A 56,482-nucleotide genomic window follows, 5' to 3' on the forward strand; every position below is an offset into this window, starting at 1 on the left:
GCGGCGGCGCCGGCGCCGGCCGCCTCCAGCTCCACCAGCGGCGGCTTCGCCCCGCCGCCGAGCACCAGCTCGTCCTCAAGCACGGGCGGCTTCTCGAACAGTTCGGGCGGCGCCACCTTCGGTCCGCCCCCCGGCACCTTCGCTCCCGCACCGGGACAGTGAGCCGGCCTTTCCAGAACGCAAGCAAGGCGCCGCCCCCTCGGGCGGCGCCTTCGTTTTGTGCGCCGCGTTGACGCGGCGCGGCGTTGCTCTATGCTGCGCACCGTCGGCGGAGGATTCTGTCGGCAATCGGACGATCCCTGCGGGAGAGACCGGCCGTTTCCGCACAGATGCGGATCCAGCGCCGGCGCCGAAGGCGCAACCGCCCCGGAACCGCTCAGGCAAAAGGGCCGCAGGGGGACGAGCCTCTGGAAAGCAGACGGGGGTCACACCTGCGTCTCACCGAAGGAGTAATCCGTGCCCGTTCCACCGGGCGCGGTGAAATCTCTCAGGTTCCGGTGACAGAGGGGGCGCCGCGCGGGCCGAAAGGCCCGTTTGTTTTGGCGCGACCCCCAGGATCCCGGAATGGCCCAGGCTGCCGACGACGCCCCCCTTCTCTATACCCCCCTTCACGCGGCCCATGCCGCCCTCGGCGCCCGCCTCGTGCCGTTCGCCGGCTATGAGATGCCGGTGCAATATCCGCAGGGCATCCTGGCCGAGCATGCCTGGACGCGCGCGGAAGCCGGCCTGTTCGATGTCTCCCATATGGGCCAGGCCCTCCTGGTGGGGCCGGACCACGAGACCACCGCCCGGGCGCTGGAAGCCCTGTGCCCGGCGGATTTCGTCCATCTGAAGCACGGCCAGCAGCGCTATTCCCAGCTTCTGGGAGAGGATGGCGGCATCCTCGACGACCTGATGGTCACCCGCCCCCTGGATCCCGAGATGGACGGCAAGCTCATCCTGGTGGTGAACGCCGCCACCAAGGGTGCCGATTATGCCCATATCGCCGCGCATCTGCCGGAAGGCGTCGTCCTCCACCCCCAGGAGGACCGCGCGCTCCTGGCGCTCCAGGGACCGAAAGCGGCGCAGGTGCTCGCCCGCCTCAGCCCGGAGGCGGCGGCCCTGACCTTCATGAGCGCCAGCCCCACCACGGTGGCCGGCGCCTATGCCCACATCTCCCGCTCCGGCTATACGGGCGAAGACGGCTATGAAATCTCCATCCCCGCCGCCGAGGCGGTGAAGGTGTGGGACGCGCTGCTCGCCGAGCCGGAGGTCAAGCCCATCGGCCTCGGCGCCCGCGATTCCCTGCGCCTGGAAGCCGGGCTCTGCCTTTACGGCCACGACATCGACCCCACCACCTCCCCGGTGGAAGGCGCGCTCGTCTGGTCCATGCAGAAGCGGCGGCGGGAGGAGGGCGGCTTTCCCGGCGCAGAGCGCATTCAGCGCGAGTTGAAGGAGGGACCTGCGCGGGTGCGCGTGGGCCTCAAGCTCGAAGGCCGCGCCCCCGCCCGCGAGGGCGCCGAGATCGCCAAGGACGGCGCAGTGGTCGGCAAGATCACCTCGGGCGGCTTTGCCCCCACGCTCAATGCACCCATCGCCATGGGCTATGTGCCGCCCGCGCTCGCCGCGCCCGGCACCGCCCTTGAAATCCTGGTGCGCGGCAAAGCTTTGCCCGCCACCGTCGTCACACTGCCGTTCGTGCCGAACCGCTATGCCCGCGCAACCGTTTCCCGGGGGAACTGACCGATGACCGAGACCCGCTACACCAAGGATCACGAATATGTCCGCCTGGAGGGCGATGTGGCCGTGATCGGCATCACCGATTATGCCCAGAGCCAGCTGGGCGACGTGGTCTATGTGGAACTGCCCGAGATCGGCAAGGCCGTGGAACAGGGCAAGGAAGCCGCCGTGGTCGAGAGCGTGAAGGCGGCCAGCGAAGTCTATGCGCCGCTCTCCGGCGAGGTGGTGGAGGTCAATGGCGACCTGGAAGCCGCCCCGGCCACCGTCAATGAGGACGCGGAAGGCAAGGGCTGGTTCGTGAAGCTGAAGCTCGCCGACCCCGCTGAGTTCGACGGCCTCATGACCGAGGCGGACTACAAGGCCTTCCTCGAAACCATCGCCTGACCGCCGGTCTCGCGGTCCCGCCAAACCCAAGGGGTTCCCCATGGCCCATGCCTATCACGCCACCATCTCCTGGAGCCGGGGCGAGGCTGTCTTCTCCGACGGCCGCTACAGCCGGGGCCATGTGTGGGCCTTTGACGGACTGTCCTTCCCCGGTTCCTCCTCGCCTTTGGTGGTGCGCCCCCCGCTCTCGCGGGAGGACGCCATCGATCCGGAAGAGGCGCTGGTGGGGGCGCTGGCCAGCTGCCACATGCTGTTCTTCCTGGATTTCGCCCGCAAGGGCGGCTTCGTGGTGGACAGCTATTCCGACGCCGCCGTGGGCGAGATGGGCCCGAACGCCTCCGGCAAGCTCTATGTGGCGCGCATCACGCTGAACCCCGATGCCCGCTTCTCCGGCGAGAAGCTCCCCTCGGCCGAGGACATCGCCGCCCTTCATCACCGCGCCCATGAGGAATGCTATGTGGGGCATTCCCTGCGCGCGGACATCGTCATTTCCCCCGTGTTGCCGCCCGCCTGAGGCGGGTGCCAGGAAGCCATCCATGAGATACTTGCCCCTGACGCCAGAGGATCGCGCCGACATGCTGGCGCGCATCGGCGTCTCCGCCGTGGACGAATTGTTCGCCGACATCCCCGCCGACAAGCGCCAGACCGCGCTGCCTGACCTGCCGCTGCGCCGGGGCGAGATGGAGGTGGAGCGCGCGCTCTCGCGCCTCGCCGCCCGCAACGTGCCGGCGGGCTCCGTGCCCTTCTTCGTGGGCGCGGGCGCCTATCGCCATCATGTGCCGGCGACGGTGGATCACCTGATCCAGCGCTCGGAGTTTTTGACCTCCTACACGCCCTACCAGCCCGAGATCGCGCAGGGCACGCTGCAATATCTGTTCGAGTTCCAGACCCAGGTGGCGGAACTGACCGGCATGGAGGTGGCCAACGCCTCCATGTATGACGGCTCCACCGCCGCCGCCGAGGCGGTGCTCATGGCCCATCGCCTCACCAAGCGTGGCAAGGCGGTTCTGGCGGGCAACCTCCATCCCCACTATCGCGAGACCATCGCCACGGTGAGCCGCTATGCGGACCTGCCGGTGGAGAGCCTGGCCCCCGTTCCGGCCGGTGGCGAGGACATCCTCTCGGCCATTGACCAGACCGTCTCCTGCGTGGTCGTGCAGAGCCCCGACGTGTTCGGCAATCTGGTGGATTTGAAACCCATCGCCGAGAAGGCCCATGCGGCCGGCGCGCTCCTGGTGGCGGTGTTCACCGAGGCGGTGTCGCTGGGCCTGGTGGAGCCTCCGGGCGCCCAGGGCGCGGACATCGTGGTGGGCGAGGGCCAGTCCATCGGCAATGCCTTGAATTTCGGCGGGCCCTATGTGGGTCTGTTCGCCACCCGCGCCAAGTTCGTGCGCCAGATGCCCGGTCGCCTCGCCGGCGAGACCGTGGATGCGGAAGGCCGGCGCGGCGTCGTGCTGACGCTTTCCACCCGCGAGCAGCACATCCGCCGCGAGAAGGCCACCTCCAACATCTGCACCAATTCCGGCCTGTGCGCGCTGGCCTTTACCATCCATCTCTCGCTCTTGGGCGAGGCGGGCCTGACGCGGCTCGCCCGCATCAACCATGCCGCCGCCTGCGATCTGGCCGACAAGCTCGCCGCGCTCGACAAGGTGGCTGTGGTGAACGCCTCCTTCTTCAATGAATTCACCATCCGCGTCGCCGGCAATGCGGCCGAGGTGGTGGAAAAGCTGGCAGCAAAGGGCATCCTCGGCGGCGTGCCCTATTCCCGCCTCGCGCCCAAAGCGGGGCTCGATGATCTGATCCTGGTGGCCGCCACCGAGGTGACCACGGACGAGGACCGCGCCGCCTATGCGGCCGCGCTGAACGAGGTGCTGGCATGAGCGCCGCCATCTCCATTTGCCCGACGCGCTCCCTCTCCCGCGTGTCCCCCTCCCTCACCCTCCCCCGCTTCGCGGGAGAGGGGATTGCGGCGCCCATGGCGGCTGCCGCCCGACTGTTCGAGGTGCGCTCATGAATCGCGAAGGACGCGGCGCCACCACGCCCGCACAGATCACCCAAGCCGCGAGCCCCGCCGCTGGCCCCACGACCTTCACCGGCAACCGGGCGCTGGATCTGGAAGAGGGCCTCCTGTTCGAGGTCGGCCGCGCCGAGGTGACCGGCGTCGATCTCGACGAGCCCGCCGCCTTCACGCCCCGCCTCGGCGGGCTGGAGCGCACCGCCCCCCTCGGCCTGCCCGGCCTCTCCGAGCCGGAGGCCATGCGCCATTATGTGCGCCTGTCGCGCATGAATTACGGCATCGACAGCGGCCTGTTCCCGCTGGGATCGTGCACCATGAAGCACAATCCGCGCCTGAACGAGCGCATGGCGCGCCTGCCCGGCTTTGCCGATGTGCACCCCCTCCAGCCCCAGTCCACGGTGCAGGGGGCGCTGGGCGTCATCTCGGAACTCAGCCGCTGGCTGCTGGCGCTCACCGGCATGAGCGGCCTCGCCTTCACCCCGAAGGCGGGTGCGCATGGCGAATTGTGCGGCATGATGGCCATCAAGGCCGCCCATGCGGCCAATGGCCAGGACCGCCATATCGTGCTGGTGCCCGAGAGCGCCCACGGCACCAATCCGGCCACCGCCGCCCTCATCGGCTATGAGGTGAAGTCCATCCCCGCCCGTCCGGACGGCACGGTGGACCCGGAGAGCGTGAAGGCGGCCCTCACCCCGCAAGTGGCGGCGCTCATGCTCACCAATCCCAACACCTGCGGCCTGTTCGAGGCCGACGTGGTGGAGATTGCCGCCGCCGTGCACGAAGCGGGTGCCTATTTCTATGCGGATGGGGCGAACTTCAACGCCATCCTCGGCAAGGTGCGCATCGGCGATCTCGGCGTCGACGCCATGCACATCAACCTGCACAAGACCTTCTCGACGCCCCATGGCGGTGGCGGGCCGGGGGCGGGGCCTGTGGTGCTGTCGCCCGCCCTCGCCCCCTTCGCGCCGGTGCCGGCGCTGGTGGCGGACGGGAATGGTCTGCGCCTCGTGGAGGCGGAAGGCGATGCGGGCGCCGAGCAGGCGCTCGGCCGCATGAGCGCGTTCCACGGCCAGATGGGCATGTTTGTGCGCGCGCTGGCCTGGATGTTCTCCCACGGGGCCGACGGCATGCGGCAGGCGTCCGAGGATGCGGTGCTCTCCGCCAATTACATCCGCGCCAGCCTGAAGGATGTGATGAGCGTGCCCTTCGGCGAGCGGCCGGCCATGCATGAGGCCCTGTTCGACGATGCCTGGCTTGCCGGCACGGGGCTGTCCACGCTGGACGTGGCCAAGGCCCTCATCGACGAGGGCTACCACCCCATGACGGTCTATTTCCCGCTGGTGGTGCACGGGGCCATGCTGATCGAGCCCACCGAGAGCGAGTCCAAGGCCACCTTGGACCTGTTCATCGGGGCCCTGCGCGATCTCGCCTTCGCCGCCAAGGCGGGGGACAAGGAGCGCTTCCTCGGCGCCCCCCATTACGCCCCGCGCCGCCGCCTGGACGAAACCCGCGCCGCCCGTTCCCCGGTGCTGCGCTGGGTGAAGCCGGCGGCCCTGCCGGAAGCCGCGGAATAGGCGGCTGCCTGAAAGGCCAGGGAACGGCCCCGCCGTGTGCGGGGCCGTTTCGCCAGAGGTTCGAGCGGGTTTGATTGGGCTCCTCTCATTACGGCGGGTTCAGCACCCTGAACGGGGGCGGCGAAGCCGATGACCATGCGCGCGTTCAATTGGCCCCGAAGGGCTGGCCAGTCTTGTCTCCGCAGAGGTCGGGCAGCCCCGCGAGACCTTGGGGAGCAGCAGGTCCCGCCACGCCGGTGACGTCCCGCGGTTTCCCTTGACCGTCAAGGCAACAGCCGAGCGCCGTAGCCGTTCGCCCTCTAACTCATTGAGAGAGAATGCGTGATCAGATCAGCCTGCACCGCGGGCTGATAAGCGCATGCTCTAGCCGCGGCACCGCCGGGCCGCCGCCTTCTATCCAGCCCATGCGAAGGCAGCCCTTTTCGTCCAGGCTCGACCGAAGCGACACCCGGCCGCCGAGCTGGGACAGGGGGCCGGACTTGACTGCGTTGGTGGCCGGTTCGTGCAGGATCAGGCTGAACGCCTGCAGCGTGTATGGGTGGAGCTCGATGGCGGCGCCCGGCATGTCCAGAAGGGCCCGCTTGGCCGTCGAAAGCCGGGCGCCATTCCATCTCAGGGTTTTGCCTGCTCCATTTCCGCTGCGACCTCGGCATTGTGCTCGCCCAAAGCGGGCGCTGGCCGTGAGGCCTGGGGTTGAGAGATGCTCCAGCGCGATGCGGGCGTCATCTCCGTGACCCGTCCCTCGGACGGGTGCATGGAGGGCGTGAAGAAGCCCACATCCTGAAGGTGGCCATCCTCCACGAGGGTCTCGATGGTGTGCATGACCGCATTGGGGATGTCGGCCTTGCCGAGCACCTCCTGCCAAGCCGCCGTTTCGCGTGTGGCCAGGATGGCGGCCACCTCCCGCGTGATCTCTTCGATGTGGAAGAGGCGCGTGGCATGGGTGGCAAAGCGGGGATCGCCCACCAGGTCGTCGCGCCCCGCAATCTTCAGGAAGCGCTGCCAGTGCTGGTCGGTATAGATGACCACGCAAAGGTGGCCGTCGGCGGTGCGGTAAGGGCGCCGCTCGGGCGTGAGCAGGCGGCGATATCCGCCCGCATCAAGGGGCGGGTCATAGCTCAGGCCGGCCATATGGTCGGCGAGGACCATGCTGGCCATGGTTTCGAACATGGGCACGTCAATGCTCTGGCCGAGCCCGGTGCGGGAGCGGAAATGCACGGCGCCCAGGATCGCGATCGCCGCGTGGAGCCCGACAATGCGGTCGGCGATGTTCACGGGCACATAGCGCGGGGTCCCGTCGCCCGCCTGCGCCAGCAAGGCGGGGATCGCCGCCAGCCCCTGGATGAGGTCGTCATAGGCCGGCTGGTCCGCATAGCGGCCGTCCCGGCCGAAGCCGAACGCACCGACATAGATGATGGCAGGATTTCGCTCCGCCACGGCCTCATAGGTGAGGCCGAGGCGTTCCATTGCGCTCGGGCGCAGATTGTAGAAAAACACGTCCACCGTTTCGACGAGCTTGAGCGCAGCGGCGCGCCCCTCCTTCGATTTCAGGTCGAGGACGATGCCGCGCTTGCCCCGATTGGCGTGGAGGAACATGCCCCCCGCCGCGCCGCTCCGGCTTGGCCCCACTTGCCGCAGGATGTCGCCCTCGGGGCTTTCCACCTTGATCACGTCGGCGCCCATGTCGGCCAGAATGGACGAGGCATAAGGCCCCATCACCACGCTGGTCAGGTCGAGGATGCGCAGCCCGTCCAGGGGACGAGGGGCGGGCGCCTTGGCGGTGCTCATCGCCCGGCCTCCGCAAGCAGAGGAGGTTCGTGCGCTTGCACGGGCCGCGCCGGGGCCTCGTGGCGCGCGATCTCCACCAGGGTGATCTGGCCGCAACAGGCCTGCGCCAGCTGCGAGGTTCCCACGTCACGGGTCAGCACATTGGGGTTGCCGTGAACGCACAGCGCCCCGTCCGCCGCCCCATCCTGCGGGTCGTACCAGGCGCCTGTGGGCAGATGGAGCACGCCGGGCATGAGGTCGGCGCTCAGCTGCGCGCTGGCGAGACAGGCGCCGCGCGTGTTGAAAAGCCGCACAAGGTCGCCATCCGCGATCCCGCGCTCGGCGGCATCGTGAGGGTGGATGCGCACCACCTCGCGCCCCTCCCGCTTGGCCGATTGGCTGTAGGCGGCGAAGTCCAGCTGGCTGTGCAGCCGCGTCGCCGGCTGGTTGGCCACAAGGGTCAGCGGCGCGGCGGCCGTGGGCGGCTCGGTGGAGGGCAGCCAGGTGGGGTGGCCGGGACAGTCCGCATAGCCAAAGCCGGCAATGACCTGCGAGTAGATTTCGATGCGTCCGCTGGGCGTCGGCAGGGGGCTCGCATCCGGGTCGGCGCGAAAGGCGCGCAAGGGGCCGCCATCGTCGGGCGCCGAGGGCAGGGGGATCTCGCCCGCCTCCCAGAAAGCCTCGAAATCGGGGGCGGGATGCCCCTTGTCGGCGAGGGCCTGACGGGTCTGCTCAAAGAGATGAGCCAGCCACTGGCGCGCGCTGCGGCCTTCGGTGAAAGCCTCCTCCGCCCCGAGGCGGGCGGCCAAAGCGCTGAAGATGGCATAGTCATCGCGCGCTTCGCCCACCGGCGGCGCCAGCTGGCGCATGGCGATGAGGCGCGGATCGGTCGCCGCCGCTGCGATGTCCTCCCGCTCCAGCGTCATGGTGGCCGGCAGCACGATGTCCGCAAAGCGCGCCATGGGCGTCCAGGCGCTTTCCTGGACGAGGATGGTGTCGGCCGCACAGAAGGCGCGGCGCAGGCGGTTCAGGTCCTGGTGATGATGGAAGGGATTGCCGCCGGCCCAATGGATCAGGCGCACATGGGGATAGGTGTGGGTGCCGCCATTGAAGGCGAAGGTCCCGCCCGGATCGAGCAGCATGTCGGCGATGCGCGCCACCGGAATGAAGGCGGAAACGCCGTTCCGGCCCTGAGGCAAGGTGGGGGGCGGCACGGCATTCACGCGGCGTCCCGTATGTCCCATGGCGCCAAGCGCATAGTTGAAGCCGCCGCCCGGCAGGCCGATCTGCCCGACCATGGCGGCCAATGCGACCGCCATCCACACCGGCTGTTCGCCAAACTGGGCGCGCTGGAGGGAGTGGGCGATGGTGATCAGGCTGCGCCCCTCCACCAGCCGGCGGGCCAGCATGCGGATGGCGTCCGCACCGATGCCGGTGATCTCCGCCGCCCAGTCCGCGCTGCGCGCCGGTCCCTCCCTGCCGCCCAGGAGATACGCTGCAAAGCGATCAAAGCCGACGCAATAGCGCTCCAGGAAGGCGCTGTCACACAGTCCCTCGTCTAGCAGCGTATGGGCAAGGCCCAGCATCATGGCCACGTCGGTGCCGGGGCGGATCGGCAGCCAGCGGGCCTCGGCCGCCTCGGGCATGTCGTCCCGCAGCGGGCTGACCGACCAGAATTCCGTTCCCCGCGCCGCCGCCCGCGCCATGGCGTCCGCTTCCACGTGGCGGGTGATGCCTCCGGCCGCGATCATGGCATTCTTGAGCGGCATGCCGCCGAAGGCGAGCACCATGTCGGTGTGGGCGCAGATCTGCTCCCAGGTGACATTGTGCCGGGACAGCGGCTCGAACGGCCCCATCACATGGGGCAGGATGACGGCCGAGGCGCCCGCGCTATAGCTGTTGACCGAGCGCACATAGCCGCCGCATGTCAGATTGTGGAAGCGGTGGATCTGGCTCTGGGCGTGGTGGAAGCGGCCGGCGCTGGACCAGCCGTAGGACCCGCCATAAATGGCCTGCGGGCCGAACGTGTCGCGCACGCGGGCGAGCTCCGCCGCCGCCAGGTCCAGGGCCTCGTCCCACGAGACCGGCACCAGGTCGTCCTGGAAATCCCGGTGGCGTGGTCCAGGCCCGTGGTCGAGCCAGCCCCGGCGCACCATGGGGCGCAGGATGCGCGCCCGGTGGCGCAGCGCGTCGGTGAAGTTGCCGAGGAGGGGGGAGGGGGCGGGGTCGTCGGGATGCGGCGTCACCGTCAGCCGGGCTCCATCCCATTGCGCGAAGAAGCTGCCCCAATGAGAGGCATGGGAGGCGCCGGAGAGGCGGGAGAGATCACGGTGCATCGATGACTCGGCAAGGTCGCGGCCAGCGTGCCGCGGCGGTCGAGAAGGCTGTGGCGGGATATTGTCTCCTGGGGTCGGATCAGTCCAATATGCAGATATCGGGGTTTTAAGAAGCCGGGATTATCAAGCCAGATGTCAGCGGGCAGCCGTGACGGCGCGGAACAGGTCGAGCTGCGCCATCTGCGCTACTTCCTCGCAACTGCAGAGGAGCTCAATTATGGACGCGCGGCCGAGCGGCTGCGCATCGCCCAGCCCGGCCTCAGCCAGCAGATCAAGAAGCTGGAGGAGATTGTCGGCACGGCCTTGTTCGATCGCACCCGCAGGTCCGTGCGCCTGACGCTGGCAGGCGAGCTGTTTCTCCAGGAAGCCCGCAAGACGCTGGCGTTGGCGGAGAGCGCGCTCCTGGTGGCGCGGCGGGCCGGGCGCGGCGAGATCGGGCGGATCGCCATCGGCTATGTGGGGTCTGCGGCCTATACGGGCGTCTTGACGACCATGGTCGGACAGTTCCGCGCCGCCTATCCGGAGGTGGAGCTGCAGATCTCCGAAATGGAGATGCAGCAGCAACTGGACCAGCTCGATCAGGGCCGCCTGGACATCGGCTTCATCCGCCCGCCGGTGCCTCTGCCGCTGGGAATCGGCACCATCCCGATCCTGTTCGAGGACATCATCCTGGCGCTGCCGGAGACCCATCCGCAGAGCGTGCGTGAGCAGGTGCCGCTTGGGACCCTCAACGAGGACATCTTCATCACGCCGCACCATCCGCCCGAGGTGAGCTTCCTCAAGCACACCACCTCCGCCTGCCGCATGGCGGGCTTCTTTCCGCGCCTCGGTCCCCAAGGGCGCGATTTCGTCACCATCGCCAGCATGGTGGCGGTGGGGCTCGGCGTGGCGCTGGTGCCGCAATCGGTGCGGTGCATCCAGGTGCCGGGCCTGCGCTATCGCCCCATTGCCGACGCCAAGGTCCTGGCGGAACTCTCCGTGGCCTTTCGTCGGAATGAGCCCTCGCCGGTGGCGCGGGCCTTCGCGGCGCATGCCCGCCGCTCCGCCTTCACCGGCGCCGAGCCGCCGCTGCGGACGCTTGGTTCTAAGAACTCGTAATTATCAAGAATGCGAAAACCGCATATTGGACTGATGGCTGAAACTGCGCCGATAATCCCCCCATCAACAAGCGCGCAGCGTGACCGGTTCTGCGGATCGGATCCCCAAAGCGCGCCACACCAGAGGTTGCCGTCGAACCGCGAAGGCTAGGCCGCGCGACGATGGCGGGATCAGGCGGGCTCAGAATGGATTGGCGCAGCCGCGCAGGCACACCCTTCGTGTGTGAGAAGACAGCCGTCACCGCAAGCCGCGGCATGGCGGTGACCAACCACCCCTTGGCCTCGGCGGCCGCGATGGAGGTGATGGCCGCGGGCGGAAACGCGGTGGACGCTGCGATCGCGGCCTTGTTCACCCTCACCGTGGTCGAGCCGATGATGGTCGGCATTTTCGGCGGAGGCGTCGCGCTCATCCGCCTGGCCGATGGCCGGGAAGTGGTGCTCGACGGCCTGTCCACCGCGCCCGCTGCCGCCCGGCCGGACAGCTTCACCCCCATCTCCGACACCTGGCCGGACTATATGGAGACCCGGGGCCGCGCCAACCGGGTGGGGCCGAAGGCGGTGGCGGTTCCGGGGACGCTGAAGGCGTGGTGCGAGGCGGCGGCCGAATTCGGCCGCCTGCCGCTCGCCGATCTCATGGAGCCGGCCATCCGCCATGCGGAGCGAGGCTTCCGGCTCTCCGCCTATCTGGCCACCTGCATCTCTGAGATCGCACCCGATCTCGCCCTCGATCCCGCCATCGCCTCTGTCTTCCTGCCCGAGGGCCGTCCCCTCGGCGCTGGCGACCTGCTGGTTCAGGCGGACTATGCCCGGACCTTGCGGCTGATCGCGCAGGAGGGGCCCGGCGTGCTCTATGGCGGTGCCCTCGGCCGCCACATCGCCGATTACCTGGAAAGCGTCGGGTCCTTCGTGCGGCTGGAGGATCTGGCCACCTACCGCACGGTGGCGCGCGAGCCCGTCCGCGGCACCTATCGCGGATATGAGATTGTCGGTCCGCCGCCCCCCTGCGCGGGCGGGGTGCACACGCTTCAGATTCTCAACATCCTGGAAGCCTATGACATCGGGGCGATGGGCTTCGGCACGAAGGACACCCTGCACCTCGTCCTGGAGGCGCTGAAGATCGCCGCGGCCGACCGGCGCGCGGTGACCGCCGACCCTGCCTTCGTGGACGTTCCGGTGGAGAAGCTGATCTCCAAGGCCTATGGCGATGCCCGTCGCGCCGAGATCGACCTGACGAAGGCCGGCACGTTCGAGGCCCGCATCCGCTCCAACGAATCCGCGAACACGACCCATGTGACGGTGGCGGACGGGGACGGCAACATCGTCACGTCCACCCAGACCATCAACAGCCTGTTCGGTGCCCGCATCATCATTCCCGGCACCGGCATCATCCCGAACAACTACATGTACCTGTTCGATCCGCATCCGGGGAACGCCTTGTCCCTGGAGCCGGGCAAGCGCATCACCAGCGGCATCACCGCCTTGATCGGCAAGAAGGCCGGCCGGCCGGTGTTCGCGCTCGGCCTGCCCGGCGCCCACCGCATTCCGGCCTCCGCCATGCAGGGGGTGCTCAACCTGATCGACCACGGCATGGACGTGCAGTCGGCGGTGGAAGCCCCCCGCGTCTTCACCTGGGGCCAGGAGGCGGAGATCGAGACGCACGTGCCCGCCGTCATCCGCGAGGCCCTCGCAGGCATGGGCCACAAGGTGGCCAACGTCGATCATGTGGCGGGCGGCATGTGCGCCATCACCTTCGCCGAGGACGGGAAGATGACCGGCGCCGCCTGCTGGCGGGCCGATGGCGTGCCCATGGGGCTCGGAGGCGGCAGTGCACGGGCGGGGACGTCCTTCTGGCCCGATCCGCGCCGGGGGCGGGTTTACTGACAACAAAAAGGCCAGCGGCCAGCACAGGGGAAGCACGATGCAGATCAACCGACGCGAAGCCTTGATGTGGTCCGCTGCTACATTGCTAGCGACCACCCGCACCTCTTGGGCGCAGGGGCGCAAGACCCTTCGCATTGCGCCTCATGCCGCCCTGCGCGTGCTGGATCCTGTGACGACCAGCGCCTACATCACGCGCAATCACGGCTATATGGTCTACGACACCCTCTTCTCCGTCGACGCCGCCTATCGGCCGCAGCCGCAGATGGTGAAGGACTGGCAGGTGAGCGCGGACCAGCTCACTTATACCTTTACCCTGCGCGACGGCCTGCTGTTCCACGACAACCAGCCGGTGACGGCGCAGGATTGCGTGGCCTCCATCACCCGCTGGGCCAAGAAGGACGTGGTGGGCCTGCGCCTCGCCGCCGCCATGGCCGAACTCCAGGCGGTGGACGACAAGACCTTCCGCATGACGCTGAAGACCCCGTTCGGGCCCACCCTTGAAGCGCTCGCCCGGCCAAGCTCCATCCCGCTCTTCGTGATGCCGCGCCGGATTGCCGAGCTGCCGCCGGACAAGCCGCTGGAAGAGGTGATCGGCTCAGGCCCCTTCCGCTTCATCGCCTCCGATTTCCGCCCCGGCGTCAGCTGGGCCTATGAGCGCTTTTCCGGCTACGTGCCGCGCGCCGAGCCGCCCGATGGGTTGGCCGGGGGCAAGGTGGTGAAGGTGGAGCGGGTGGAGGCCATCTGGTTTCCCAGCAAGCAGACCGCCATCAATGCGCTGGCCAAGGGCGAGATCGACCTTCTGGAAAATCTCAACGCCGACCAGCGTTCGCTGCTCGAGGGCAATCGCGACGTGGTCATGCGTCGCCGGTTCGGCCCCATGGCCTCCACCATCCGCTTCAACTGGGCCCAGCCGCCCTTCGACAATGTGAAGGCGCGCCAGGCGGTGCAGGCGGTGGTGACCCAGCAGGACTATATGGACGCCTCCATCGGCGACCCCAAGTCCTACCAGCTGTGCCCGGCCTTGTTCGGCTGCGGCACGCCGCTGGAGACCGATGCCGGCTTCCGCGACACGGGCAAGCCCGACATCGCCAAGGCTCGCGCGCTCCTGAAGGAGGCGGGCTACAAGGGCGAGAAGGTGGTCATCATCACCCCCGGCGACATCGCCTCCTTCGCGCCCCTGGCGCCGCTGACCCAGCAATTGCTGCAGCAGATCGGCATGGCCAGCGAGATCCAGACCATGGAATGGAGTGCCTTTCTCGCCCGCCGTGCCAAGCCGGTTCCGGTCTCGGAAGGGGGCTGGAACATCGCGCATGCGGTGTTCGACCGGCTGGACCTGCTCTCGCCGCTCGGCAACCCCAATTTCGATGCGCGGGGCAAGGCGGGCTATACCGGCTTCGTGGATGACCCGGAGACGGTCGAACTCAAGAGCCAGTATGAACGGGCCACCGATCCCGCCCGCCAGAAGGCCATCGCAGCTGAAATCCAGAAGCGGGCCTACGACCTGGTCTTCTACATTCCGCTCGGCACCTACTACGATTACGAAGGGTTCCGCTCCAACGTGAGTGGCTACGTGCCGTCGCCGGTCATGGTCATGTGGGGGGTGGACAAGGCATGATGGCGCGCCTGATCGCCTTGCGCGTCGCCACGGTCCTGCCCGTCCTGCTTGTGGTCGCCACCATCGTCTTCCTGCTCCTGCGCCTCAGTCCCGGCGACCCCGCCCAGGTGCTCGCCGGCGAGAACGCCACCCCGGAGGCCCTGGCCAACATCCGGGCGGACCTTGGGCTGGACCGGTCCCTTCCGGTTCAGTACCTGACGTGGCTCAGCGAGATGGCGCAGGGCAATTTCGGGACGTCGGTGCTCTCACGGGTGCCCGTGCTCGAATTGATCCGCGATCGCCTGGAGCCCACCCTGGTGCTGGCGCTGAGCGCCATCTTCATCACCGTGCTCCTGGCCGTTCCGCTCGGTGCCATCGCGGCGTGGAAGCACAACAGCTGGATCGATCGCGCGGTGATGGCCCTCTCCGTCATCGGCTTCTCGGTGCCGGCCTTCGTCATCGGTTATGTGCTCATCCTGCTGCTCGCGGTGAAAACCGACATCTTCCCGGTGCAGGGCTATGTGAGCCCGTTCCAGGATCCCCTGGCAGCGGCCCGGCATCTGGCCTTGCCGTCCATCACGCTGGCGCTGGTCTTCATGGCGCTGATCGCCCGCGTGACGCGATCCAGTGTCCTTGAAGTGCTCGGGGAAGACTTCGTGCGCACCGCAAAGGCCAAGGGCAATGACGGGGCGCGCGTCCTGTGGCGGCACGCTTTGCCCAATGCGGCGGTGCCCATCATCACGGTCATCGGCCTCGGCCTCGCCCTTCTCATCTCCGGCGTCGTGGTGACGGAAAGCGTGTTCAACATTCCCGGCGTCGGCCGACTGACGATCGACGCCATCCTCGCCCGCGACTATCCGGTGGTGCAGGGGCTGATGCTGTTCTTCGCCTCCATCTTCATCGGCGTGAACCTCCTGATCGACATCGCCTATGTGATCGTCGATCCCCGCATCCGCTATTGAGGCCCCCTTATGTCGGCCACTCCGAGGAGCATGCGCTCCCTCTTTCGACCGCCCCGATGGGCATCCCTCACGGCCAGTCCCGCCCTCCTGGTGGGCGGGACCATCCTGGTGCTGGTGATCCTCTCCGCGCTCCTGGCGCCGCTCATTGCGGGGCCTGATCCCTTCCTGATCCGTCCGCGCCTGCGCTTTCGCCCGCCGGATTCCACCTTCTGGTTCGGCACCGACGCGCTGGGGCGAGACGTGTTCGCCCTGGTGGTCCATGGCGGGCGGCTGTCTCTCCTGGTTGGGCTTCTGTGCGCCTTGGCCGGGGCGGTGCTGGGGACCCTGGTGGGGCTCGTTTCCGGATACGTGCGTGCGCTCGACGCGGTGGTGATGCGCGTCATGGACGGCATGATGGCCATTCCCAGCCTGCTGTTCGCCGTGGCGCTGGTCTCTCTGGTGGGACCGAGCCTGTTCTCCATCGTCGCCGCCATCACCTTCTCCGAGATCCCGCGCGTGACGCGCCTGGTGCGTTCGGTGGTGCTCGGCGTGCGCGAGGAATCCTATGTGCGGGCGGCGGAAGGCCTGGGCATTCCCGGACCGCTGGTGCTGCTGCGGCATATCCTGCCGAGCTGCATTGCCCCGCTCATCGTGCAGACCACCTACATGTTCGCGGCGGCCATGCTGTCCGAGGCGGTGCTGGGCTTCCTGGGCGTCGGCTTTCCGCCGGACATGCCCAGCTGGGGCAATGTTCTGGCCGAGGGCCGGGCGGTTTTCCAGCGCGCCCCCTGGACCATTCTCGCGCCGGGCTTCTTCCTCGCGGCGACCGTCATGGCGGTGAACCTGCTGGGCGACGGCCTGCGCGATCGCCTGGACCCGCGTCTCTCCCGCTCGACCGGAGCTGCCTCATGAGCACGGACGCCCCCATCCTGAGCATCGAGAAGCTCTCCGTCGCCCTCCCGGCGGGGCTCGATCGCAGGTTCGCGGTCCACGACCTCTCGCTCCATGTGCGCAAGCGGCAGATTGTCTGCATCGTGGGGGAATCCGGCTCGGGCAAGTCGGTCACCGCCTCTGCGGTCATGCGCCTCCTGCCAGAGCGGGCGCTCCGCATCACCAGCGGCACCATACGGCTCGAAGGCGAGGACATCGTCAAGGCCACGCCCGAGCGCATGTGCTCCCTGCGCGGCAACCGCATGGCGATGATCTTCCAGGAGCCGCTCACGGCCCTCAATCCGGTCATGCGCGTGGGCGAGCAGATTGCGGAGGTGATCCGCCTTCACCGGCCCGGCACGCCCTCGTCCGAGATCGAAGCGCGGGTGCTCGCCTTGCTGGCCGACGTGCATTTGCCCGAGCCGACGATGCTGCGCCGCGCGTTTCCCCACCAACTGTCCGGGGGGCAGCGCCAGCGGGTGATGATTGCCATGGCGCTGGCCTTGGAGCCGGGGCTGATCATCGCCGACGAGCCCACCACCGCCCTCGACGTGACCACCCAGGCTCAAATTCTGCGCCTGCTGCGGGAGTTGCTCACCAAGCATGAGAGCGGCGTGCTCATGATCACCCACGACTTCGATGTGGTGTCGGCGGTGGCCGACTATGTGATCGTGATGCGGCAAGGCGAGGTGGTGGAAGAGGGCGTTCCGGCGCAGGTCCTGGTCAATCCGCAGCATCCCTATACACGCACCTTGATCGACGCGGTGCCGCGGCTGAAATGCCGCCCCGAGCGGGACACCAGCGCGCAGCCGGTTCTGGCGGTGCGGGATCTCAGCCTGACCTACCGCACCTCCGGCCTGTTCCGTCCGCCACGCATCACGCGCGCGCTGGACCGCGTGTCGTTCGCGCTGGCACCGGGCGAGACCCTGGGCGTGGTGGGGGAATCCGGGTCGGGCAAGACCAGCCTGTCCAAGGCGATCCTGCGCTTCGAGCCTGCCGAGAGCGGTGCCGTTCTGTTCAAGGGCGAGGATGTCCTGGCGCTGGCCGGTGCCGCATTGAGGCATTTCCGGCGCAACATCCAGATGGTGTTCCAGGACCCCTACAAGTCCCTCAATCCGCGTCGGCGGATCGGGCAGTCCCTCATCGAGGGACCGGTCCAGCATGGGGTGGCAAAATCTCAGGCCGTGGCGCGGGCTGGCGAACTCATGGAACTGGTGGGCCTGTCGCGGAGCGCCCTCGACCGTTTCCCGCACGAGTTTTCCGGCGGCCAGAGGCAGCGGATCTGCATCGCCCGCGCGCTTGCCATGGAGCCGTCGGTGATCGTCGCGGACGAGGCCGTCTCGGCTCTCGACGTGTCCGTCCAAGCCCAGGTGCTGGAGCTGTTTCGGGCGCTTCAGGACAGATTGGGCTTCGCCATGATCTTCGTCACCCACGATTTGAGGGTGGCCTCCAACATCTGCGACCGCATTGCCGTGATGCGTCACGGCAGGATCGTGGAGATGGGACCCGCCGGCGAGATCTTCGGCGCTCCCAAAGACCCCTATACACGTGAGTTGATCGGCGCCGTGGCTCTGTCTGGCACGGCCATGTTCACTCAGGCGGAAGGCGGAACAGGGGTTGGCGCGCGCGAGAGCCCGATCCGAGCGCATTGAATCGCATGGCGATCCAATGCGCGGTGTATCCGCCTCTGTTCAATAAGTGAGCGGGCGATTCATCGCCCCAATGGAACCGTCTTGCGGTTCCATTGGGGCGGATCGCGACCGGCATCGGAAGGCAGAGCCAGGCACTCCTGCCTTGGAGTCCCCGGCGTGGCCAAGGTTTTTACATCTATTATTACTCTAAATCATACTGATTGCGGTGGGGTGTCTGTTTCCCTAAGTATCGAGAGATCCGGAATGAGATGAACTCATCAGATTTCAATGACGCTGGCACCTTCCATGTCCTCCGATCTGATGCTGGCCTACATGCACCAGTGGAGGACGCTGCGCGGGCATCTCAGCCGCCGCACCGGATCGCGGGACCTGGCGGAAGAGGCGCTGCAGGAGACCTGGCTGCGCCTCGCCACCATGGCGGAGCAGCCGGCGGCGATACAGGACAAGCACGCCTACCTGCTCCGCCTCGCCGGCAATATCGCCATTGACCTCCTGCGGCGGGAGCAGCGCCACGCCTCCCGGTGCCTCAGCGATGAGAGCGTGCTGCGCGAGATCGCCGACCAGACCCCGTCCCCGGAAGCCTATGCCCTGCACCGCGACGAGCTGCGCGCGCTGGTGCGGGCGCTCATGGCGCTGCCCGCAAAGCCGCGTACGGCGCTGCTGCTCAACCGGTGCGACGGTCTGAGCCATTGGGAGATCGCGTCGCGCCTCGGCGTGTCCCAGAGTATGGTGGCGAAATATCTGGCCCAGGCCCTGCGCCATTGCCGCGACAGCCTGCGGGCGCTCTGAACCCTCGCAGCCGGTGACCGATGCGTGTTTCGCGCCACCCACCCCGAGCAGACATCGCCCTGAGCGATCAGGCCATCGACTGGGTGGTGCGCTTGCATTCCGGTGTGGCCGGAACGCCCGAGCGGGACGGCTTCCTGGCCTGGCGCGCGCTGAGCCCGGCCCACGAAGCGGCCGCACAGGAGGCCGAAGCCCTGTGGCACGGCCTCGGGACCGCCGGTGTGCGTGTGCGCGCGGAGGAAAAGACGGGGCGCGGCCGGATCACCCGCCGCGCCTTCATGGCCGGCGGCGTCATCGCCGCCTTCGGGCTTGCCGCCACGGCGTCCGGTCCGCTGCGTCGGCGGATGCTCGCCGACTATTCCACCGGGGTGGGCGAGGCCCGCGAAGTGGTGCTGCCCGACGGCTCGCGGGCCTGGCTGAACTCCAGCACCGCCTTGGCGCTGGAGTTTTCCGGCCCGCGCCGCGGCATCAGGCTGCTGGACGGACAGGCGCTGTTCACGGTGGTGCCCGACCCCGCCCGCCCCTTCGTCGTCGCGGCCGCCAATGGCTGGACACGGGCCGTGGGCACGGTGTTCGACGTGGACATGCGCGCGGAGAGCGTTGCGGTCACCGTGGTGGAAGGCGTCGTGGCGGTGGGCATCGATGGCGGATCGCCGGACGGCACGACCATGCGGGCCGACCAGACGGTTCGTTACGGCCTTGGCGGCATCACGCCCCCGCAAAGCATCGATGCCACCATGGCGACCGCCTGGCGGCGCGGGAAGCTGATCTTCACCCGGCGCCCGCTGGAAGACGTGGTCAGCGAGCTTCGCCGGCACACCCGCACCCCGATCGTGATCGCCGGCAGCAGCCTGAAGGCGCTGGAGGTGACCGGCGTGTTCGATCTCAACGATCCGCAATCGGTGCTGGAGACCATCGAGCAGACCCTTCCGGTGCGCGTGCTGCGCTTGCCGCTGCTGAACATCATCCTCTGATCCCGCCTCGCGAAGAAAATTCGCGCTCCGCGCTGCAAGGTCCCCGCGCTCGTTTCGTCCTTGCTTCTGAAGCGCATGAGGGCCGCGTGCCGCGCGCCGTTGAAGGGGAGCTTTGCAGATGGGTGGGGGACGCGCGCGGGCGGCGGGACGCATGAACGGGCTGGCATCGGTGGCGATGACCCTTGTCTTGGGCGCCCTCGTGCCGGCGCCGGCCTACGCGCAGGGCACGCCGCCTGCGGCCATATCGTTCAACATCCCGCCCCAGGATCTCGGCACCGCGCTCACCACCTTCGCCGACAAGGCGGGGCTGCGCTTGCTGTTTCCCTCTGACCTCGTGGCCGGACGCAGGAGCCCCGGCCTGAGCGGCGCCTATACGCCGGACGCGGCCATCGCTCGCCTGCTCCAGGGCACCGGTCTCCTCTATCGCTTCACGCGGGCCAATACCGTGACCATCAGCGCCCCCAATCTGGGCGCTGCGGATGCGGATGGCACCATCGCGCTCGGGACCATCGACGTCACCGGCGCCGCCGACGACCAGCAGATCGTGGCGCTCGCCACCAGCGCCGGCACCAAGACGAACACGCCCCTCATCGACATTCCCCAGTCGGTGAGCGTGGTGACACAGGCGGAGATGCAGCAACGCGGCGTGCAGGACTTCAATTCCGCCGTCGCCTACACCCCCGGCGTGCGGGTGGTGGACTATCCCGGCGGTCAGGGCATGCCGGACATCTATATGCGCGGCTTCCGCGCCATCAACCAGGCCGCCTATTATCGCGACGGCCTGCGCGCCGGCTTCAACGCCTATGATTCCGACATCGAGACCTATGGCCTTGAACGGATCGACGTGGTGAAGGGACCGTCCTCGGCGCTCTATGGCGCGGGCGTGCCGGGCGGCTTCGTGGATGCCATCACCAAGCGGCCGACCGCCCTTCCCATGCGCGAGATCGAACTGCTCGGCGGCAGCTTCGACCGCCTGCAGGGCGCGTTCGACATTGGCGGACCGGCGACGGCTGACGGCACCTGGCTCTACCGCTTCACCGGCCTGTTCCGCGACAGCGGCACGCAGATCGATTTTTCGCCGGACAACCGCATCTATTTCGCGCCCGCCGTTACCTGGCAGCCCAATGCGCAGACCAGCCTCACCGTACTGGCCTCCTACCAGAAGACGGAAAAGGGCGGCTCCGAGCAGAGCCTGCCCATGGCCAACACCATCTTCAATCTCGGGCCGAAGATCTCATCCAGCCTCTATCTCGGCGCGCCCGATTTGACCGACTGGAACGTAGAGACCTCCTCCGTCGGCTATGAGTTCAAGCACGAATTCGATAGCGGCTGGCGCTTCCAGCAGAATGCCCGTTATTCCCATTCGGAGGTGGACTACAACTCCGCCTGGGGCTGGGACGCGACGTTGGCTGTGGTGGACGGCCAATACATCAATGTGGGCGTCCAGTTGCGCCCGAAGACGGCGGACAGCGTCCTCATCGACAACCGGCTGACCGGGAATTTCGATACCGGCCCTATCGCCCATGAGCTGCTCTTCGGCATTGACGGGGGGTATTACAACTCCACCGAGACCCGCACCAATTCCACCAATTACAACGCCATCAGCATTTTCGCCCCCGATTACAACTTTGCGTATACGTTCGGCCAGCCCTGGTCGGACACGCAAAGCAAGGTGCTGCAGGTGGGTGCCTATGCGCAGGACCAGATGAAGCTGGGCAACTGGCTGCTCACGCTGAGCGGGCGGCAGGACTGGGTGCGCAACGAGGAATACAATTTCAATTCCCGCACCCTGCTGGCGGACTACGGCTTCACCGATGAGGAGGCCATCGCCAACGACTCCGCCTTCACCTGGCGGGCGGGGCTCGGCTACAAGTTCGACAACGGCCTGATGCCCTATGCCAGCTATTCCACCTCCTTCCTCCCGCAGGCGGGCACGGATTTCGAGGGCAATGCCTTCCAGCCGACCACGGGCGAACAGTATGAAGCCGGTATCAAGTTCGAGCCGGCGGGCTTCCGGGGGCTGTTCACCGCCTCGGTGTTCCAGATCACGCAGCAGAATGTGCTGACCAACGACCCGATCAATTTCGGCTATTCCATCCAGGATGGCGAGGTGCGGGTGCGCGGCCTGGAGCTTGAGGCCAAGGCGCAGCTCACGGCCAACCTGGACGTGGTCGCCTCCTACACCTATCTCGATGCCGAGGTGACCAAGGACAATCCCAACGAATACGGGGCCTCGAAGGTGGGCACCGTGCCGGCGGGCGTGCCCCAGAATGCCGCCTCGCTCTGGGGCTATTACACCTTCCGCGACGGCCCGCTGACCGGCCTCGGCCTGGGCGCCGGCGTGCGCTATGTGGGCAGTTCCTATGCGGTGATGGAGACAGAATCCGGCGCGCAGGTGAAAGTGCCCGGCTACACGCTGGTGGATGCGGCGCTGAAATACGACCTCGGCGAACTGGACCGGCGGCTGAAGGGCGCCTCGCTCTCCATCGCCGCCACCAACCTGTTCGACACCGACTATTACACCCCCGGCTTCTACTGGAACTCGGTCATCTACGGCACGCGCCGCACCGTCTACGGTACGCTGGCCTATCGCTGGTGATGCCCGGCTCCCGGCGCGCGCCTGCGAAGAAGGGCGCCGCGTCCTCACCTGCCGGCCGCACCTTCAAGGTTCGGCCGATCCTGGTGCTGATGCATCGCTGCATCGGTCTCACGACGGCCGTGTTTCTCACGCTCGCGGGGCTGACAGGCAGTGTGATCGCGTTCAACCGCGAACTGGACGGGCTGCTCAATCCCGCTTTCTACGCCGCCACGGCGAAAGGCCCCACGCTGTCGCCCGAGGCGCTGGCGGCGAAGGTCGAGGCGCGCGACCCGCTTCTGTCGGTGTGGTCCGTCAGCCTTGAGCCCATGGCCGGCGGAGCGGTGGAAGTGCGCGCCATGGCGCGGGAGGGGGAGCCGTCGGCGGACTGGTTCAGCCTCGATCCCGTGAGCGGGGAGATCCTTGGCGCGCGCGTCTGGGGGGCCTGCTGCCTCTCGCGCGCGCACCTCATCCCCTTCCTCTACAATTTCCACCACAGCCTGAGCCTGCCGGGTGCCCTCGGCGTGCTGGTCATGGGCATCGTGGCCCTGTTCTGGCTGCTCGACAGCTTCATCGGCGCGGCGCTGACATTGCCCCTCGGCCGTCCCTTCTTCCGCAAGTGGCGCACCGCCTTCACCATCAAGGGCGGCAGCGCCTTTCGACTGAACCTCGACTGGCACCGGGCCGCCGGCCTGTGGCTGTTCGCGGTGCTTATGGTGCTGGCCGTGTCTTCCATCGCCATGAACCTGCGCACGCAGGTGTTCGAGCCCGTGGTCCAGCTTTTCTCACCCCTCACGCCGACGCCCTTCGCCGGCCCCCTGCTGCCAGAGCCGCTGCCGCGGCGCCTGTCCTATGACGCGGTGATCGCGCGGGCCCAGGCGGAAGCGCGCACACGCGGCTGGGACCTGCCGCCGACCTATGTCTTCTATTCGCCGGCCTTCGGCCTGTTCGGCGTCAGGTTCGGCAGCGGCGAGGAGATGATGACGAGCCCCTGGCTCTATCTGGACGGCCGCACCGCCGCGCCCGTCGGGCAGGTCGTTCCCGGCGCGGGAACGGCGGGCGACACCTTCCTTCAGCTTCAGTTTCCCCTTCATAGCGGCCGGATCGCCGGCCTGCCGGGGCGCATCCTCATCGCTGTCATGGGGGTCGTGGTGGCCGGCCTGTCGATCACCGGCGTCGCCATATGGTGGATCAAGCGCGCGGCGCGTCGACAGCGGCGGGGCGGACCGCTCCGGATGCCGTCCGGCGGCGCATCCAGGTGAGCGCGACGCAGGAGAGGACCGGCTTCATCATCCTGCGTTCGGCATGGGGAGAGGGCCGCAGGACAGGTCCGGATCGACGTCCTCGACCATGGGCGCAGCAGCCGGGTGCCGGCTCGATGCTTCGCGCGTGTTAGACGCCGCCATCCGTCCCGACGACATCCTCCAGCACCATGCCAGACTCGGGCCCTGGAGCCCCATGTCTCACGGGCGCGAGTGCCTCTTTTTCAGGCAGGCATTGACCGTCAGGTGAGTTCGGATGCGCCTTGGCGTGCGCCGTGGGCGGAAACGATTTTCTTCATGGCTTCAACGAATTGGCGCTGCTCGGCCGGCGTGAGCATGTCGACGGTGGCGGCATGGGCGCGGCGGGCGCCGTCTTCCATGTCCTCCAGCAGGCGGCGGCCTTCGGCGGTGAGCGCGCAGCTTTGCGAGCGCCGGTCCATAGCCGATGTGCCGCGCCGGATCAGCCCGCGCGCCTCCAGGCGTTTCAAGGCTCCGGTGGTGGTGGTGCGGTCGAGGGCGACCAGGCGCGACAAGGTGGTTTGATCCGCCTCCTCCCGGTCCGCCAGCGCCGAGAGCAGGCTGTATTGCACGGGCGTTACGCCGAATGGGGCACACAGCTCAGAAAACAGGCTGACATGGATCTGGTGCACCCGCCGCGCCAGGAAGCCCGGCCGGTCCGAAAGCGGCCAGTCCTCCGCCGGAGCAGGCGGGGGCGGAGTTTCATAAGCATCTGATTTATTGCGCGATTTCTTCACGTCGCCCGATCCTTCTGCGCCTGAGCGGCGATTGAAATTGATCTAAGTCAAATCCTGGCACGCGGCCTGCATAAGGGAAATTACGAAGCATACTTCGCTTTTCCAATGCGGTCCCAGCACCGCGCATGCATGGATGGAGACCCCCCATGGCTGATCCTGCGGGATACGATATCCTCCTCAAGGGCGGGCATGTCATCTGCCCCGCTTCCGGCATTGATGGCATCCGCGACGTGGCGGTGCGCGACGGGCGCATCGCCGCCGTTGAAGAAACCATCCTGCCCTCCAGCGCCGCCGAGACCATCGATGTCAGCGGCAAGCTGGTTCTGCCGGGCATGATCGACACCCACGGCCATGTCTACCAGTACGTCACCGGCCGCTTCGGCCTGAATCCGGACATGGTGGGCGTGCATTCCGGCGTCACCACCGTGATCGACCAGGGCGGCCCCTCCTGCATGACCTTGCCGGGTTTCCGCAAGTTCATCGCCGAGCCTTCCGACACCCGCATCTATGCCTTCCTCTCCGCCTATCTGGTGGGGGGCCTTGAGGGCCATTACTATCCCAACCTCTACAGCCCGGACTGCGTGGACATCGATGCCACCGTGCGCTCCGCCGTGGCCAACCGCGACATCGTGCGCGGCATCAAGGGCCATGCGGAGATCGGCGGCTTCGCCCGCTGGGGCATCCGCGTCATGGAGATGGCGGCCGAGATCGCGCGGCGCGCCGAAATCCCGCTCTATGTGCATTTCGGCACCCTGTGGGGCCTGCCCGAGAGCGGCGCCAATGGCGAGGATGCCGACACCATCCTGGAGCGGGTCATCCCCCTCCTCAAGGAAGGCGATGTGCTCGCCCACCCGTTCACCCGCCATCCCGGCGGCTTCGTGAACCAGCAGGGCGAGGTGCACCATGTGATCCAGGCGGCGCTCGATCGCGGCCTGAAGGTGGATGTGGGCCACGGCAGCCATTTCTCCTATCGCCTGGCCAAGAAGGCCATTGCCGCCGGTGTGGTTCCCCACACGCTCGGCGCCGACATGCACGGCTACAACACCCATGTGCCCGCCCCGGCCGGAACGCCGGAAGAGCACTATGACGACGAGAACCACCCCTTCAAGGGCCAGGCCCGCTTCAGCCTGACCCAGGCCATGAGCTCCATGATGGCGCTCGGTCTCTCGCTGGAGGAGGTGGTGCCCATGGTCACCATCAACCCGGCCAAGATGATCGGCCTGACCGACCGGGTGGGCTCGCTCACCGTGGGCTATGCGGCCGACATTTCGGTGTTGGACGACCATCGCGGCCGGTTCCTGCTGCGCGACAACGAGGACACGAAGGTGGTGGCCGAGCGGCTGCTCACCCCCGCTTTCTGCCTGCGGGCCGGCAAGAGGTTCGACGCGGACGCCATCATCCTGCCCCAGGCGGTGGCCGCGTGAGCACGTCGTCCGCAGCGGCGGCACCCGTCGCCCCGCAGGAGGTCTGGGACACCCTGTCCCAGGCCGAGCGGGATGCCGCCTACAACAACAATGCCGCTGTGAAGACCAGCGCGGCATGGGTGGAGGCGCGGGACATCGCCGCGCCCCTCTTCCGCGCGGCGGCCAAGGCCCATCTGGACATTCCCTATGGCCCGGGTGCCCGGCAGAAGCTGGACATCTATTCCGGCGCGGCCGGTGCCCCCTGCCTCGTCTTCATCCATGGCGGCTATTGGCAGCGCAATTCCCGCGAGCTGTTCGCCCATTATGCCGAGGGGCTCCTCGCCCATGGCTGGTCGGTGGCCATGCCCAGCTACACGCTGGCGCCGGAGGCGCGCCTGCCGGAGATCGTCGCCGAGATGGGAGCCGCGCTCGACCTGATCGCGCAGCATGGCGCGGCTTACGGCGCGGGCGGGCCGGTGGTGGTGTCCGGCTGGTCGGCCGGGGCGCAGCTGGCGGTGATGCAGCTCGACCATCCCGCCGTGGCGGCGGGGCTCGCCATATCCGGCGTCTACGAGCTGGCACCCCTGCGCGACACCTATCTCAACGAGGCGCTGGACCTGTCGGAGGCGGAGATCGCCGCCTGTTCTCCGCTGCGCCACGCGCCTTCCGACAAGCCTTTGGTCATCGCCTATGGCACGGCGGAGGTGCCGGCGCTGGTGCGTGATTCCCGTGCGCTCGCGGCGCGGCGCGTGGAGGCCCGCGCGCCGGGTGCGCTCCTGCCCATTCTGGGGGCCGATCACTTCTCCATCCTCGACGAATTGCGCCGGCCCGACGGGCAATTGGTGCGTGCCGCGCGCGACCTCATGGGGCATGTGCCGGCATGAGCACGACCCAGAAGCAGGAAGGCGTGGGCGCCCGTCTTCCCCGCAAGGAAGATGACCGCCTCATGCGCGGTCGCGGCCAGTTCGTTGGCGATCTTCGACTGGCGGGGATGCAGGACGTGGCCTTCGTGCGCAGCCCGCTCGCCCATGCCCGCATCCGCGCCATCCATGTGCCCGAGGATCTGAAGGGCCGGGTCTTCGTGGCCGGTGATCTCGACGGGGTGAAGCCTATCCGCGCCGTCTCCGGCCTTGCGGGCTTCAAGGTGTCGGAGCAGCCGGTGCTCGCCACGGGCAAGGTGCGCCAGGTGGGTGAGCTGATCGCCATGTGCGTGGCCGATACCCGCGCGCAGGCCGAGGACATGGCCGCCCGCGTGGAGCTGGACCTGGAAGAGCTGCCCGCGCTCCACGACATGCTGGCCGCCCGCCGGCCGGGCGCGCCGCTGGTGCACGAGCATTGGGGGGACAACGTCTTTCTTGAAACCCTCGTGAACATCAATATGGAGGCCGCCTTCGACGCGCCGGTGAAGGTGTCGCGCACCATCTCCACCGCCCGCCAGTGCATGGCGCCCATCGAGGGGCGCGGGACGGTGGTTCATTTCGACCATCGCGCGGACCAATTGGTGGTGCACACCGCCAGCCAGATGCCCCACATCGTCCGCTCGGGCCTCTCCGAATGCCTGGGGCTGGAAGAGGGCCAGATCCGCATCATCTCCCCCGATGTGGGCGGCGGCTTCGGCTACAAGGCCATCCTCCTGGCCGAGGATGTGTGCCTGGGCTGGCTTGCCCGAAAGATCGGTCGCCCGGTGCGCTGGCTGGAGGATCGCCGCGAGCACCTCACCGCCGGCGCCAATTGCCGGGAGCACCATTACGAGATCACGCTTTATGCCGAGCGCGACGGCACGCTGCGGGGCATCGATTGCGAAGCGTGCGTGGATAGCGGGGCCTATTCCGCCTATCCCTTCTCCGCCTGCCTTGAGGCCGCGCAGGTGGCGAGCATCCTGCCCGGGCCATACACCTTCCCCTCCTATCGCTGCCGCACCTGGTCGGTGGCCACCAACAAATGCCCGATCCTGCCCTATCGCGGGGTGGCGCGCACCGGCGTGTGCTTTGCCCTGGAAGTGGCGCTCGATGCGCTGGCGGCGGAACTGGGCCTCGCTCCGGAAGTGGTGCGGCTGAAGAACCTCGTGCGGCCGGAGCAGATGCCGTTCGACAACATCACCAACAAGCATTTCGACAGCGGCGACTATCCCGAAGCCCTCCGGCAGGCGCTTGATGCCATCCAGGTGGACGCGGTGCGCGCGCGGCAGGCAGCGGGAGAGCCGGACGGGCGGCGGATTGGCTTCGGCCTGTCCATCTATTGCGAGCAGGCGGCCCACGGCACCTCGGTCTATTCCGGCTGGGGCATTCCCATGGTGCCGGGCCACGAACAGGCAGGCGCGCGCCTGACCCCGGACGGCGGGCTGGAATTGCGCATCGGCGCCCATTCCCATGGCCAGGGGCTGGAGACGACGCTGGCGCAGGTGGCCTACGAGATCCTCGGGCTGCCGGTTGCCCGCACCCGTCTCGTGCATGGCGACACCGCCATGACCCCCTATTCCACGGGCAGCTGGGGCTCCCGGGTGATGGTGATGGCGGGCGGGGCGGTGGCCACCGCGTGCACCGAGCTTGCCGAGCGCATCCGCCGCGTCGGCGCCCATCTGCTCCAGGCCCGGCCCGAGGAGGTGCGGTTGGAGGGCGGACGCGTGGTCGGCCCTTCCGGTGACATCCCCATCGAGCAGGTGGCCCGCACCTGGTATCGCCGGCCGCAGGACCTGCCTGCTGACGTCGACCCCCACGGGCTGGAAGTGACCGCCGGCTACAAGCCGCACCGCGACAGCGGCACCTTCAGCTATGCCGCCCATGCGGTGGTGGTGGCGGTAGATCCCGAGATCGGCGAGGTGGAGATCCTCGACTATGCCATCGTGGAGGATGGCGGCACGCTGGTGAACCCGATGGTGGTGGACGGCCAGATCCTGGGCGGCCTCGCCCAGGGCATCGGCACCGCGCTCTATGAGGAGATGGCCTTCGACAGTTCCGGCCAGCCGCTTGCCTCGACGCTGGCGGACTATCTCCTGCCCGGCGCGCCGGAAGTGCCCATGCCCTTCATCGGACACATGGAGACGCCCTCGCCCTACACCATGTTCGGCGTGAAGGGCATCGGCGAGGGGGGGGCGATCGCGCCGCCGGCCGCCATCGCCAACGCCATCAATGATGCCCTGCTCCCCCTCGGCGCGCAGATGCTTCGCTCGCCCGTGACGCCCCGGCGCATCGTGGAGCAGGTGCTGGCGGCCCGCGCCGGGGAAAGGAGCGCGGCATGAAGCCCGCCCCCTTCCGCATGGTGCGCCCACGCACCGTCGCCGAGGCCGTGTCGCACCTTGCCGAAGGCGGCGACGGCGCGAAGGCCATGGCCGGCGGCCAGTCGCTTGGCCCCATGCTCAATCTGCGCCTCGCCACCCCCGACCTCATCGTCGACCTGTCCGGCATCGACGCCTTGCGCACCGTGCGGGAGGAGACCGGGCACATGGTCTATGGCGCCCTCGTCACCCATGCGGACGTGGAGGACGGACGGGTCCCGGACATTGCCCCCCACGTGCTCAGGCGGGTGGCGGGTGGCATCGCCTACCGGGCGGTGCGCAATCGCGGCACGCTGGGGGGCAGTCTGGCCCATGCCGACCCCGCCGCCGACTGGGTGAACGCCCTCTCCGTTCTCGGTGCCGAGGTGGAAGTGGCGGGCCCTTCCGGGAGCCGCCAGCTTTCCCTGGACGCCTTCCTCACCGGTGCTCTCGCAACGGCGCTTGCGCCGGGAGAGATCCTCGTTGCCGTGCGGGTGCCGAAGCTCTCCGCCACCGCGCGCTTCGGCTATGTGAAGCATTGCCGGAAGGTGGGCGAGTTCGCCCATGCCATCGGCGCCGTCCTGGTGGACCCCGTGGCGGGAACCGGGCGCGCGCTCATGGGCGCCATTGACGGGCCGCCTTTGGTCCTGCCGGCGCAGGGCGCTGTGTTCGGTGGACGCCTGGATGCGGGCTTTGCCGACGGCTTCGCGGCCAGCGCCGCCGATGCGGCGCTCCTGGCTGCGGGCGTCTCCGACGCGGTGGATCGCCATGTTCATGTGGAGGTGCTGCGCCGCGCCGCCCGCCAGGCCGCCGGCCTCCTTGCTGACACACGGAGCGCCGCATGACCGCCGCGCCAACCCTCTCGGCCGCCCCCGTGGCCGCCGAACCCTTGGTGTCCTTCACCCTCAATGGTCGTCCGGTGGCCGTGCAGGTGGAACCGCGCACCAGCCTCGCCGATCTCGTGCGGGACACCCTCAACCTCACCGGCACGCATCTGGGGTGCGAGCATGGCGTGTGCGGGGCCTGCACCCTCCTGGTGGATGGCGAGCCGGCGCGGGGCTGCCTTGCCTTTGCCGGCGCCTGCCAGGGGGCGCAGATCACCACCATTGAGGGGCTCGACGACGATTCCATCGCCGCCGAGCTGCGTGCCGCGTTCAATGCCGAGCATGCCCTGCAATGCGGCTTCTGCACGCCGGGCATGCTGGTATCGGCCCGCGATCTGGTGCTGCGCCTGCCCGAGCCGGACGAGACGCGCATCCGCCTCGGCCTCGCCGGCAATCTATGCCGCTGCACGGGCTATGCGGGCATCGTCAAGGCGGTGGCCTCCGTCATCGCCGCACGGCGCGCGCGCGGCGTCGGGCCGCTGATCGCCGAGCGCCGGCTTGGCCCGGTGGGCGCGCGTCGGGGGCAGGGGGCCGACGCCGTCGTGCCTGTGGCTGGTCCCGTCCAACCGGCCCTCATAGTCTCCGCCGCTGCCCTGGTCGATGACTTCACGCCAGCCCACCGCTTCGAGCAGAGCTTCGAGGTGCCCTATCCGCCCGCCGACGTGTTCGCCTTCTTCGGCCGGATCGAGGAGGTGGCGGCATGCCTGCCGGGCGCCGTCATCACGGCGGTGCCAGCCCCCGATCAGGTGGAGGGGGGCATGCGGGTCAAGCTCGGCCCCATCGCCACCACCTTCCGTGGCACCGCGCGCATCACGCGGGATGCGGCACAGGCGCGGGGCACCATCCATGGCGCGGGCGGCGACGGGCGCTCGCGCACCGAAGGCCGCATCGCCTATGCGGTGACGCCAGGCGCCGCGCCGGGCACGACGCGGGTGGCGCTTAGTGTGGGCTACACGCTGAAGGGGCCGCTCGCCCAGTTCGGCCGGCCGGGCCTGGTGCGCGAGGTGGCCTCCCGCCTCATCGCCGAATTCGCGGCCAACCTGAATGCCCGCCTTGCCGGCGCGCCCGCACCCGCTGTGGCGGGGCGCGGCCTTGATCCGCTGCGACTGCTGCTCGCGCTGATTTCTGACCGTCTCGGGCGCCTGTGGCCCCGCGGCGGTCCTTCCTCCTGACCCGCCTGCCTCTCGAGACTGGAGACCACACATGTTGCTTTCCCGCCGGACAACTCTCGCAGCCCTCGCCTTCAGCCTCATGGCCGGCACGGCCCTGGCCGCCGACACCATCAAGATCGGCGTCAACGAGCCCCTCACGGGCGCCTTTGCGGCCTCCGGCACCTATGTGGTGAACGGCGCCAAGATCGCCGCCGACGAGATCAACGCCAAGGGTGGCGTGCTCGGCAAGAAGATCGAGCTTGTGATCGAGGACAATAAGAGCAACCCCACCGAGGCGGCGGCGGTGGCCGAGAAGCTCATCACCTCCGACAAGGTGCCGGTGATGATGGGCGCCTGGGGCTCCTCGCTGACGCTGGCCACCATGCCGAAGCTGGAAGAATATTCCGTGCCCATGCTGGTGGAGACCTCCTCGTCCGGCAAGATCACCACGTCCGGCAATCCCTTCATCTTCCGCATCTCGCCGCCCTCCGCCGTGGAGGCCGACGCCTTCGAGCCCATCGCCAAGAAGCTCGGGCTGAAGAAGGTGGACTTCCTGGTCATCAACAATGACTGGGGCCGGGGCGCCGCTGCCGATTTCTCCAAGATGCTCAAGGCCAACGGCGTGGAAGTGGGCCTCGTGGAGACCATGGACCAGTCCGCCCAGGACATGAGCGCCCAGCTCGCCAAGCTGAAGGCGTCCGATGCCGACACCATCATGGTGACGAGCGCCGTGGACCAGCTCACCCTCCTCTTCAAGCAGATGGCGGCGCTGGGCCTGAAGAAGCGCATCATCACCACCGGCGGCTCGCAGAACCCCGACCAGATCATCGCCCAGGCGGGCGCGGCGGCCGACGGCACCATGCACCTGACCACCTTCCTGCCCTGGTTCCCGGAGAAGACCCCGAACCCGCAGGCCACCGCCTATTTCCTCGCCGAGTGGAAGAAGCGCGGCTTTGACTTTGCCGGCGCCACCGAGAGCTTCCGTGGCTATGACGGCATCCGCACGGTGGCGGCCGCCATCGCGGCGGGCGGCGGCACCGACCCCGCCTCCATCCAGAAGGGCTTCTGGAAGGTGGATTTCATGGGCCTCAACGGTCCCATCAAGTTCGCCAAGAGCGGCCCGGCCGGCAAGGAAAGCGGCCAGTCCAAGCCCAATGTCTATCTCATCGAAATCTCGGCCGGAAAGGTGAACCAGGTGCAGCTCGGCGGCTGAGCCCGGCAGCCCCGTGCACAGCCTCCGCCCTCGGGCGGGGGCCATCGGGCGCGGCCCGGACCGACCCGTCCGGAAGCGCGCCCCCTATCGCCCTTTGTCCCGCATGCCAGATCGGACAGGCCAGATGGACCAATTGCTGCAACACATCTTCAACGCGCTGGTGCTGGGCGGCACCTATGCGCTCCTGGGCATCGGCCTGACCTTGATCTTCGGCATCATGAACGTGGTGAATTTCACCCACGGCGCGCTCTATACGTTCGGCGGCTATGCCATGTACCTGGCGGCGGTGGCGCTGGGGCTGAACTTTTTCGTGGCGCTGCCGGTGGCCCTGGTGGCCGGTCTGCTTCTGGGCGCGGCCATCGAGTTCACGCTGCTGCGGCCGCTCCGCCGCTCCGACATCGACACCACCATGCTGGTGATGATCGGCGCCGGCATCATCATGCAATCGGGCACGCTGTGGGTGTTCGGCGGCGTCGCCAAGGCCGTTCCCACGCCCTTCCCGGCGCAGCCGCTGACCTTCGGGCCGGTGTCGTTGTCCTATGTGAACCTATTCGTGCTGGCCGCCGCCGTGGCGCTGATCGCCATCACCTATTTCACCATCAACGGCACCAAGCTCGGCCGCGCCATGCGCGCCACCTTCCAGGACCATGACACGGCCGCCCTCATGGGCGTGAATGTCTCCCTCGTCTACACCGCCACTTTTGCCATTGGTTCGGCGCTGGCGGCGGCGGCCGGGGCCTTGCTGGGGCCGGTCTATGTGGTCACGCCGCAAATGGGCGAACTGGCCGCGGTGAAAGCCTTCGCCATCGTCATCCTGGGCGGGCTCGGCTCCATTTCCGGGGCGACCATTGGCGGCTTCATCCTGGCGTTCGCCGAGGAGCTGGGCGCCGGCTACATCTCGTCCGGCTATCGGGATGCCATGGGCTTCCTCATCATCATCGCGGTGCTGCTGGTCAAGCCCACCGGCCTGTTCGCCCGCGCGGAGCGGATCGGATGACACGCTTCATCGCCCCCCTCTTCCTCGTCGTCCTGGCCCTGCTGCCGCTCTGGCTGAGCGATCCCTATCTGCTCAATGCCCTGATCGTCACGGGCATCCTCACCATCTGCGCCATGAGCCTCAACCTGCTGCTGGGCTTCACCGGGCAGTTGAGCCTCGGCCATGTGGCCTTCTTCGGTATCGGCGCCTATGTGAGCGCGCTGACCGCGCTCGGCTTCGACGTCAGCCTGCCGTTCGGTCTCAGGGTCACCCATGAGGGCGGCTCGCCGCTGCTGGGCTTCCTGCTGGCGGTGGTGCTCACGGGCCTGTGCGGCTATCTCATCGGCCGCCTGTCGTTCCGGGTGCGCGGCGCCTATTTCGTCATTGTCACCATCTCGTTCGCCGAGGTGGTGCGCCTCGTGGCCCTCAACTGGGTGGAGCTGACGCAAGGCCCGCTCGCCCTCACCGCCATTCCCAACATGGTGCTGCCGGTACCCGGCCTCGGCGCGGTGGCGCTGCGCTCCAAGATGCAGAACTATTACCTGGTGCTGGCGGTGGCAGTGGCGAGCTATCTCATCATTGCGCGCCTGGTGGCCTCGCGCTTCGGACGGGCCATGCGCGGGCTGAAGGAGAACGAATCCCTCGCGCTCTCGCTGGGCATCAACGCCACCCGCACCCTCACCATCGCGGCCACCGTGTCCGCCGCCATGGCCGGCGCGGCGGGCAGCCTCTATGCCCATTACCTGCGCATCATCGACCCCGACGTGTTCCTGTTCTCCTACACGGTGACCATGGTCATCATGGTGGTGTCGGGCGGCAAGGGGACGCTGGCGGGCCCGCTGGTGGGCGGCCTCATCTTCGGCCTGCTGCCGGTGGCGCTGCGGCCGGTCATGGCGCCGGAAGCGCAATGGATCGTATATGGCGCCATCCTCATCGCCATCCTGTTCCTGATGCCACGGGGCATCGTGCCGGCGCTGGAGGGGCTCGGCGCCCGCCTGTTCGCCCGGCGCAAGGCCGATGCCAAGGGCGGCGGCTCGCTTCCCGCCGAGATGGGGGCCAATCCATGAGCGCCATTCTCAATGTGGAGCATGTGGGCATGCGGTTCGGCGGCCTCACCGCCATCGCCGACCTGCATTTCGATGTGCAGGAGGGGGAAATCCTCAGCCTCATCGGCCCCAACGGGGCGGGCAAGACCACGGCCTTCAACATCATGACCGGCTTTTTGAGGCCGACCCAGGGCCGGGTGTTGTTTCGCGGGCGCGATCTCTCCCAGACGCGGCCCAATGAGATTGCGCGCCTCGGACTTGCCCGCACCTTCCAGCGCACCAGCGTGTTCGCGGACGACACCGTGCGCGACAATGTGCTGATCGGCCTGCATCGCTACCAGGAGGAAGCGGGCGCGGTGGGCCTCCTCAACCGCCTGTTGCCCACCCCCGGCGCGCGCCGGGCGGAGCGGGCGGTGCGGGAGCGGGCGGACGCCATCATCGACCTCGTCGGCCTGACGCCGCGGGCGGACGAGAAGGCCGGGTCGCTCTCCTATGGCGAACAGCGCCTCGTTGGCTTCGCCCTCGCCTTGGCGGTGGAGCCGCGCATGCTGCTGCTGGACGAGCCGGTCTCCGGCATGAACGCTTCGGAGACCCAGGGTTTCGTGCGCCTTATCCGCAAGGTGCGGGAGGAGGGCGTCACCATCCTCCTGGTGGAGCACGACATGCCCATGGTGATGGAAGTGTCCGACCGCATCGTGTGCCTGAATTACGGCCGGCTCATCGCGGAAGGGCCGCCGGCCGCGATCCGCACCGATCCCAAGGTGATCGAGGCCTATCTCGGCAAGAGCGCCGCGAAGCTGGAGCACAAGGAGGCGGCCCATGCTTGAGATCACCGATCTCGTCTGCGGCTATGGCCAGGTGGCCGCGCTCAAGGGCATATCCCTGAAGGTGGGCGAGGGGCAATTGGTGGCCCTGGTGGGGGCCAATGGCGCCGGCAAGTCCACCACGCTGCGCACCATTTCAGGCCTGGTGCCGGCGCGCGCGGGCTGCATCCGCCTGAAGGGCGACGACGTGACCCGCGCCGGCCCCCAGCGCATGCTGCGCCTCGGCGTCGCCCATTGCCCGGAAGGCCGGCGGGTGTTTCCCCACATGAGCGTGGTGGAGAACCTGGCCATGGGCGCCTATCTGCGCAGCGATGCCGGCCTGAAGGCGGATTATGAGCGCATCTACACCAGCTTTCCGCGCCTTGCCGAGCGCCGCCACCAGATGGCGGGCACGCTGTCGGGCGGCGAGCAGCAGATGCTGGCCATCGGCCGCGCCCTCATGTCCCGCCCAAGCCTCGTCCTGTTCGACGAGCCCTCCCTGGGGCTGGCGCCCAACATCGTCGAGCAGATGTTCGCCATCATCGGCGCCATCCGGGATGCCGGCACCACGGTGCTGCTGGTGGAGCAGAATGCCTTCGCCGCCCTGGAATTGTGCGACTATGCCTATCTCCTGGAGGCGGGACGCATCGTGATGTCGGGCAAGGGGGCCGATCTGATCGACGATCCCCATGTGCGCACCGCCTATCTCGGCAGCTGAGGCGCGGTCCTTGACCAGCCGCGCCCCGTCGCGGCGCGCGCTCTAATGGGCCATGCCCATCATGGTCCGGCGCAGGTCGTCGGCGCTGAAAGTCTCGTGCTCCCGGTCGAGAGTGCGCACGATGGCCCCGTGGGAGAGCACATAGGCGCGGGACGCCAGGTCCACGGCGCGCAGGAAGCTCTGCTCGGCCATGAGGATGGTGAGTTGCCGCGAGGCCTGGAGATCGCGCACGGCGTCGAACACCTGCGACACCACGATGGGGGCAAGGCCCACCGAGGGCTCGTCGATGACGATGACGCGCGGCGAGGTCATCAGCGCGCGGGCGATGGCAAGAAGCTGCTGCTGGCCGCCGCTCATGGTGCCGGCCCGCTGCGCACGGCGCTCGCGGAGCAAGGGGAAGGTCTGGTAGCAGAAGGCGAGATTGGCGGCGAGTTCGTGGCGCGCGCGCGGACAGCTGCCGGCCAGCACGAGGTTCTCCTCCACCGTCAAAGTGGGGATGAGCCGACGGCCTTCCGGCACCAGGGCGACGCCTTCATTGACGATGCGGTGGGGCGGGAGGCCGGTGAGGTCCAGAACCTGCCCGTCCCATTCCAGCAGGATGCGCCCCTTGGTGGGCCGCACGAAGCCCAGCACGGTGTTGAGCAGCGTGCTCTTGCCGTTGCCATTGGTGCCCAGCAGCGCGACGAACTCGCTTTCGCGCAGCTCCAGCGAGACATCGTGCAGCACCGCGACCGCGCCATAGCCGGCGCTGACCCCTTCCACGATGAGCCTATTCACCGAAATACACCTTCTGCACGAGGGGATCGCTGGAGACGGCCTCGGGGGATCCGTCGGCGATCAGCTGGCCAGATTCCAGGCAGATGATGCGGTGGGAGAAGCGCATCACCGCATGCATGATGTGCTCGATCATGATGACCGCCACGCCGGCCTCGTTGAGCCGTTCGAGAATGGCGAGCACATCGTCGATCTCGCGGTCCGACAGGCCGGCCATGGCCTCGTCGGCGATCAGCACCTTGGGCGCCGCGGCGAGTGCCCGCGCCAGTTCCAGCTTGCGCAGTTCCAGCTGGGTGAGGCGGCCGGCATCATCCTCGGCGCGCCCTGCCAGGCCCACGGAGGCGAGGATGTCCATGGCCGTGTCGCGCGGGGCCTCGACGCGCCGCACATGGTCCAGCGGCACCAGCAAATTCTCCAGCACGGTCATGCCGGTGAACGGCTTGGGGATCTGGAAGCTGCGGGCAAGGCCCAGGCGCGCCCGGGCGCTCGGCGAAAGGCCGGTAATGTCCCGCCCCAGGAAGCGGATGCGCCCGGCATTGGGGGTCAACGTGCCGGTCAGGCAATTGATGAGGGTGGTCTTGCCCGACCCGTTGGGGCCGATGATGCCGAGCCGTTCGCCGGCATGAAGGGGGACGGTGACCGGGCCGAGGGCGCGCAGCGCCCCGAACTGCTTCTCGACCCCTTCGGCAACGAGAATGGGCTCGCTCATGACGCGCGTCCTTTCCGCAGGCGGTCGACGAGGCCGAGAATGCCCTCGGGTGCGGCGGCGACGAAGGCGATCAGCACCACGCCCACCAGCAGGATGTTGAGCTCGGAGGAAATGGTGATGGTGGCCACCTGCTGGAGGCTGCCCAGCAGCACCGCCCCGATGACGGGGCCGGGCCAGGATTGCCGACCGCCGATGAGCGGCATGGCGATGGCATTGAGCGCCAGCGCGAGGCCGAACACGGTTTCCGGCTCGATGAAGGAGGCATAATAGACCAGGGGTGCCCCGGTCATGGCCAGGAGCGCGCCGGAAATGGCGCAGGCGGCGAGCTTCAGCCGGAAAGTGGGCACGCCCGCGCACTCGGCGGCTTCCTCGCTGGCCCTGAGCGCCCGGAAGGCGCGGCCCACCCACGACACCTCGATCCAGCGCGCCACGGCAACCGCGAACACCGCAACCGCCAGCATGACGAGGAAGACGAACTGGATCTGCCCCCCCGCCCAGGCCGGCGCCTCGGGCGGCAGGAGGGCGAGGCCCGAGGCGCCGCCGAGGAAGTCCATGTTGATGACGATGGTGTGCGCCATCACCACCAAAGCGATGGTGGCGATGGCGAAATAGACACCCTGCACCCGCAGGGTCATGTAGCCCATCATCAGCCCGAGCACGCCGCCCACCAGGCCTGCCGCGGGCAGGGCCAGGAAGACGGAGGCATCGAACGCCTTCAAGAGCGCGGCCCCCGTATAGGCGCCCGCGCCATAGAAGGCGGCGGCGCCGAAATTGATGTAGCCGGCATAGCCTCCGAGCACGTTCCAACCGGTGGCCAGTGCAATGGACTGGACGATGATGAAGGCCGAGAAGAACACATAGGGGTTCTCGACGGTGCGCGTGAGGACAAGGCCGGCGGCCAGCACGGCAAGTGCACCGAGGCCGAAGGCCAGCGTGCGGCGCCGTTGCCGCTGCGCGGTGTCGGTCGAGGCGGCGGTTGAGGCTCTCATGAGCGAGGTTCCGGCGGTCATCGGCGCGCTCCGAACAGCCCTTGCGGGCGCAGGGCAAGCGTGGCGAGAAGAATGGAAAAGGCGACGGCGGGGGCCCAGGACGGGCTCGCAAAGGCCGCCACGAGGGATTCCGACACCCCGATCAGGATGCCGGCCGCAATGGTGCCGGGCAGCGAGCCCATGCCGGCGAGAACCACCACCGCGAACACCCGCCCGATCATCAGCCGGCCGCCGAACGGGTCCACCGGCCCGATGATGATGAGGGCGGCACCGGCCATGACGGCGGTGGCCGCCGCGATGCCGAAGGCATGGCGCTTGATCCAGCGCGGATCGATGCCGCTCACCGACAGGCCGCGTTCGTCATGGGCCACTGCGCGGATGGCAATGCCCGCATGGGTCTTATGGAGATAGAGCCAGAGGAGGGCCACCATCACCGGGGCGATCAGTGCCGGGACAAGCAGCCGGTAGGGCAGGGACAGGAGGCCGATATTCAGGCTCTGGCCCACATAAGCCACCTGCACCGCCTGCTGGTCGGTGCCGAACTTGAGGAGCAGGAGCGTCTCCACCACCAGCGAAACCCCGAAGAACAGGGTCAGGGCGTTCATGGTGTCGGGGGAGCCGCTGCGTTCAAACAGGCGGGAATAGAATTCGTAGAAGCCGAGCCCCGCCACATAGAAGGGCACCAGGGCCAGCACCGCCACCAGGATCGGATCAAGGCCATGGGAATTGCCCACCGCCACCACATAGGCGCCGGCGATGACGAAGGCGGGATGGGCGATGTTGGGGATGTGCAGGAGGCCGAACGTCACCGCGAGGCCGAGGGCGAGCGCGGAATAGATGCAGCCCAGCATCACGCCAGTGCCCACCGCATTGACCAGTTGGTCCAGGAACATGGCAAGGGGCCTCTGTTTCAAAGATCCGGCGTCATGGCCGGGGTTATGGCCGGCGTCTTGGCCGGGCTTGTCCCGGCCATCCATGGGGCTTGGCGAGGAAAGTCCTCACGGAGCACCGTCGTGGCCGGGACACGCCCGGGCATGCCGGCCCAAAGTCGCCCCAAGGTCGGCCCAAGGTCGGCCCAAGGTCGGCGCAAGTGTTCGGCTTCACGCACGTCCCGACGCGAGGCTTGGTCCGCCAGCGCCGGGTCATCTGTGGCCTGAAACCCGCCGCAGCTCAGCTGCGCGCCTTCATGAAGGGCGAGATGAGGTCGCCGGACTTCAGCGCCGGCGGATCGAGGATGACCTGGCGGCCCGGCTGGCGGAACTGCTCGATGTCATTGCCCTTGATGCCCTGGAACTGGGTCATCAGCACGCGCCGCTGCGTCCAGTCGCCGGTCTCGTTGAAGGTGGCGTCGCCCACCAGGGTCTTCACCGGATTGGCATGCATCCACTTGGCCATGGCGGCATTGTCGGTGGAGCCCGCCCCCTTCACCGCCGCCGCGATCATCTCGCCCGCCGCATAATAGAAGGGGGGAATGTAGTAGCCGAGCGCGTCCAGCTTTTCCGGCACCGCGATTGCCGTGTAGCGGTCGAGGAACTTGGTGACGGCCGGCGTCAGCATGGTCTTTTCCGGCAGGAACAGGTTGAAGTTGACGATGCCGTTGAGCGCCGGGCCCAGCGCCTGGAGGGTGGAGGCATATTGCGGCCCCACCATGCCGCCGCCGAAGAGCTTGACGCTGTCCCCGACCCCCACTTCCGAGAGGCCGCGCACCAAGGCGGCGCTGTCCGGGGGATAGGAGCAGACGAACACCGCATCCGGCTCGGCGGCGCGCAGGTTGCGCAGGATGGCGGAGAAGTCCGACGTATTGGGCGGATAGCTCTGGTCGAACACCACCTCCTGGCCGAAATCCTTCACCGCCATCTTGCCGCCGGCGGCCGAGACCTTGGCGAATTCCACGTCGGCGTTCAGGATGGCGATGCGCTTGCAGCCGACGGACTTGCCCAGTTCGAAGAAGCCGCGCGCCCAATTGACCTTGGCGTCCGGCCCCCAGGGGGCACTGTGGAAGTAGCGGTCGCTCTTCACGCCTTCATTGGCAGCCAGCGCGAACATGCCGATCATGAAGCGCCCGCGCTGCTTGATGAAGGGCATGACGGGGGCGGACAGCACGGCGCCGTAGGGCGACAGCAGGATGTCCACCTTGTCGATGTCCACGAGCTTGGAAAAGATGCTCGGGATCTGCGAGACCGTGCTCTGGTCGTCATAGGTGACGATCTCCACCTGACGGCCCAGAAGGCCGCCGGCGGCATTGATGTCGTCGCGCCAGATCTGCAGCCCGATAAGGCCCGCCCGCGTGGACGAGAGCGGCCCGGTCATGGAGAAGCTCGTGCCGATGCGGATGGGGCCGGACTGCGCGCGGCCCGAGGTCCAGATGGCGGGGGCGGCAACCGCAAGACCGGTGGCGGCGGCAAGCTTGCCGAAGCTCCTGCGTGAGATGGTCATGATGTCCTCCCGATGGTCTGTTTTTCCGGCCTTGCGGGACATCCCGGGCCGTTTCTTTTTTGATGCGCCCGCCGGCTGGTGCCGGCGTGCCAGACGCGCTCTAACGCATTGATAGAGAATGCGTGATCCGATCAGCTGCATTGCAGGCTGATCGGCGCATGCTCTAGAGCGCGACGGTGGGATAGTCCTTCCCGGTCCAATGCTGCAGCCGCGCTGCCATTTCCCGTTGGAAGGCCAGGGGGCCGCTCCGGCGCATATAGTCTTCATCATAGATGGCGATGAAGATGGTCAGCGACAGGAAGAAATGGGCGCCCATCTCGAACAGGGCCACATAGTCGTGATTGATGAGCGCCTCGCGCTCCTCCGGCGTGAAGCTGTTCACCGTGAAGCGCTCCACCTCGTTGAGGCAAGGTCCGATGGACTGCTCCCAGGTGGCGACGAAGGAGCGCGGGTCCTCCTTGTAGCGCTGCAAATATTCGGGATTGCGATCCACGGTGAAGAGGAACTTGTTCACATAATACTTGCTCATGCGCGCCCCTCCTCGGGATACCAGGTCAGGTAGGCCTCGCGGGTGTGGAAGAGGTCGAGGCTGTCCACATAGGCCGCCTTGTGTTGCGGACCGGCGATCCCCATCATCAGGATGAGGTCCATGAAGCCGTGGGTGGCGTTGCCGCTGCGGCTCATGCTTTCGTGGGTGACGTTTTCGAGGATGGCGTCGATATCGCCATTGGCGAGCCACTCGATGGCCTTCACGTCGAACTCGGGATCGGGGCCATGCTCGCCGAACTGGCGGGGGCCGCCCAGTTCCAGGGACAGATGCCCGGACCCGACGGCGGCGATGCGCTTGTCCGTGGGATAGGCGTCGATGACCTCGCGGATCGCTCGTCCCAGCTCCCAGAAGCGCCGGGGCGAGGGCAGAGGCGGGGCGAAGATGTTGGTGTAGATCGGCACGATGGGCAGGTCCGCCTGCGGCCGGGTGGTGATGATCGGGCAGATGATGGAATGGTCGATCTTCAGCTCATGGCTGAAGGCGAAGTCGAAGCCTCGATCCATCAGGCCCTGGTGCATGAAGCGCGAGAGGTCCTCATGGCCTTCCAGCACAAATTTGGGCAGGCCGAACTCGCGCTCCTCATTGTAGAAGGTGGCGTCGTAGCGGGCGGCCTTGCCGATCAGGAAGGTCGGGTAATTGTCCAGGAAGAACTGGTGAAAGTGGTCGGCGCCCACCATCACCAGGATGTCCGGCTGCGCGCGGGTCAGCGTCTCCCGGTAGGCTTCGACCTTGCGCTTCCACTCCGCTGCCTGGGGGATCTGCTCCTCCACGGGCGCGGTCGTGGCCTTCAGATAGAAGGGGTGGTGGGTGGTGGCCAGGACGGCCGCCAGGGTGGCCATTGTTTCCTCTCCGCTTGCTTTTCTGGGTCACGCGATACTTTGGCGTCACGCGTTCTTTTTCGAATTCAGCAAAAGGGTCAGGCAGGCTCGACTTGGAGATGCCGGGCCGGCCACGCGCCGGGGTGCAAAGCCAGCGCGGATCGGATGGCCTCGCCATTCTCGTTCACCGTGGGCGCGGCCTTCACCGCGGCCGCGCGCTCGCCGTCGAAACTATAGGCCGGGCGAACGGTCCGCGATGCCCCCTCCACGCGCTCCGACACCGGGACAATCATGCCGAGATGGTTCACCTGCGGGTCATCCACCACATCGGGAATGGTGTTGATGGGGGCATAGGGCACGTCAAAGCCCGAAAAACGCTCCACCCAGGCGGCGCGGTCCTTCTGCCCGAAGACGGCGTTCAGCGCCTCGGCCAGCTCCAGGTAATTGTCGATGCGCTTCTGGCGGATGGCAAAGCGCGGGTCGCTGGCGAGGTGTGCGGCGCCGGTGGCTTCCACCAATGCGTCCCAGAACTTGTCCAGCGAGGAGAGGTGGAAGGCAAAGAGCTTCTCATCCTTGCAGCGCACGATGAAGGCCTGCGCCAGCCGCGGCCGGTCGACGCCGGAGGGCAGCTCGCCGAGCGCGAAATAGCCCATGAAGGGCTCCACGGCGAAATGCATCATGGCTTCCAGCATGGAGATTTCCACGAGCCGCCCGCGCCCCGTGCGGCCGCGCTCCACCAGCGCGCCGGCAATGCCGAGCGCCGCATAGATGCCGGTGATGGCATCCGCCAGCGCCGGGCCGATGAAGCGCGGCTGCTCGGGATCGATGGCGACGGAAAGGAAGCCGCTGACCGCCTGGGCCACCGAGTCATAGACCGGGCGCTTGGCATAAGGCCCGTCCGGCCCGAAGCCGCTGATGGAGCAATAGACAAGGCGCGGATTGATGGCCCGCAGCGTCTCATAGTCGGCCCCGATGCGGGCGGCCGCGCCGGGGCGGAAATTCTGGATATAGACGTCCGCTTCCCGGATCAGGTCATAGAAGACGGCGCGATCCGCCTCCGCCTTCATGTCCAGGCCGATGCTGCGCTTGTTGCGGTTATAGGCCTGGAAATGGGCGCTGTAGAAGCCGCTCTTGAAGCTGCGATAGGGATCGCCATTGCCGGCGCTCTCCACCTTGATGACGTCGGCGCCGAGATCGGCCAGCATCATGCCGGCGCAGGGGCCGGTGATGAAGGTGCCCTGCTCGACGATGCGCACCTCGTTCAATACCCCGAACATGGCGGCCCCTCTCAATTTTCGTTGGCCACGAAGCCCTCGGGGGCCGGGCCGTCATAGCTGATGGCGGACGCCGCCGCGTGGGACATCAGGAAGCCGATGGGGTGCGTCTGCTCCTCCAGCAGGTGGCCGATGAGCCCGGCGGTGCGCGCCAGCAGCGGCACGCCGCGCAAAGCCAGCAGCGGATAGCCCGCATCCAGGAGAACGGCCGGAATGGCGGCCGAGATGTTCATGACCAGAGGGCGGTTCACCAGTTCGGGGAGCCTGCGCTCCACCTCCCGTGCCACCTCGCAATGGGTCCCGTTCAACCCCAGCTCGCTGGCGACCGCAAAGAGCCGGAGCGCGCGCGGGTCGCCGTCCTTGTGGAGGGGATGGCCGTAGCCGGGGATGGCGCGCTTGGCCGCCCGGTAGGCGCGCACGGTCTTGACGATGGCGTCCTCCAGCGAACCACCCGAGGCCTTCTGCTCGTCCAGGATTTCGGCGAACATCACCCCGGCCGTCGCCGAGGCGCCGAGGATGACCGAGCCGCACCCCAGAAGCCCGGCGGCCACCGCCCCCTGAAGAGCTTCCGGCGCCGAGGCGAGGGTCATGCGCGCGGCTTGCACGGAGGGCACGAGGCCATGCTCGGCGATGGCCACCAGCGTGGCATTGAGCATGGCTTCCTGCGCCGGGCTCGGCAATTGACCGGCGATGAGCAGCCAGGTGTGGGCGGTGAAGCTGATGCGCCCGATGAGATCCTCAACGAGGTCGTGGCCACGCACGATGATGGTCTGCGGGTTGGAACCCGAGATGGAGGTGGTGGGGGCTGTATCGGCACCAATTTTCAAAGCACGTCTCCCCGGCGGCACGCCGTCTCGCCACGTAGGACACGCCGCCGTCGCCCAGGGGCCATAGAGGCCGCAGGCGGGTTGGATGTGAAGGCTTGGCGGCGTTTCCGTTTTATATTTTCGCTAGGCGAATTTTTATTCGAGTTAAGGTTGGCGCCTGCCCGTTTGGGTGTCAAGCGAATAGTTCCCGGCATTTCTTCTTCGCGCTTGCAGCAAAAGGCGCAGCAAGCAACAAGTGGGCGTCCCGCGCGCGCTGCCTTGACATGGCGGCAAGAATGCTCAATCTCGAAAGAAATTTCGCCTGACGAAAAATAGGGACCGGCGAGGCATGAGTGGGGACGGGGCAAGAGAGGGGCCGGGCGACGGCAAGGAGTTCGTCGAGGCGCTGGCGCGTGGCCTAGCCGTGCTGGAGAGCTTCGATGACCTCCACCCGGAAATGTCCCTGACCGACGTGGCGCGCCGCACCGGCCTTCGCCCCGCAACCGCGCGGCGCAGCCTCCATACGCTCGCGGCGCTCGGCTATGTGCGGGAGATCAACAAGCGCTATGTGCTGGCCGCCCGCGTGCTCACGTTGGGTGCCGCCTATCAGCGGGCTTCCCATGTGGACGAGGCGCTGATGCCCGAATTGCGGCGCCTGGTGAACATGTTCGGCGATGCCTCCTCGGTGAGCGTGCTCGACGGGCCGGACATCCTCTATGTGGCCCATTGCTCCGAGCAGCGCGCGTCCCGGCCCATGGCCCGGGTCGGCGTCACCTATCCCGGCTATGCCACCTCCATGGGTCGCGTCCTGCTCTCGCGCATGCCGCAGGAGGCCATCGACATGTACCTGGCTCAGTTGCGCCCGGTGAAGCTGACCGAGCATACGGAGACCGATCCCGCCCGCCTGCGCCAGATCCTGGCGGAGGCGCGCCAGCAGGGCTATGCGGTGGCGGTGGACCAGCTGGATTATGGCGTGACGTCGCTCGCCGTGCCGGTTCGGGATGCGTCTGGGCGGGTGGTGGCCGCCATCAACAGCTCAGGCTATTCCGGCAAGCTCACCGCCGAGCGCCTGGTGGCGGAGCGGCTGGCGGAATTGCAGGTCTCCGCCGCACGCCTCACCCAGACCTTCAGCCGCTTCCCGGCCCTGCTCCATTCCCTGGTCTGACGGGACCCATCTTCGCCCCTGAGCCCGCCTTGCGGGTGAGCCTGTCTAGCCTTCCGGTGAGACAGGTGCGCACCATGACGGTCGCGGGGGAGGCCCGACCGCGCGGTGACCCTCTCGGTGCCGGCCTTTTCTCGGCCTCGCCTGAAGCTGGACGGGTGCTCGGCCTCAGCCGTCCTTGAGCCGGTAGCCGACGCCCGGCTCTGTGACGATGAAGCGCGGGTTCGCGGCTTCGTCGCCCAGCTTGTCTCGGATATGGCCGATGGCGATGCGCAGATAGTGCGTGTCGTCCGCATGGGCCGGGCCCCAGACGGTGGCGAGGATCTGGCGGTGCGCCACCAGCCGCCCGGGATGGCGCACCAGAAGCGCGAGGACGTCGAACTCCTTGCGCGTGAGCTTCACCTCGCGCGCATCCACCCGCACCGTGCGATTGGCGAGGTCGACGGTGAGGGCCCCGAGCACCCGTTGGGCGGGCTCCGCCGCGCGGTCGAGGCGCGCGCGCAGCAGCGCCCTGAGGCGCGCGAGCAGTTCTCCGACGGCGAACGGCTTGGTCACATAGTCGTCGGCGCCGGCATCGAGGGCGGCGATCTTCTCCGTCTCCTGGTCGCGCACCGACAGGACCAGGATGGGCACGCGCGACCAGTCCCGGATGGCGGCGATGACGGCCTTGCCGTCCATGTCCGGCAGGCCAAGGTCCAGCACCACGCAGTCGGGCGCCGAGGTGGCTGCAAGCTCGATGCCCTGCCGCCCCCGCTCAGCCTCGGTCACGTCATAGCCGCCACTGCCGAGGGCGATGCGCAGGAAGCGGCGGATCGGCGCGTCGTCCTCCACGATCAGGATGCGGGCGCGGGGCGGGTCTTGCTGCGTCATGTTCCGTCGTCGATGGGCGCGGCGGCCAGCGGTAGGCGCAACACGATGGTCGCGCCCCGTCCGTTCGGCCCCGCCAGCGCGCTGGCCGTGCCGCCGTGAGCCTCCACCAAGCCGCGCACGATGGCAAGGCCGAGGCCTGTGCCTGCCGGGCGCGCGTCCCCCTCGGTGACGCGGTGGAACAGGTCGAACACCTTCTCCCGCTCCCGGTCGGGTATGCCTGGCCCTTCGTCGGTGATGGAGACCAGGGCATCGGTGCCCACCACCCGCGCCGCCACGGTGATGGTGGTGCCGGACGGGGCATATTTGGCGGCATTCTCGAACACGTTGGTGAGCGCCTGGCCGATGAGGACGGGGTCGACGTTCAGCATGGGCAAATCGTGGGGGATCTCAACCGCCAGATGGTGGGCCGACAGCAGCCGGGCCAAGTCTGTGCGCACGCGCCCCACGATCTCGGCCAGTTCCACCGGCGCCCGTCGGGGACTGAGTGCGCCGTGGCCCAGGCGCGTCATGTCCAGGAGGTTCTGCACATAACGGTCGAGCCGCCGGGCTTCGTCGAGGGCGGTGCCGATGAGTTCGCGCCGGTCATCCGCGGTGAGGGCGGTGCTGTTCTCGGCGAGGGTGGAGACGGTGCCGATGACGGTGGCCAGCGGCGTGCGCAAATCGTGGCTCACGGAGTTCAGCAGCGCGCCCCGCAGCCGCTCGCTTTCATTGGAGACCCGTGCATCCGCCAGTTCGCCTGCGAGCCGCACCCGTTCCACCGCCACGGCCACCTGGTCCTCCACGGCCAGCAACAGGCGGCGGGTTTCCGGATCGAGGCTGCGGGTGCGGTCCTTGAACCGCACGCCGATGACGCCCAGCGTCCTCTCGCCCGTCGCAAGCGGCACGAACAGCCATTCGCTCATGGGCAAGGTGGCCGTGCCGGAGCCGGCGGGCGCATTGTGCTCGAACGCCCATCGGGCGGCCGCCTCGCAGCGGGCATCCAGGTCCTCGATGGAGGGATGGCCCTGCACCTGCTCCAGCCCCCCCGCCGGGCCGGGCATGAGGATCAGGGACTGGCAGTCGAGGGTGGCCGCGATATGAAACGCGCCGGCCCATAGCACGTCGTCGAGATTGCTCGCGGAGGCGATCTTGCGGGCGAAGTCGTAGAGCGTCTCGGTGCGGCGCTGCGCCGCCCGCATGCTCTCCACCTGGGCCTTCAGGCGCCCGGCCAGCGTGCCGGTGAAGATCGCGCCCACCAGGAAGACGAGGATGGAGACCACGTCCTCCGGATTGCTGACGGCGAGGGTGTAGTAGGGCTCCGTATAGAGGAAGTTGTAGGCCATCGAGCCCAGGACCGTCGCCACCAGCGAGGCACCGAGCCCATAGGTCGCGCCGACCACGAGCACGGCGGTGAGGTAGATGGCGGAAATGGCGCCTCCGGGGATGGCGTCCCAGACCCCGATGGGCCACGCCACGAGGCTTGCCAGCGCGATGGCGCCGAGCGCAGCCACATAGCCCCGCCAGTCGGGACGGACCACCTTCCATTGCAGCCCCGCGCGCCGGCTGGCGGCGTCCAGGGCCGTGACGATGGTCACCTCGAAATCGGTGGCAGCGTCCAGGAGCCGGTCCGCCACCGGCTCGCGGAGCAAGCCCGCCACCTTGCGCCACCAGGCGCCATGCCCGCGGGGGCGGCCGACGACCAGGCGGGAGACATTGCGGCTGCGGGCGAAGCGCAGAAGCTCGGCAACTGCGTCGGATTCCGCGTGCAGGGTCACCGTTTCCGCCCCCAGCGTCTCGGCGAGGCGCAGGGCATCCAAAGTGGCGGCGCGGGCTTCCGCCGGCAGGGTTTCGTGGCGCGGAGTGAGGACGGTGGCGACGATCCATGGAATGCGCGCCCGGTCCGCCATGCGCCGCCCCGCCCGCACCAGGGTCTTGGCCACCGGCGCCTCGTTGACGCACACGAGCAGGCGTTCCTCGGTGGGCCATGGGCCCTTGACGGCATTGGCCCGCATGTAAGCGAGCATCTCCGCGTCGACCCGGCTCGCGGCGGTGCGCAGCGCCAGCTCGCGCAAGGCAGTGAGGTTGCCCTTGGAGAAGAAATTCTCCAGCGCGCGCCCCACCTGCTGGGGCACATAGACCTTGCCGTCCTTGAGGCGCTTGATCAGCTCTTCCGGCGGCAGGTCGATGAGCTCGATGTCGTCGGCCCGCTGGAGCACATGGTCCGGCACGGTCTCGGCGACCCGCACGCCGGTGATGCGCGAGACGATGTCGTTGAGGCTCTCAATGTGCTGGATGTTGAGCGTGGTGGTCACGTCGATACCGGCCTCCAGCACCTCCAGCACGTCCTGCCAGCGCTTGGGATGGCGCGAGCCGGGTGCGTTGGTGTGGGCGAGCTCGTCGATGAGGGCAAGGCCCGGGTGCCGCGCCAGCAGCGCGTCGAGATCCAGCTCGCTCAGGCTCTGGCCGCGATAGGCAACGGCGCGGCGCGGCAATTGCTCGAGCGTGCGCAGGAGCGCGGCCGTTTCGGCGCGGCCATGGGTCTCCACCAGGGCCACCACCACGTCGACGCCGGCCAGCTGGCGCGCCCGGGCCTGCTCGAGCATGGCGAAGGTCTTGCCGACGCCGGGGGAGGCGCCCAGGAAGATCTTCAGGTGTCCGGGGCCGCCCCGGCCGCGCGCCTCCGTGCGGGCCTCCTCCAGGAAGGCTTCGGGCGCGGGGCGCTCCTCGGAAGGGGTCTGCATCACATTGCGCCTGCCGGTTCCCTTTTCATGCCGTCGAGCGCCAGGTTGAGCGCCAGGACGTTGACGCGCGGCTCGCCCAGGAGGCCGAACGCGCGCCCCATGGTATTGCGCTTCACCAGCACGCGCACCTCGTCCTCGCTCAGCCCGCGGGCCTTGGCGATCCGGCCCACCTGCAGGGCCGCCGCGGCCGGCGAGATGTCGGGGTCAAGCCCCGAGGCCGAGCTGGTGACGAGATCAGCCGGAACCGGCCCGCCACCCAGCGCCGCCACCCGCGCCTTCACCGCCTCCGCCAGGGCGGCGGAGGAGGGGGCGAGGTTCGAGCCGGTGGAGCTCGCGCCATTATAGGGGGCGTCCACGCTCTTGGCGGGATCCTGCGGGTCGGGGGCGGTGGTGGCGGAGGGCCGGCCATGGAAATAGCGCTCGGAGGTGAAGGACTGGCCCACCAGGGCCGAGCCCACCACGCGGCCGCCGACGCTCACCTGCGAGCCATTGGCCGCCGCCGGAAAGGCGACCTGGGCGATGCCGGTGACGGCGAGCGGATAGGCGATGCCCGTGAGCGCGGTGAATGCGGCAAGGAGCACCAGGGCGGGGCGAAGAGGGGAAGTCATGGCGTGTCCTTTCAGGCCAGGTGCAGCAGATCGACCAGGAGGTCGATGGCCTTGATGCCGATGAACGGCACCACAAGCCCGCCGAGCCCGTAGATCAGCAGGTTGCGTCCGAGCAAAGTGGCGGCGGGGGCCGGGGTATAGGCCACGCCCTTGAGCGCGATGGGAATGAGCGCCACGATGACAAGCGCATTGAAGATGACGGCGGAGAGGATGGCCGATTGCGGGCTGCCCAGCCCCATCACGTCGAGAATGCCGAGGCCCGGATAGGCCGCAACGAACAGGGCCGGCAGAATGGCGAAGTACTTGGCCACGTCGTTGGCCACCGAGAAGGTGGTGAGGGCCCCGCGCGAGATGAGCAATTGCTTCCCCACGAGGACGATCTCGATGAGCTTGGTGGGGTCGCTGTCGAGGTCGATGAGATTGCCCGCCTCCTTGGCGGCGGGCGTGCCGGTGTTCATGGCGACCCCCACGTCCGCCTGGGCGAGGGCGGGGGCATCGTTGGAGCCGTCACCGCACATGGCCACCAGGCGGCCGGAGGCCTGCTCGCGGCGGATCAGCTCCAGCTTCTTCTCCGGAGTGGCCTCGGCGAGGAAGTCATCCACGCCTGCCTCGGCGGCAATGGCCGCGGCCGTGAGCGGATTGTCGCCGGTGATCATCACCGTGCGGATGCCCATGCGGCGCAGCTCGGCGAAGCGCTCGCGGATGGCGGGCTTCACCACGTCCTTCAGGTGGATGACGCCGAGCACGCGGCGGTCCTGCGCCACCACAAGAGGGGTGCCGCCGGAGGCGCCGATGCGCTTGACGATCTGGTCCACGGCCGGGCTCAGCGGGGCGCCGGAGAGGACCGCCATGGCATCGGACGCGCCCTTGCGCAGGGAGGCGCCGCCGGGCAGGTCCACGCCGGACATGCGGGTGTGTGCGCTGAACGGCACGAAGGCGGCTCCCGCGCCCAGCTCCGATGCGATGGTGAACTTGCGCCGGGCCAGTTCCACGATGGACTTTCCTTCCGGCGTGTCATCCGCCAGCGAAGCCAGGGCTGCGGCCTGCGCCAGTTCCTCCTCGCTGACTCCCGGCGCCGGCTCGAAGGCATCCGCCATGCGGTTGCCGAAGGTGATGGTGCCGGTCTTGTCCAGCAGCAGCACGTCGATGTCGCCCGCCGCTTCCACCGCGCGGCCGGATTTGGCCACCACATTGGCCTTCACCAGGCGGTCCATGCCGGCGATGCCGATGGCCGAGAGCAGGCCGCCGATGGTGGTGGGGATGAGCGTGACGAACAGGGCCGCCAGGTAGATGACCGGGATGGTGGTGCCCGACCAGGAGGCGAAGACGGGCAGCGTCACCACCACCAGAAGGAAGACCAGGGTGAGGGCCGCCAACAGGATGTCGAGGGCAATCTCGTTGGGCGTCTTCTGGCGCTTGGCGCCTTCCACCAGCGCGATCATGCGATCGAGGAAGGTCTCGCCGGGCTTGGCGGTGACGCGCACCACCAGCCAGTCGGAGGCAAGCCGTGTGCCGCCGGTGACGGAGGAGCGGTCGCCGCCGGATTCACGGATCACGGGCGCGCTCTCGCCGGTGATCGCGCTTTCATCCACGGAGGCGGCGCCCTCCACCACCTCGCCGTCGGTGGGGATGATGTCGCCGGCCTCCACGAGGATGAAGGCGCCCACCTCCACGCGCTCGATGTCACGGGCGCGGACTGTGGTGCGGTCCGCCGGGTTGTCCAGGACCTTGGCCTGCGCGGAGGACTTGGTGGCGCGGAAGGCATCCGCCCGCGCCTTGCCGCGCCCCTCGGCGACGGCCTCTGCGAAATTGGCGAACAGCACCGTGAACCACAGCCAGAGCGCGATCTCGGCCCCGATGAGGCCGTTCGGCCCACCCACCAGGATCTCGCGACCCGCCAGAAAGGTGGAGACGAGGCTCACAAGGGCGGTGGAGAAGATGACGGGATTCCGCGCCAGGCTGCGCGGGTCGAGCTTGCGGAACGCCTGACCCACGGCAGGGCCGAGGATTTCGGGCGCGAACAGGCCCGCTTCGAGAGAGGAATGCTTGCTCATCAGGAGGCCTCAGAAGGTCCGGCCGGAAAGAAGGGAGACGTGCTCGGCGATGGGGCCGAGGGCGAGGACGGGCAGGAAGGTGAGCGCGCCGACGATGAGGATCGTGGCGACCAGCAAGGCCACGAACAGCGCTCCATGGGTGGGGAAGGTGCCCGCGGTCGGCGGCGCTGTCTTCTTGGCCGCCAGGCTTCCGGCGATGGCCAGGATGGGGATGATGTAGCCGAACCGCCCCAGCATCATGGCGATGCCCAGGAACGTGTTGTGCCACGCGGTGTTTGCGGAGAAGCCGGCAAAGGCCGAGCCATTGTTGCCGCTGGCGGAGGAATAGGCATAGAGCAGCTCGGAAAGCCCGTGGGGCCCGGCATCCTGGACCGAGGTCTGGGCCGTACCGGCGGCGATGGCGAGGGCCGCGAGCACGAGGGTGCCCACCGGCATCACCAGAAGGGTCAGCGCGGCCAGCTTCACCTCCCGCGCCTCGATCTTCTTGCCCAGATATTCCGGTGTGCGGCCCACCATGAGGCCCGCCAGGAACACGGCCAGGATGACGAACAGCAGCATGCCGGTCAGCCCCACGCCCACCCCGCCGAACACCACTTCGCCCAGCTGGATGTTGAGCATGGCGATCAGGCCGCCAAGCGGCGTGAAGCTGTCATGCATGGCATTGACCGAGCCATTCGACGCCGCCGTGGTGGCCGTCGCCCACAAGGTGGAGCCGAGGATGCCGAAGCGCACCTCCTTGCCCTCCATGTTGCCGGAGGCCGCATCCACCAGCCCCGCCTGGAGCGGGTTGCCCGCCTGCTCGGCGGCATAGAGGGCGGCGAAGCCGACGACGAACAGCAGCGCCATGGCGGCGAACAGCGCGCGCCCCTGCCGCCGGTCGCCCACCATGCGGCCATAGGTGAAGCAGAAGGCGGCAGGGAGCGCGAGGATGGCGAGCGTGGAGACGAAATTGGTGAAAGCGGTGGGGTTCTCGAACGGATGGGCGGAATTCACGTTGAAGAAGCCGCCGCCATTGGTGCCCAATTGCTTGATGGCCACCTGGCTCGCCACGGGGCCGAGCGACAGGGTCTGGCGGGCGCCTTCCAGCGTCGTGGCATCGAAGGCGGCGGCCAGCGTCTGGGGCATGCCGGCGCAGGCGAAGACGAGTGCGAGGACAAGGGCGCCGGGCAGCAGGACATAAAGGGTGGCGCGGGTGAGGTCGACCCAGAAATTGCCCACCGTCTTGCCCTGCCGGGCGGCAAACCCCCGCGCGACGGCCGCCGCGACTGCCATGCCGGTGGCGGCGGAGACGAAGTTCTGGGTGGTGAGCCCCACCATCTGGCTGAAATTGGAGAGCGTCGTCTCGCCGCCATAGGACTGCCAGTTCGTGTTGGTCACGAAGGAAATGGCGGTGTTGAAGGCGAGCGGCGCCGACAGCCCATCAAAGCCCTGCGGGTTCAGCGGCAGATGGTCCTGGAAGATGAGGACGAGGAAGAGCAGCACGAAGCCCGCCGCATTGAAGGCCAGGAGGGCGAGCGCATAGGAGGTCCAGCGCTGGTCCTTCTGCGCCGCCGGCCCGGCGGCCTTGAGCAGCGCCAGTTCCAGGGGCGCGAGGAAGCGCACATTGCCGGCGAAGGTCGCCGCCATATAGGCGCCGAGCAGAAGCGCCAGGGCGAGCAGGAGCCCAAGGAAAAGGGCGAACTGGAGGAAATCGGTGGTCATGCCGCCCTCCTAGAAAATCTCGGGGCGCAGCAGCGCCACCACGAGATAGGCGAAAAGGAAGGCGGCCGTGGCGAGGCCGAGGCCAAGATCGAGGGTCATGGCACGTCCTCTCAGAGCCGGTCGGCGGCGAGGACGGCGAAGGAGGCGAGCGCGAACAGCGCAAGGCCCCCGGCAAGAAACACAAGGTCGGCGGTCATGACGAGCTCCGGTTCAGACTGACCCGGAGCTACGCCTCACGGACGTAAAGCCGATAGGTGGAATAGGCCGGCCCGCATAAAGCCCGCGTAACGTGCGACGCGAGGCGTCAGGACATGGGTCGCTGATCGGCCCGGACATGCTCGGGCCGCAGGCCGAGGCCGACCAGGCGCCCGGCCAGGTGCGCCAGAAGCGGCCAGCGGGCGATCTGGCGCATGAAGGCGGGCGGGCCGCTCTTGCGGGCCGGGTCGTCCTCTCTCTGGCGGCGGTCGCGCCGCATCATCAGCTGCAGCTTCTGGGTGGCGCGGGTGGGGAAGCTCCGCCGCGCTTCCACGGCGGCCAGATGCCGGTCATTCAGCGTGCCGGCGCGCAAAGGGGCGGCCAGGATGTTGGCGGCGGCCACCGCATCCTGGATGGCCAGGTTCACGCCGAAGCCGCCAATGGGAGACATGGCATGGGCGGCATCACCGATGCACAGGAGGCCCGGCCGCCACCAGCGCTTCAGCTTGTCGATGCGCACGCTCAACAATTGCACGTCATCCCAGGTGCCGATCTCCGCCATGCGCTCCGCCGGCAGAGGCGAAACCGCCGCCACCGCCGCGCGGAAGGCGGGCAGGCCCGATGCCTTGATGTCCGCAAAGCTGCCCTTGCGCACCACATAGCCGCATTGCCAGTAGCTGCCGCGATCCACCATCACAAAGCCCTGGCGCGGCCCGCCATGCCCCATGGTGTAGGGCGGGTCGTCCGGCTGGTGGGAGAGTTTCATCCACAGCACGTCGCTGGGCGAACCGAACTGCTCCACCACCAGCCCCGCCTGCGACCGGACGCGCGAATTGCGTCCATCAGCGCCGATCACCAGTGGCGCGCGGATGTGAACGAGGCCTTGCGGGGTGCGGGCGGACACGCCGGCAATGCGCCCCTCCGTCTCCAGGAGGCCTTCCACCTGCGCCTGCATGACGAGGTGGAAATGGGGGTAGCGCGCGGCTTCCCGCGCCAGGAAGTCGAGGAAGTCCCATTGCGGCATGAAGACGATGAAGCGGCATCGCGTGGGCAGGCGGGAGAAATCAGCAATGGTGACGTCGCGGCCGCCGATTTCCGCATGGAGGCGGGGCGCTTGCGTGTGGGGCAGCTTCAGGAGGTCGTCCAGGAGGCCCAGCTCGTGCATCACTTCCAGGGTGGAGGGATGGATCGTGTCGCCGCGAAAATCGCGCAGGAAGTCCGCGTGCTTTTCCACCACGGTCACGTCGATCCCGGCCCGCGCCAGCAGGAAGGCGAGCATCAGCCCACCGGGTCCGGCGCCTGCAATGACGCAGTCCGTCGTCCTCTCCTCGGCTTGCGCGGTGATCGTCATGCGGCACCTCCAACGCCCGGCTTATAGCGCACCGCACCTGCGGGAGGCAGCGCGACATACGTGCGGGGGAAGCTGGGGAGGGCCAAGCGGCAGACGCCAGCCGCGATACGCAAGCAGGGGGACGGCCGGAAGGGCATTCATTCGTAGGCGGGTGGATCACAGGCCTTCGCGATCGGGGATCCGCGCGGACGGCGGGCCCGGGGGAGTCGCTGGCGTGCGCGGACGTCAGGCCTTGGGCACGCGCTTGCTGGCCTGCTTTTTCACTGCCTGCTTTTTCACGGCCGGCTTGGCGTGAGCGTCCTTGGCCTGAGCTTCGTCCCGCACGGCTTCGTCGCGGGCTTCGCGCGCCTCGCGCAGGCGTTCGCTGTTGGCACGGACGGCCTCGAAGTCGCTTTTATAGCGCTCCATGGCCCGCTCGACGGATTCTTCCAGCTGGCGGCGACTTTCGGCGCTGGACAGCTGCTTCTGATTGGGGGTTGTCGGTGTCATCCGACACCATACCACATTTTCAATGCCCAAGCTGAAAAGAGTTTCGTGCTGGGTCAATTCCATTGTGAAGGCATGGATGAGACGAGGGCGTCAGCCAAGTTTTCACTCGGAAACTACTGTCTTCGCCCCGCTGGGACCTTTGGCGCGCGCGCCGTGGCGCCTGTCGCGATCGAGGGGCCGGACAGCAAAAAGCCCCACCTCGAAGAGGAGGGGCCTTCACTGATCGACCAGATCAATCTTCCCGCCAGCCAGTACATCCGTGGTCCAGCGGGTCGATCAATCACGCGACCTGAAGATTTCCGGCCGAGCTCTTCCCGGACTTGTTGTCCCGGACGATGTCGAACTGGAGCTTCTGGCCTTCGGCGAGGCCGGCCATGCCAGCACGTTCCACGGCGGAGATGTGAACGAACACATCGGAACCGCCATTGTCAGGCTGAATAAAGCCGAAGCCCTTGGTGGCATTGAACCACTTCACAGTACCGAAATTCATGACGACTTCCTTTCAATCGCGCATGTGTATTCGCCCCGGCCTGACGGGACGAACGATAGTTTAGAAATTGAAGGGAGGTATCGTCAGGCGCTATGGCGCGCCGCAAAATCAGCCGTCAAAATCAGACAACCCCAATGTAGGGGGCTATTGTGTTTATAGCAAGGCGCGGTTTTACGAAATCGCACCCTCAGCTAGATTTCCGACCAGGGGCGCAGTTCGGATTCGCTCGCGATCCGCTCAAACGCCTCCTTCTCCCCTTTCACGCGATATTTGGGCTCACCCTGCTCGGAGGGCATGACGCGCACGATCTGGAACCGTCCGCGGGGAGACCGGATGCCGACAATGAATTCGACCCAGCCGGAAGTATCAAATTTCGGGTTCATGGATTTCATCATAACACAAGATCGATAAATGTGGCGATCTTTTGCGGCAAAAAGCCAAGGGGCGAACATCGTCCCGCCCCTTGCTTGCCCGTGCCCGGGTCAGGGCTTCTCCACCGTGACCACCTTGAAGTGCGTCATCGTAGAGGGCCCGAAGGAGGTGACCATGGCCACGTCGGTGGCGTCCCGCCCGCGCGCCATCAGGATGCGGCCGATGCGCGGCGTGTTGTGGCGGGCATCGAACGTGTACCAGCGCCCGCCTAGATAAACCTCGAACCAGGCGCTGAAATCCATCGGTGCCGGGTCTGGGGGGACGCCGATGTCGCCGAGATAGCCGGTGCAGTAGCGCGCGGGAATGTTCATGCAGCGGCACAGCGTGATGGCGAGGTGCGCGAAGTCGCGGCACACGCCCTGC

The 56,482-nt window shown here is 67.9% G+C and carries 51 protein-coding genes and 2 riboswitches (1 of these 53 cut by a window edge); of the genes, 27 read left to right on the top strand and 24 right to left on the bottom strand.

The features are described from left to right. Positions 1 to 292 precede the first annotated feature (292 nt). A riboswitch (glycine riboswitch) is annotated at positions 293 to 402 on the top strand. A 2-nt stretch (positions 403 to 404) separates the two neighbouring features. Then, positions 405 to 507, top strand: a riboswitch (glycine riboswitch). A 57-nt stretch (positions 508 to 564) separates the two neighbouring features. From gcvT to gcvPB, 6 genes are read left to right on the top strand one after another with little or no spacing between them, the layout of a single operon-like run. Then, complete coding sequence (gcvT, locus tag PV781_RS17600) at positions 565 to 1,722, top strand: glycine cleavage system aminomethyltransferase GcvT (protein ID WP_274776946.1); 1,158 nt, start codon at positions 565 to 567, stop codon at positions 1,720 to 1,722. Positions 1,723 to 1,725: 3 nt separating this feature from the next. Further along, positions 1,726 to 2,103: a glycine cleavage system protein GcvH gene (gene gcvH / locus PV781_RS17605; RefSeq protein ID WP_274776947.1), complete on the top strand. Its 378-nt coding sequence runs from the start codon at positions 1,726 to 1,728 to the stop codon at positions 2,101 to 2,103. 40 nt (positions 2,104 to 2,143) lie between these two features. Next, complete coding sequence (locus tag PV781_RS17610; protein ID WP_274776948.1) at positions 2,144 to 2,617, top strand: OsmC family protein; 474 nt, start codon at positions 2,144 to 2,146, stop codon at positions 2,615 to 2,617. Between the two features lie 22 nt (positions 2,618 to 2,639). After that, entirely contained in the window at positions 2,640 to 3,983 is a 1,344-nt protein-coding gene (gcvPA, locus tag PV781_RS17615; protein WP_274776949.1) for an aminomethyl-transferring glycine dehydrogenase subunit GcvPA, read from the top strand. Next, complete coding sequence (locus PV781_RS17620) at positions 3,980 to 4,117, top strand: hypothetical protein (protein ID WP_274776950.1); 138 nt, start codon at positions 3,980 to 3,982, stop codon at positions 4,115 to 4,117. The genes gcvPA and PV781_RS17620 overlap by 4 nt, the downstream gene beginning before the upstream one ends. Continuing rightward, positions 4,114 to 5,694, top strand: coding sequence for an aminomethyl-transferring glycine dehydrogenase subunit GcvPB (gene gcvPB, locus PV781_RS17625; protein ID WP_274776951.1), 1,581 nt, complete (start codon positions 4,114 to 4,116; stop codon positions 5,692 to 5,694). The genes PV781_RS17620 and gcvPB overlap by 4 nt, the downstream gene beginning before the upstream one ends. A gap of 325 nt (positions 5,695 to 6,019) precedes the next feature. Here gcvPB and PV781_RS17630 read toward each other — a convergent pair whose 3' ends face one another. From PV781_RS17630 to PV781_RS17640, 3 genes are read right to left on the bottom strand one after another with little or no spacing between them, the layout of a single operon-like run. Then, entirely contained in the window at positions 6,020 to 6,259 is a 240-nt protein-coding gene (locus tag PV781_RS17630; protein WP_274776952.1) for a hypothetical protein, read from the bottom strand. 47 nt (positions 6,260 to 6,306) lie between these two features. Continuing rightward, positions 6,307 to 7,482: a CaiB/BaiF CoA transferase family protein gene (locus PV781_RS17635; RefSeq protein ID WP_274776953.1), complete on the bottom strand. Its 1,176-nt coding sequence runs from the start codon at positions 7,480 to 7,482 to the stop codon at positions 6,307 to 6,309. After that, a complete protein-coding gene (locus tag PV781_RS17640) occupies positions 7,479 to 9,797 on the bottom strand; it encodes a molybdopterin-dependent oxidoreductase (RefSeq protein WP_274776954.1) in 2,319 nt (772 codons plus the stop codon). The genes PV781_RS17635 and PV781_RS17640 overlap by 4 nt, the downstream gene beginning before the upstream one ends. A gap of 132 nt (positions 9,798 to 9,929) precedes the next feature. Here PV781_RS17640 and PV781_RS17645 point away from each other — a divergent pair, with 132 nt between their 5' ends. The 10 genes from PV781_RS17645 (at position 9,930) to PV781_RS17690 (ending at position 23,489) form a co-directional block, all read left to right on the top strand. Then, positions 9,930 to 10,895: a LysR substrate-binding domain-containing protein gene (locus tag PV781_RS17645; RefSeq protein WP_274776955.1), complete on the top strand. Its 966-nt coding sequence runs from the start codon at positions 9,930 to 9,932 to the stop codon at positions 10,893 to 10,895. Between the two features lie 185 nt (positions 10,896 to 11,080). Further along, entirely contained in the window at positions 11,081 to 12,775 is a 1,695-nt protein-coding gene (ggt, locus tag PV781_RS17650; protein ID WP_274776956.1) for a gamma-glutamyltransferase, read from the top strand. A gap of 37 nt (positions 12,776 to 12,812) precedes the next feature. Further along, the gene (locus tag PV781_RS17655) at positions 12,813 to 14,390 is read left to right on the top strand and encodes an ABC transporter substrate-binding protein (protein WP_274776957.1); all 1,578 of its coding nucleotides are present in this window, start codon (positions 12,813 to 12,815) and stop codon (positions 14,388 to 14,390) included. Continuing rightward, positions 14,390 to 15,331, top strand: a complete 942-nt coding sequence (locus PV781_RS17660; RefSeq protein WP_425532423.1) for an ABC transporter permease — start codon at positions 14,390 to 14,392, stop codon at positions 15,329 to 15,331. The genes PV781_RS17655 and PV781_RS17660 overlap by 1 nt, the downstream gene beginning before the upstream one ends. A 30-nt stretch (positions 15,332 to 15,361) precedes the next feature. Further along, positions 15,362 to 16,222, top strand: coding sequence for an ABC transporter permease (locus PV781_RS17665; protein WP_274776959.1), 861 nt, complete (start codon positions 15,362 to 15,364; stop codon positions 16,220 to 16,222). After that, complete coding sequence (locus tag PV781_RS17670; RefSeq protein WP_274776960.1) at positions 16,219 to 17,892, top strand: ABC transporter ATP-binding protein; 1,674 nt, start codon at positions 16,219 to 16,221, stop codon at positions 17,890 to 17,892. The genes PV781_RS17665 and PV781_RS17670 overlap by 4 nt, the downstream gene beginning before the upstream one ends. Before the next feature lie 267 nt (positions 17,893 to 18,159). Continuing rightward, the gene (locus PV781_RS17675) at positions 18,160 to 18,681 is read left to right on the top strand and encodes an RNA polymerase sigma factor (RefSeq protein ID WP_274776961.1); all 522 of its coding nucleotides are present in this window, start codon (positions 18,160 to 18,162) and stop codon (positions 18,679 to 18,681) included. 20 nt (positions 18,682 to 18,701) lie between these two features. Next, a complete protein-coding gene (locus PV781_RS17680; protein ID WP_274776962.1) occupies positions 18,702 to 19,652 on the top strand; it encodes a FecR family protein in 951 nt (316 codons plus the stop codon). 118 nt (positions 19,653 to 19,770) lie between these two features. Continuing rightward, the gene (locus PV781_RS17685; RefSeq protein WP_274776963.1) at positions 19,771 to 22,251 is read left to right on the top strand and encodes a TonB-dependent siderophore receptor; all 2,481 of its coding nucleotides are present in this window, start codon (positions 19,771 to 19,773) and stop codon (positions 22,249 to 22,251) included. After that, entirely contained in the window at positions 22,251 to 23,489 is a 1,239-nt protein-coding gene (locus PV781_RS17690; protein ID WP_274776964.1) for a PepSY-associated TM helix domain-containing protein, read from the top strand. Before PV781_RS17685 ends, PV781_RS17690 begins: the two co-directional genes overlap by 1 nt. A 242-nt stretch (positions 23,490 to 23,731) precedes the next feature. On the opposite strand, the gene PV781_RS17695 is transcribed toward PV781_RS17690, so the two are convergent. Next, a complete protein-coding gene (locus PV781_RS17695; protein WP_425532418.1) occupies positions 23,732 to 24,244 on the bottom strand; it encodes a MarR family winged helix-turn-helix transcriptional regulator in 513 nt (170 codons plus the stop codon). Positions 24,245 to 24,390: 146 nt separating this feature from the next. Between PV781_RS17695 and PV781_RS17700 the strand changes: the two genes are divergently transcribed. From PV781_RS17700 to PV781_RS17745, 10 genes are all read left to right on the top strand, one after another. Further along, on the top strand, positions 24,391 to 25,668 hold the full coding sequence (locus tag PV781_RS17700; protein ID WP_274776965.1) for an amidohydrolase/deacetylase family metallohydrolase: 1,278 nt from the start codon (positions 24,391 to 24,393) through the stop codon (positions 25,666 to 25,668). Next, on the top strand, positions 25,665 to 26,531 hold the full coding sequence (locus PV781_RS17705) for an alpha/beta hydrolase (RefSeq protein ID WP_274776966.1): 867 nt from the start codon (positions 25,665 to 25,667) through the stop codon (positions 26,529 to 26,531). The genes PV781_RS17700 and PV781_RS17705 overlap by 4 nt, the downstream gene beginning before the upstream one ends. Then, on the top strand, positions 26,528 to 28,885 hold the full coding sequence (locus PV781_RS17710; protein ID WP_274776967.1) for a xanthine dehydrogenase family protein molybdopterin-binding subunit: 2,358 nt from the start codon (positions 26,528 to 26,530) through the stop codon (positions 28,883 to 28,885). The genes PV781_RS17705 and PV781_RS17710 overlap by 4 nt, the downstream gene beginning before the upstream one ends. After that, positions 28,882 to 29,745: an FAD binding domain-containing protein gene (locus tag PV781_RS17715; RefSeq protein ID WP_274776968.1), complete on the top strand. Its 864-nt coding sequence runs from the start codon at positions 28,882 to 28,884 to the stop codon at positions 29,743 to 29,745. The genes PV781_RS17710 and PV781_RS17715 overlap by 4 nt, the downstream gene beginning before the upstream one ends. Continuing rightward, positions 29,742 to 30,956 carry a xanthine dehydrogenase family Fe-S subunit gene (locus PV781_RS17720; RefSeq protein WP_274776969.1) on the top strand — a complete coding sequence of 405 codons (1,215 nt, stop codon included), beginning with the start codon at positions 29,742 to 29,744 and terminating at the stop codon, positions 30,954 to 30,956. Before PV781_RS17715 ends, PV781_RS17720 begins: the two co-directional genes overlap by 4 nt. 31 nt (positions 30,957 to 30,987) lie before the next feature. Next, positions 30,988 to 32,148, top strand: coding sequence for an ABC transporter substrate-binding protein (locus PV781_RS17725; RefSeq protein ID WP_425532419.1), 1,161 nt, complete (start codon positions 30,988 to 30,990; stop codon positions 32,146 to 32,148). Between the two features lie 124 nt (positions 32,149 to 32,272). After that, complete coding sequence (locus PV781_RS17730; RefSeq protein WP_274776970.1) at positions 32,273 to 33,145, top strand: branched-chain amino acid ABC transporter permease; 873 nt, start codon at positions 32,273 to 32,275, stop codon at positions 33,143 to 33,145. After that, on the top strand, positions 33,142 to 34,191 hold the full coding sequence (locus PV781_RS17735; RefSeq protein WP_274776971.1) for a branched-chain amino acid ABC transporter permease: 1,050 nt from the start codon (positions 33,142 to 33,144) through the stop codon (positions 34,189 to 34,191). Before PV781_RS17730 ends, PV781_RS17735 begins: the two co-directional genes overlap by 4 nt. Next, a complete protein-coding gene (locus PV781_RS17740; RefSeq protein ID WP_274776972.1) occupies positions 34,188 to 34,997 on the top strand; it encodes an ABC transporter ATP-binding protein in 810 nt (269 codons plus the stop codon). The genes PV781_RS17735 and PV781_RS17740 overlap by 4 nt, the downstream gene beginning before the upstream one ends. Then, positions 34,990 to 35,691 (top strand): ABC transporter ATP-binding protein, encoded by a 702-nt coding sequence (locus PV781_RS17745; protein ID WP_274776973.1) that lies wholly within the window; start codon positions 34,990 to 34,992, stop codon positions 35,689 to 35,691. The genes PV781_RS17740 and PV781_RS17745 overlap by 8 nt, the downstream gene beginning before the upstream one ends. A gap of 42 nt (positions 35,692 to 35,733) precedes the next feature. Here the strand turns inward: PV781_RS17745 and PV781_RS17750 are convergent, their stop codons facing one another. The 9 genes from PV781_RS17750 to PV781_RS17790 form a co-directional block, all read right to left on the bottom strand. After that, entirely contained in the window at positions 35,734 to 36,468 is a 735-nt protein-coding gene (locus PV781_RS17750) for an ABC transporter ATP-binding protein (RefSeq protein ID WP_274776974.1), read from the bottom strand. After that, complete coding sequence (locus PV781_RS17755; protein ID WP_274776975.1) at positions 36,461 to 37,174, bottom strand: ABC transporter ATP-binding protein; 714 nt, start codon at positions 37,172 to 37,174, stop codon at positions 36,461 to 36,463. The genes PV781_RS17750 and PV781_RS17755 overlap by 8 nt, the downstream gene beginning before the upstream one ends. Continuing rightward, positions 37,171 to 38,184 carry a branched-chain amino acid ABC transporter permease gene (locus PV781_RS17760; protein WP_274776976.1) on the bottom strand — a complete coding sequence of 338 codons (1,014 nt, stop codon included), beginning with the start codon at positions 38,182 to 38,184 and terminating at the stop codon, positions 37,171 to 37,173. Before PV781_RS17760 ends, PV781_RS17755 begins: the two co-directional genes overlap by 4 nt. Beyond that, complete coding sequence (locus PV781_RS17765; protein WP_274776977.1) at positions 38,181 to 39,056, bottom strand: branched-chain amino acid ABC transporter permease; 876 nt, start codon at positions 39,054 to 39,056, stop codon at positions 38,181 to 38,183. Before PV781_RS17765 ends, PV781_RS17760 begins: the two co-directional genes overlap by 4 nt. A gap of 277 nt (positions 39,057 to 39,333) precedes the next feature. Further along, a complete protein-coding gene (locus PV781_RS17770) occupies positions 39,334 to 40,599 on the bottom strand; it encodes an amino acid ABC transporter substrate-binding protein (protein WP_274776978.1) in 1,266 nt (421 codons plus the stop codon). Positions 40,600 to 40,762: 163 nt separating this feature from the next. Continuing rightward, the gene (locus PV781_RS17775) at positions 40,763 to 41,128 is read right to left on the bottom strand and encodes a hypothetical protein (RefSeq protein WP_274776979.1); all 366 of its coding nucleotides are present in this window, start codon (positions 41,126 to 41,128) and stop codon (positions 40,763 to 40,765) included. Beyond that, positions 41,125 to 41,988: a DODA-type extradiol aromatic ring-opening family dioxygenase gene (locus tag PV781_RS17780; RefSeq protein WP_274776980.1), complete on the bottom strand. Its 864-nt coding sequence runs from the start codon at positions 41,986 to 41,988 to the stop codon at positions 41,125 to 41,127. Before PV781_RS17780 ends, PV781_RS17775 begins: the two co-directional genes overlap by 4 nt. Before the next feature lie 77 nt (positions 41,989 to 42,065). Then, a complete protein-coding gene (locus PV781_RS17785) occupies positions 42,066 to 43,244 on the bottom strand; it encodes a CaiB/BaiF CoA transferase family protein (RefSeq protein WP_274776981.1) in 1,179 nt (392 codons plus the stop codon). A gap of 11 nt (positions 43,245 to 43,255) precedes the next feature. Beyond that, complete coding sequence (locus tag PV781_RS17790) at positions 43,256 to 44,068, bottom strand: citryl-CoA lyase (protein ID WP_274776982.1); 813 nt, start codon at positions 44,066 to 44,068, stop codon at positions 43,256 to 43,258. Between the two features lie 328 nt (positions 44,069 to 44,396). On the opposite strand from PV781_RS17790, the gene PV781_RS17795 reads away from it, so the two are divergent. Next, positions 44,397 to 45,212: an IclR family transcriptional regulator domain-containing protein gene (locus PV781_RS17795; protein ID WP_274776983.1), complete on the top strand. Its 816-nt coding sequence runs from the start codon at positions 44,397 to 44,399 to the stop codon at positions 45,210 to 45,212. Between the two features lie 165 nt (positions 45,213 to 45,377). On the opposite strand, the gene PV781_RS17800 is transcribed toward PV781_RS17795, so the two are convergent. The 11 genes from PV781_RS17800 to PV781_RS17850 all read right to left on the bottom strand — a co-directional run. Further along, positions 45,378 to 46,079, bottom strand: a complete 702-nt coding sequence (locus PV781_RS17800) for a response regulator (protein ID WP_274776984.1) — start codon at positions 46,077 to 46,079, stop codon at positions 45,378 to 45,380. Further along, positions 46,076 to 48,799 carry a sensor histidine kinase gene (locus tag PV781_RS17805; protein ID WP_274776985.1) on the bottom strand — a complete coding sequence of 908 codons (2,724 nt, stop codon included), beginning with the start codon at positions 48,797 to 48,799 and terminating at the stop codon, positions 46,076 to 46,078. The genes PV781_RS17800 and PV781_RS17805 overlap by 4 nt, the downstream gene beginning before the upstream one ends. Then, positions 48,799 to 49,407, bottom strand: coding sequence for a potassium-transporting ATPase subunit KdpC (kdpC, locus tag PV781_RS17810; RefSeq protein ID WP_274776986.1), 609 nt, complete (start codon positions 49,405 to 49,407; stop codon positions 48,799 to 48,801). The genes PV781_RS17805 and kdpC overlap by 1 nt, the downstream gene beginning before the upstream one ends. Before the next feature lie 11 nt (positions 49,408 to 49,418). Next, complete coding sequence (kdpB, locus tag PV781_RS17815) at positions 49,419 to 51,461, bottom strand: potassium-transporting ATPase subunit KdpB (RefSeq protein ID WP_274776987.1); 2,043 nt, start codon at positions 51,459 to 51,461, stop codon at positions 49,419 to 49,421. Positions 51,462 to 51,470: 9 nt separating this feature from the next. Further along, positions 51,471 to 53,162, bottom strand: coding sequence for a potassium-transporting ATPase subunit KdpA (gene kdpA, locus PV781_RS17820; RefSeq protein ID WP_274776988.1), 1,692 nt, complete (start codon positions 53,160 to 53,162; stop codon positions 51,471 to 51,473). 9 nt (positions 53,163 to 53,171) lie between these two features. Further along, positions 53,172 to 53,261 (bottom strand): K(+)-transporting ATPase subunit F, encoded by a 90-nt coding sequence (kdpF, locus tag PV781_RS17825; RefSeq protein ID WP_274776989.1) that lies wholly within the window; start codon positions 53,259 to 53,261, stop codon positions 53,172 to 53,174. A gap of 205 nt (positions 53,262 to 53,466) precedes the next feature. Continuing rightward, a complete protein-coding gene (locus PV781_RS17830; RefSeq protein WP_274776990.1) occupies positions 53,467 to 54,708 on the bottom strand; it encodes an FAD-dependent oxidoreductase in 1,242 nt (413 codons plus the stop codon). A gap of 225 nt (positions 54,709 to 54,933) precedes the next feature. After that, positions 54,934 to 55,260, bottom strand: coding sequence for a hypothetical protein (locus PV781_RS17835; RefSeq protein ID WP_274776991.1), 327 nt, complete (start codon positions 55,258 to 55,260; stop codon positions 54,934 to 54,936). A 217-nt stretch (positions 55,261 to 55,477) separates the two neighbouring features. Then, on the bottom strand, positions 55,478 to 55,687 hold the full coding sequence (locus PV781_RS17840) for a cold-shock protein (protein ID WP_209103812.1): 210 nt from the start codon (positions 55,685 to 55,687) through the stop codon (positions 55,478 to 55,480). 191 nt (positions 55,688 to 55,878) lie between these two features. Next, on the bottom strand, positions 55,879 to 56,070 hold the full coding sequence (locus PV781_RS17845) for a hypothetical protein (protein ID WP_274776992.1): 192 nt from the start codon (positions 56,068 to 56,070) through the stop codon (positions 55,879 to 55,881). A 99-nt stretch (positions 56,071 to 56,169) separates the two neighbouring features. Continuing rightward, positions 56,170 to 56,482, bottom strand: partial view of a transglutaminase-like domain-containing protein gene (locus PV781_RS17850; protein WP_274776993.1) — the end only. Its footprint extends 494 nt past the window's final position; the window shows 313 of its 807 coding nt (coding positions 495-807); the start codon falls outside the window, past its right edge; its stop codon occupies positions 56,170 to 56,172.

The organism is Aquabacter sediminis (assembly GCF_028863665.1).
Taxonomy (GTDB): domain Bacteria; phylum Pseudomonadota; class Alphaproteobacteria; order Rhizobiales; family Xanthobacteraceae; genus L1I39.

Coding starts and splice junctions, on each gene's coding strand:
- gcvT (WP_274776946.1), top strand. CDS start 565: ATGGCCCAGGCTGCCGACGACGCCCCCCTTCTCTATACCCCCCTTCAC.
- gcvH (WP_274776947.1), top strand. CDS start 1,726: ATGACCGAGACCCGCTACACCAAGGATCACGAATATGTCCGCCTGGAG.
- PV781_RS17610 (WP_274776948.1), top strand. CDS start 2,144: ATGGCCCATGCCTATCACGCCACCATCTCCTGGAGCCGGGGCGAGGCT.
- gcvPA (WP_274776949.1), top strand. CDS start 2,640: ATGAGATACTTGCCCCTGACGCCAGAGGATCGCGCCGACATGCTGGCG.
- PV781_RS17620 (WP_274776950.1), top strand. CDS start 3,980: ATGAGCGCCGCCATCTCCATTTGCCCGACGCGCTCCCTCTCCCGCGTG.
- gcvPB (WP_274776951.1), top strand. CDS start 4,114: ATGAATCGCGAAGGACGCGGCGCCACCACGCCCGCACAGATCACCCAA.
- PV781_RS17630 (WP_274776952.1), bottom strand. CDS start 6,259: ATGCCGGGCGCCGCCATCGAGCTCCACCCATACACGCTGCAGGCGTTC.
- PV781_RS17635 (WP_274776953.1), bottom strand. CDS start 7,482: ATGAGCACCGCCAAGGCGCCCGCCCCTCGTCCCCTGGACGGGCTGCGC.
- PV781_RS17640 (WP_274776954.1), bottom strand. CDS start 9,797: ATGCACCGTGATCTCTCCCGCCTCTCCGGCGCCTCCCATGCCTCTCAT.
- PV781_RS17645 (WP_274776955.1), top strand. CDS start 9,930: ATGTCAGCGGGCAGCCGTGACGGCGCGGAACAGGTCGAGCTGCGCCAT.
- ggt (WP_274776956.1), top strand. CDS start 11,081: ATGGATTGGCGCAGCCGCGCAGGCACACCCTTCGTGTGTGAGAAGACA.
- PV781_RS17655 (WP_274776957.1), top strand. CDS start 12,813: ATGCAGATCAACCGACGCGAAGCCTTGATGTGGTCCGCTGCTACATTG.
- PV781_RS17660 (WP_425532423.1), top strand. CDS start 14,390: ATGGCGCGCCTGATCGCCTTGCGCGTCGCCACGGTCCTGCCCGTCCTG.
- PV781_RS17665 (WP_274776959.1), top strand. CDS start 15,362: ATGCGCTCCCTCTTTCGACCGCCCCGATGGGCATCCCTCACGGCCAGT.
- PV781_RS17670 (WP_274776960.1), top strand. CDS start 16,219: ATGAGCACGGACGCCCCCATCCTGAGCATCGAGAAGCTCTCCGTCGCC.
- PV781_RS17675 (WP_274776961.1), top strand. CDS start 18,160: ATGACGCTGGCACCTTCCATGTCCTCCGATCTGATGCTGGCCTACATG.
- PV781_RS17680 (WP_274776962.1), top strand. CDS start 18,702: ATGCGTGTTTCGCGCCACCCACCCCGAGCAGACATCGCCCTGAGCGAT.
- PV781_RS17685 (WP_274776963.1), top strand. CDS start 19,771: ATGGGTGGGGGACGCGCGCGGGCGGCGGGACGCATGAACGGGCTGGCA.
- PV781_RS17690 (WP_274776964.1), top strand. CDS start 22,251: ATGCCCGGCTCCCGGCGCGCGCCTGCGAAGAAGGGCGCCGCGTCCTCA.
- PV781_RS17700 (WP_274776965.1), top strand. CDS start 24,391: ATGGCTGATCCTGCGGGATACGATATCCTCCTCAAGGGCGGGCATGTC.
- PV781_RS17710 (WP_274776967.1), top strand. CDS start 26,528: ATGAGCACGACCCAGAAGCAGGAAGGCGTGGGCGCCCGTCTTCCCCGC.
- PV781_RS17715 (WP_274776968.1), top strand. CDS start 28,882: ATGAAGCCCGCCCCCTTCCGCATGGTGCGCCCACGCACCGTCGCCGAG.
- PV781_RS17720 (WP_274776969.1), top strand. CDS start 29,742: ATGACCGCCGCGCCAACCCTCTCGGCCGCCCCCGTGGCCGCCGAACCC.
- PV781_RS17725 (WP_425532419.1), top strand. CDS start 30,988: ATGTTGCTTTCCCGCCGGACAACTCTCGCAGCCCTCGCCTTCAGCCTC.
- PV781_RS17730 (WP_274776970.1), top strand. CDS start 32,273: ATGGACCAATTGCTGCAACACATCTTCAACGCGCTGGTGCTGGGCGGC.
- PV781_RS17735 (WP_274776971.1), top strand. CDS start 33,142: ATGACACGCTTCATCGCCCCCCTCTTCCTCGTCGTCCTGGCCCTGCTG.
- PV781_RS17740 (WP_274776972.1), top strand. CDS start 34,188: ATGAGCGCCATTCTCAATGTGGAGCATGTGGGCATGCGGTTCGGCGGC.
- PV781_RS17745 (WP_274776973.1), top strand. CDS start 34,990: ATGCTTGAGATCACCGATCTCGTCTGCGGCTATGGCCAGGTGGCCGCG.
- PV781_RS17755 (WP_274776975.1), bottom strand. CDS start 37,174: ATGAGCGAGCCCATTCTCGTTGCCGAAGGGGTCGAGAAGCAGTTCGGG.
- PV781_RS17760 (WP_274776976.1), bottom strand. CDS start 38,184: ATGACCGCCGGAACCTCGCTCATGAGAGCCTCAACCGCCGCCTCGACC.
- PV781_RS17765 (WP_274776977.1), bottom strand. CDS start 39,056: ATGTTCCTGGACCAACTGGTCAATGCGGTGGGCACTGGCGTGATGCTG.
- PV781_RS17770 (WP_274776978.1), bottom strand. CDS start 40,599: ATGACCATCTCACGCAGGAGCTTCGGCAAGCTTGCCGCCGCCACCGGT.
- PV781_RS17775 (WP_274776979.1), bottom strand. CDS start 41,128: ATGAGCAAGTATTATGTGAACAAGTTCCTCTTCACCGTGGATCGCAAT.
- PV781_RS17780 (WP_274776980.1), bottom strand. CDS start 41,988: ATGGCCACCCTGGCGGCCGTCCTGGCCACCACCCACCACCCCTTCTAT.
- PV781_RS17785 (WP_274776981.1), bottom strand. CDS start 43,244: ATGTTCGGGGTATTGAACGAGGTGCGCATCGTCGAGCAGGGCACCTTC.
- PV781_RS17795 (WP_274776983.1), top strand. CDS start 44,397: ATGAGTGGGGACGGGGCAAGAGAGGGGCCGGGCGACGGCAAGGAGTTC.
- PV781_RS17800 (WP_274776984.1), bottom strand. CDS start 46,079: ATGACGCAGCAAGACCCGCCCCGCGCCCGCATCCTGATCGTGGAGGAC.
- PV781_RS17805 (WP_274776985.1), bottom strand. CDS start 48,799: ATGCAGACCCCTTCCGAGGAGCGCCCCGCGCCCGAAGCCTTCCTGGAG.
- kdpC (WP_274776986.1), bottom strand. CDS start 49,407: ATGACTTCCCCTCTTCGCCCCGCCCTGGTGCTCCTTGCCGCATTCACC.
- kdpB (WP_274776987.1), bottom strand. CDS start 51,461: ATGAGCAAGCATTCCTCTCTCGAAGCGGGCCTGTTCGCGCCCGAAATC.
- kdpA (WP_274776988.1), bottom strand. CDS start 53,162: ATGACCACCGATTTCCTCCAGTTCGCCCTTTTCCTTGGGCTCCTGCTC.
- kdpF (WP_274776989.1), bottom strand. CDS start 53,261: ATGACCCTCGATCTTGGCCTCGGCCTCGCCACGGCCGCCTTCCTTTTC.
- PV781_RS17830 (WP_274776990.1), bottom strand. CDS start 54,708: ATGACGATCACCGCGCAAGCCGAGGAGAGGACGACGGACTGCGTCATT.
- PV781_RS17835 (WP_274776991.1), bottom strand. CDS start 55,260: ATGGAATTGACCCAGCACGAAACTCTTTTCAGCTTGGGCATTGAAAAT.
- PV781_RS17840 (WP_209103812.1), bottom strand. CDS start 55,687: ATGAATTTCGGTACTGTGAAGTGGTTCAATGCCACCAAGGGCTTCGGC.
- PV781_RS17845 (WP_274776992.1), bottom strand. CDS start 56,070: ATGAACCCGAAATTTGATACTTCCGGCTGGGTCGAATTCATTGTCGGC.